Origin of the sequence: Trabulsiella guamensis ATCC 49490, from assembly GCF_000734965.1 — a bacterium.
In the GTDB taxonomy this organism is placed as follows: domain Bacteria; phylum Pseudomonadota; class Gammaproteobacteria; order Enterobacterales; family Enterobacteriaceae; genus Trabulsiella; species Trabulsiella guamensis.
In genome coordinates, this window is the sequence record NZ_JMTB01000004.1 from 1 (window position 1) to 55,972 (window position 55,972).

The 55,972-nt window shown below is 53.0% G+C and carries 55 protein-coding genes, 6 tRNA genes and 1 pseudogene; 33 read left to right on the forward strand and 29 right to left on the reverse strand.

What is annotated here, in order from left to right; genetic code table 11:
• Positions 1-130, forward strand: a 130-nt coding sequence (locus GTGU_RS24125; RefSeq protein ID WP_156963967.1) for a helix-turn-helix domain-containing protein, incomplete at its 5' end; no start/stop codon positions are given.
• 37 nt (positions 131-167) lie between these two features.
• On the opposite strand, the gene GTGU_RS00180 is transcribed toward GTGU_RS24125, so the two are convergent.
• Positions 168-243, reverse strand: a tRNA-Asn gene (locus tag GTGU_RS00180).
• 325 nt (positions 244-568) lie between these two features.
• On the opposite strand from GTGU_RS00180, the gene nac reads away from it, so the two are divergent.
• The gene (nac, locus tag GTGU_RS00185; protein WP_038153194.1) at positions 569-1,486 is read left to right on the forward strand and encodes a nitrogen assimilation transcriptional regulator NAC; all 918 of its coding nucleotides are present in this window, start codon (positions 569-571) and stop codon (positions 1,484-1,486) included.
• 101 nt (positions 1,487-1,587) lie between these two features.
• Complete coding sequence (cbl, locus tag GTGU_RS00190) at positions 1,588-2,538, forward strand: HTH-type transcriptional regulator Cbl (protein WP_038153195.1); 951 nt, start codon at positions 1,588-1,590, stop codon at positions 2,536-2,538.
• Positions 2,539-2,580: 42 nt separating this feature from the next.
• On the opposite strand, the gene GTGU_RS00195 is transcribed toward cbl, so the two are convergent.
• Positions 2,581-2,656, reverse strand: a tRNA-Asn gene (locus GTGU_RS00195).
• 100 nt (positions 2,657-2,756) lie between these two features.
• Positions 2,757-3,554, reverse strand: a complete 798-nt coding sequence (gene mtfA / locus GTGU_RS00200; RefSeq protein ID WP_038153198.1) for a DgsA anti-repressor MtfA — start codon at positions 3,552-3,554, stop codon at positions 2,757-2,759.
• A gap of 92 nt (positions 3,555-3,646) precedes the next feature.
• On the opposite strand from mtfA, the gene GTGU_RS00205 reads away from it, so the two are divergent.
• Positions 3,647-3,736: transfer RNA gene (locus tag GTGU_RS00205), tRNA-Ser, on the forward strand.
• Positions 3,737-4,092: 356 nt separating this feature from the next.
• Positions 4,093-6,273: a catalase/peroxidase HPI gene (gene katG, locus GTGU_RS00210; protein WP_038153200.1), complete on the forward strand. Its 2,181-nt coding sequence runs from the start codon at positions 4,093-4,095 to the stop codon at positions 6,271-6,273.
• A gap of 89 nt (positions 6,274-6,362) precedes the next feature.
• Here the strand turns inward: katG and GTGU_RS00215 are convergent, their stop codons facing one another.
• The 4 genes from GTGU_RS00215 to ompC form a co-directional block, all read right to left on the reverse strand.
• Positions 6,363-7,229: an ABC transporter permease gene (locus GTGU_RS00215; RefSeq protein WP_038153202.1), complete on the reverse strand. Its 867-nt coding sequence runs from the start codon at positions 7,227-7,229 to the stop codon at positions 6,363-6,365.
• Entirely contained in the window at positions 7,201-8,043 is an 843-nt protein-coding gene (locus GTGU_RS00220) for an ABC transporter ATP-binding protein (protein ID WP_038153204.1), read from the reverse strand. The genes GTGU_RS00215 and GTGU_RS00220 overlap by 29 nt, the downstream gene beginning before the upstream one ends.
• A gap of 21 nt (positions 8,044-8,064) precedes the next feature.
• Positions 8,065-9,072: an ABC transporter substrate-binding protein gene (locus tag GTGU_RS00225; protein ID WP_051857254.1), complete on the reverse strand. Its 1,008-nt coding sequence runs from the start codon at positions 9,070-9,072 to the stop codon at positions 8,065-8,067.
• A gap of 145 nt (positions 9,073-9,217) precedes the next feature.
• Positions 9,218-10,390 carry a porin OmpC gene (ompC, locus tag GTGU_RS00230; RefSeq protein ID WP_038153206.1) on the reverse strand — a complete coding sequence of 391 codons (1,173 nt, stop codon included), beginning with the start codon at positions 10,388-10,390 and terminating at the stop codon, positions 9,218-9,220.
• 619 nt (positions 10,391-11,009) lie between these two features.
• Between ompC and drpB the strand changes: the two genes are divergently transcribed.
• From drpB to GTGU_RS00245, 3 genes are all read left to right on the forward strand, one after another.
• Positions 11,010-11,279, forward strand: a complete 270-nt coding sequence (gene drpB, locus GTGU_RS00235) for a cell division protein DrpB (RefSeq protein WP_038153208.1) — start codon at positions 11,010-11,012, stop codon at positions 11,277-11,279.
• 97 nt (positions 11,280-11,376) lie between these two features.
• Complete coding sequence (locus GTGU_RS00240) at positions 11,377-12,810, forward strand: DNA cytosine methyltransferase (protein ID WP_038153210.1); 1,434 nt, start codon at positions 11,377-11,379, stop codon at positions 12,808-12,810.
• Entirely contained in the window at positions 12,791-13,270 is a 480-nt protein-coding gene (locus GTGU_RS00245) for a very short patch repair endonuclease (protein WP_038153213.1), read from the forward strand. Before GTGU_RS00240 ends, GTGU_RS00245 begins: the two co-directional genes overlap by 20 nt.
• On the opposite strand, the gene yedA is transcribed toward GTGU_RS00245, so the two are convergent.
• Entirely contained in the window at positions 13,245-14,156 is a 912-nt protein-coding gene (gene yedA / locus GTGU_RS00250) for a drug/metabolite exporter YedA (protein WP_038153215.1), read from the reverse strand. The two genes, GTGU_RS00245 and yedA, sit on opposite strands and share 26 nt — an antisense overlap.
• 177 nt (positions 14,157-14,333) lie before the next feature.
• On the opposite strand from yedA, the gene GTGU_RS00255 reads away from it, so the two are divergent.
• From GTGU_RS00255 to dgcQ, 3 genes and pseudogenes are all read left to right on the forward strand, one after another.
• Positions 14,334-15,245 (forward strand): DUF808 family protein, encoded by a 912-nt coding sequence (locus tag GTGU_RS00255; protein ID WP_038153219.1) that lies wholly within the window; start codon positions 14,334-14,336, stop codon positions 15,243-15,245.
• 77 nt (positions 15,246-15,322) lie between these two features.
• Positions 15,323-15,502: a YodC family protein gene (locus GTGU_RS00260; RefSeq protein ID WP_038153222.1), complete on the forward strand. Its 180-nt coding sequence runs from the start codon at positions 15,323-15,325 to the stop codon at positions 15,500-15,502.
• Positions 15,503-15,621: 119 nt separating this feature from the next.
• Positions 15,622-17,282: pseudogene (gene dgcQ / locus GTGU_RS00265) on the forward strand (cellulose biosynthesis regulator diguanylate cyclase DgcQ).
• A gap of 310 nt (positions 17,283-17,592) precedes the next feature.
• On the opposite strand, the gene yodD reads toward dgcQ, so the two are convergent.
• Positions 17,593-17,820 carry a YodD family peroxide/acid resistance protein gene (gene yodD / locus GTGU_RS00270; RefSeq protein WP_038153224.1) on the reverse strand — a complete coding sequence of 76 codons (228 nt, stop codon included), beginning with the start codon at positions 17,818-17,820 and terminating at the stop codon, positions 17,593-17,595.
• A 133-nt stretch (positions 17,821-17,953) separates the two neighbouring features.
• Between yodD and dsrB the strand changes: the two genes are divergently transcribed.
• Positions 17,954-18,142 (forward strand): protein DsrB, encoded by a 189-nt coding sequence (dsrB, locus tag GTGU_RS00275; protein WP_038153227.1) that lies wholly within the window; start codon positions 17,954-17,956, stop codon positions 18,140-18,142.
• 50 nt (positions 18,143-18,192) lie between these two features.
• On the opposite strand, the gene rcsA is transcribed toward dsrB, so the two are convergent.
• From rcsA to fliF, 14 genes are all read right to left on the reverse strand, one after another.
• Positions 18,193-18,816: a transcriptional regulator RcsA gene (gene rcsA / locus GTGU_RS00280; protein ID WP_038153230.1), complete on the reverse strand. Its 624-nt coding sequence runs from the start codon at positions 18,814-18,816 to the stop codon at positions 18,193-18,195.
• Between the two features lie 274 nt (positions 18,817-19,090).
• Positions 19,091-19,885: a flagellar biosynthetic protein FliR gene (gene fliR, locus GTGU_RS00285; protein ID WP_038153231.1), complete on the reverse strand. Its 795-nt coding sequence runs from the start codon at positions 19,883-19,885 to the stop codon at positions 19,091-19,093.
• Between the two features lie 6 nt (positions 19,886-19,891).
• Positions 19,892-20,161, reverse strand: coding sequence for a flagellar biosynthesis protein FliQ (fliQ, locus tag GTGU_RS00290; protein WP_038153233.1), 270 nt, complete (start codon positions 20,159-20,161; stop codon positions 19,892-19,894).
• An 11-nt stretch (positions 20,162-20,172) separates the two neighbouring features.
• Positions 20,173-20,910 (reverse strand): flagellar type III secretion system pore protein FliP, encoded by a 738-nt coding sequence (gene fliP / locus GTGU_RS00295; protein WP_038153235.1) that lies wholly within the window; start codon positions 20,908-20,910, stop codon positions 20,173-20,175.
• Positions 20,910-21,287 (reverse strand): flagellar biosynthetic protein FliO, encoded by a 378-nt coding sequence (fliO, locus tag GTGU_RS00300; protein ID WP_038153238.1) that lies wholly within the window; start codon positions 21,285-21,287, stop codon positions 20,910-20,912. Before fliO ends, fliP begins: the two co-directional genes overlap by 1 nt.
• A gap of 1 nt (position 21,288) precedes the next feature.
• Entirely contained in the window at positions 21,289-21,702 is a 414-nt protein-coding gene (gene fliN / locus GTGU_RS00305; RefSeq protein WP_038153241.1) for a flagellar motor switch protein FliN, read from the reverse strand.
• On the reverse strand, positions 21,699-22,703 hold the full coding sequence (gene fliM, locus GTGU_RS00310; RefSeq protein WP_038153243.1) for a flagellar motor switch protein FliM: 1,005 nt from the start codon (positions 22,701-22,703) through the stop codon (positions 21,699-21,701). Before fliM ends, fliN begins: the two co-directional genes overlap by 4 nt.
• 4 nt (positions 22,704-22,707) lie before the next feature.
• Positions 22,708-23,175 carry a flagellar basal body-associated protein FliL gene (gene fliL, locus GTGU_RS00315; RefSeq protein ID WP_038153246.1) on the reverse strand — a complete coding sequence of 156 codons (468 nt, stop codon included), beginning with the start codon at positions 23,173-23,175 and terminating at the stop codon, positions 22,708-22,710.
• A gap of 100 nt (positions 23,176-23,275) precedes the next feature.
• Positions 23,276-24,511, reverse strand: coding sequence for a flagellar hook length control protein FliK (fliK, locus tag GTGU_RS00320; RefSeq protein ID WP_038153250.1), 1,236 nt, complete (start codon positions 24,509-24,511; stop codon positions 23,276-23,278).
• Entirely contained in the window at positions 24,508-24,951 is a 444-nt protein-coding gene (gene fliJ / locus GTGU_RS00325; protein WP_038153253.1) for a flagellar export protein FliJ, read from the reverse strand. The genes fliK and fliJ overlap by 4 nt, the downstream gene beginning before the upstream one ends.
• A gap of 21 nt (positions 24,952-24,972) precedes the next feature.
• Complete coding sequence (fliI, locus tag GTGU_RS00330) at positions 24,973-26,343, reverse strand: flagellar protein export ATPase FliI (protein WP_038153257.1); 1,371 nt, start codon at positions 26,341-26,343, stop codon at positions 24,973-24,975.
• Complete coding sequence (gene fliH, locus GTGU_RS00335; protein WP_038153261.1) at positions 26,343-27,050, reverse strand: flagellar assembly protein FliH; 708 nt, start codon at positions 27,048-27,050, stop codon at positions 26,343-26,345. The genes fliI and fliH overlap by 1 nt, the downstream gene beginning before the upstream one ends.
• The gene (fliG, locus tag GTGU_RS00340) at positions 27,043-28,041 is read right to left on the reverse strand and encodes a flagellar motor switch protein FliG (RefSeq protein WP_038153264.1); all 999 of its coding nucleotides are present in this window, start codon (positions 28,039-28,041) and stop codon (positions 27,043-27,045) included. The genes fliH and fliG overlap by 8 nt, the downstream gene beginning before the upstream one ends.
• A complete protein-coding gene (fliF, locus tag GTGU_RS00345) occupies positions 28,034-29,701 on the reverse strand; it encodes a flagellar basal-body MS-ring/collar protein FliF (protein WP_038153267.1) in 1,668 nt (555 codons plus the stop codon). Before fliF ends, fliG begins: the two co-directional genes overlap by 8 nt.
• A gap of 216 nt (positions 29,702-29,917) precedes the next feature.
• On the opposite strand from fliF, the gene fliE reads away from it, so the two are divergent.
• Complete coding sequence (fliE, locus tag GTGU_RS00350) at positions 29,918-30,229, forward strand: flagellar hook-basal body complex protein FliE (RefSeq protein ID WP_038153269.1); 312 nt, start codon at positions 29,918-29,920, stop codon at positions 30,227-30,229.
• A 54-nt stretch (positions 30,230-30,283) separates the two neighbouring features.
• On the opposite strand, the gene GTGU_RS00355 is transcribed toward fliE, so the two are convergent.
• Positions 30,284-30,598 carry a PTS sugar transporter subunit IIB gene (locus tag GTGU_RS00355; protein WP_038153273.1) on the reverse strand — a complete coding sequence of 105 codons (315 nt, stop codon included), beginning with the start codon at positions 30,596-30,598 and terminating at the stop codon, positions 30,284-30,286.
• A gap of 201 nt (positions 30,599-30,799) precedes the next feature.
• On the opposite strand from GTGU_RS00355, the gene yedD reads away from it, so the two are divergent.
• The gene (gene yedD, locus GTGU_RS00360; protein ID WP_038153274.1) at positions 30,800-31,210 is read left to right on the forward strand and encodes a lipoprotein YedD; all 411 of its coding nucleotides are present in this window, start codon (positions 30,800-30,802) and stop codon (positions 31,208-31,210) included.
• Between the two features lie 39 nt (positions 31,211-31,249).
• On the opposite strand, the gene amyA is transcribed toward yedD, so the two are convergent.
• From amyA to fliD, 4 genes are all read right to left on the reverse strand, one after another.
• Positions 31,250-32,737, reverse strand: a complete 1,488-nt coding sequence (gene amyA / locus GTGU_RS00365) for an alpha-amylase (protein WP_038153277.1) — start codon at positions 32,735-32,737, stop codon at positions 31,250-31,252.
• Between the two features lie 67 nt (positions 32,738-32,804).
• Positions 32,805-33,167, reverse strand: coding sequence for a flagella biosynthesis regulatory protein FliT (fliT, locus tag GTGU_RS00370; RefSeq protein ID WP_038153280.1), 363 nt, complete (start codon positions 33,165-33,167; stop codon positions 32,805-32,807).
• Entirely contained in the window at positions 33,167-33,577 is a 411-nt protein-coding gene (gene fliS, locus GTGU_RS00375; RefSeq protein ID WP_038153283.1) for a flagellar export chaperone FliS, read from the reverse strand. Before fliS ends, fliT begins: the two co-directional genes overlap by 1 nt.
• Before the next feature lie 9 nt (positions 33,578-33,586).
• A complete protein-coding gene (gene fliD, locus GTGU_RS00380) occupies positions 33,587-35,017 on the reverse strand; it encodes a flagellar filament capping protein FliD (protein ID WP_038153286.1) in 1,431 nt (476 codons plus the stop codon).
• Between the two features lie 413 nt (positions 35,018-35,430).
• On the opposite strand from fliD, the gene GTGU_RS00385 reads away from it, so the two are divergent.
• From GTGU_RS00385 to sdiA, 12 genes are all read left to right on the forward strand, one after another.
• A complete protein-coding gene (locus GTGU_RS00385; RefSeq protein ID WP_038153289.1) occupies positions 35,431-36,267 on the forward strand; it encodes a flagellin N-terminal helical domain-containing protein in 837 nt (278 codons plus the stop codon).
• 217 nt (positions 36,268-36,484) lie between these two features.
• A complete protein-coding gene (locus GTGU_RS00390; RefSeq protein WP_051857255.1) occupies positions 36,485-37,918 on the forward strand; it encodes a hypothetical protein in 1,434 nt (477 codons plus the stop codon).
• Between the two features lie 11 nt (positions 37,919-37,929).
• Positions 37,930-41,322: an O-linked N-acetylglucosamine transferase family protein gene (locus GTGU_RS00395; RefSeq protein WP_051857256.1), complete on the forward strand. Its 3,393-nt coding sequence runs from the start codon at positions 37,930-37,932 to the stop codon at positions 41,320-41,322.
• Between the two features lie 23 nt (positions 41,323-41,345).
• Complete coding sequence (locus tag GTGU_RS00400; RefSeq protein ID WP_038153290.1) at positions 41,346-42,479, forward strand: DegT/DnrJ/EryC1/StrS family aminotransferase; 1,134 nt, start codon at positions 41,346-41,348, stop codon at positions 42,477-42,479.
• Positions 42,476-43,117: a NeuD/PglB/VioB family sugar acetyltransferase gene (locus tag GTGU_RS00405; RefSeq protein WP_038153292.1), complete on the forward strand. Its 642-nt coding sequence runs from the start codon at positions 42,476-42,478 to the stop codon at positions 43,115-43,117. Before GTGU_RS00400 ends, GTGU_RS00405 begins: the two co-directional genes overlap by 4 nt.
• A 217-nt stretch (positions 43,118-43,334) precedes the next feature.
• Entirely contained in the window at positions 43,335-44,054 is a 720-nt protein-coding gene (locus GTGU_RS00410; RefSeq protein ID WP_038153294.1) for an RNA polymerase sigma factor FliA, read from the forward strand.
• A gap of 62 nt (positions 44,055-44,116) precedes the next feature.
• A complete protein-coding gene (gene fliZ / locus GTGU_RS00415) occupies positions 44,117-44,668 on the forward strand; it encodes a flagella biosynthesis regulatory protein FliZ (RefSeq protein ID WP_038153296.1) in 552 nt (183 codons plus the stop codon).
• Between the two features lie 95 nt (positions 44,669-44,763).
• Positions 44,764-45,564 carry a cystine ABC transporter substrate-binding protein gene (gene tcyJ / locus GTGU_RS00420; protein ID WP_038153298.1) on the forward strand — a complete coding sequence of 267 codons (801 nt, stop codon included), beginning with the start codon at positions 44,764-44,766 and terminating at the stop codon, positions 45,562-45,564.
• A 94-nt stretch (positions 45,565-45,658) separates the two neighbouring features.
• Positions 45,659-46,645 (forward strand): D-cysteine desulfhydrase, encoded by a 987-nt coding sequence (gene dcyD / locus GTGU_RS00425; protein ID WP_038153302.1) that lies wholly within the window; start codon positions 45,659-45,661, stop codon positions 46,643-46,645.
• A 15-nt stretch (positions 46,646-46,660) separates the two neighbouring features.
• Positions 46,661-47,329, forward strand: coding sequence for a cystine ABC transporter permease (gene tcyL, locus GTGU_RS00430; RefSeq protein ID WP_038153304.1), 669 nt, complete (start codon positions 46,661-46,663; stop codon positions 47,327-47,329).
• The gene (gene tcyN / locus GTGU_RS00435; RefSeq protein ID WP_038153306.1) at positions 47,326-48,078 is read left to right on the forward strand and encodes an L-cystine ABC transporter ATP-binding protein TcyN; all 753 of its coding nucleotides are present in this window, start codon (positions 47,326-47,328) and stop codon (positions 48,076-48,078) included. Before tcyL ends, tcyN begins: the two co-directional genes overlap by 4 nt.
• A 214-nt stretch (positions 48,079-48,292) precedes the next feature.
• The gene (gene sdiA / locus GTGU_RS00440) at positions 48,293-49,018 is read left to right on the forward strand and encodes a quorum-sensing transcriptional regulator SdiA (protein ID WP_038153308.1); all 726 of its coding nucleotides are present in this window, start codon (positions 48,293-48,295) and stop codon (positions 49,016-49,018) included.
• 57 nt (positions 49,019-49,075) lie between these two features.
• Here the strand turns inward: sdiA and GTGU_RS00445 are convergent, their stop codons facing one another.
• Positions 49,076-49,300: a DUF2594 family protein gene (locus GTGU_RS00445; RefSeq protein ID WP_038153310.1), complete on the reverse strand. Its 225-nt coding sequence runs from the start codon at positions 49,298-49,300 to the stop codon at positions 49,076-49,078.
• Between the two features lie 523 nt (positions 49,301-49,823).
• Between GTGU_RS00445 and uvrY the strand changes: the two genes are divergently transcribed.
• From uvrY to GTGU_RS26820, 7 genes are all read left to right on the forward strand, one after another.
• A complete protein-coding gene (uvrY, locus tag GTGU_RS00450) occupies positions 49,824-50,480 on the forward strand; it encodes a UvrY/SirA/GacA family response regulator transcription factor (RefSeq protein ID WP_038153312.1) in 657 nt (218 codons plus the stop codon).
• Positions 50,477-52,309 carry an excinuclease ABC subunit UvrC gene (uvrC, locus tag GTGU_RS00455; RefSeq protein ID WP_038153313.1) on the forward strand — a complete coding sequence of 611 codons (1,833 nt, stop codon included), beginning with the start codon at positions 50,477-50,479 and terminating at the stop codon, positions 52,307-52,309. Before uvrY ends, uvrC begins: the two co-directional genes overlap by 4 nt.
• Positions 52,310-52,366: 57 nt before the next feature.
• Positions 52,367-52,915 (forward strand): CDP-diacylglycerol--glycerol-3-phosphate 3-phosphatidyltransferase, encoded by a 549-nt coding sequence (gene pgsA / locus GTGU_RS00460; RefSeq protein ID WP_038153316.1) that lies wholly within the window; start codon positions 52,367-52,369, stop codon positions 52,913-52,915.
• A 147-nt stretch (positions 52,916-53,062) separates the two neighbouring features.
• Positions 53,063-53,138: transfer RNA gene (locus GTGU_RS00465), tRNA-Gly, on the forward strand.
• A gap of 40 nt (positions 53,139-53,178) precedes the next feature.
• Positions 53,179-53,252, forward strand: a tRNA-Cys gene (locus GTGU_RS00470).
• A gap of 13 nt (positions 53,253-53,265) precedes the next feature.
• Positions 53,266-53,352, forward strand: a tRNA-Leu gene (locus tag GTGU_RS00475).
• Positions 53,353-53,899: 547 nt separating this feature from the next.
• A partial coding sequence (locus tag GTGU_RS26820) for an autotransporter outer membrane beta-barrel domain-containing protein (protein WP_084222725.1) occupies positions 53,900-55,972 on the forward strand: 2,073 nt, incomplete at its 3' end.

Sequence of the window (55,972 nt, forward strand, 5' to 3'; positions counted from 1 at the left end):
GACGGGACGCTCTGTCGATCACATTGCCTGGGAAGTGGGGTATACCGACCCGTCCGCCTTTCGCAAGATTTTTCGCAAAATCACAGGCGTTACGCCGGGTCAGTATCGCCAGCGTTTTGGCATCACATAATGCAAAAAGCCTGCTCGAAAGCAGGCTTTTTTTAATCTGGCTCCTCTGACTGGACTCGAACCAGTGACATACGGATTAACAGTCCGCCGTTCTACCGACTGAACTACAGAGGAATTGTGTGAACGGGGCGCATATTAACGGCGCTGTTTGCCTTTGTCAAAGGCCGGTTGCCCTGTCAGATACTGACTGCTGACAATTTCAGCAATATCATCTGCATTGCTGGTTTATTGACCAGTACTGCACCGCGACGGTGCAAAATTACCTCTAATGGGGCATAGCGGCTTCTGCTGACTGTTGCGCAAAAACAACGAAATACATCAGAAACGCTTATTTATCGGCGCTGGCGGGACGTTATTAAAAGCTGGCAAGCATATTGCAATATTTCCGGCTAGTTAAAAGACCGCCCATAAGGGCATGGCATTCCGGACAGGGGGCAATATGAATTTAAGACGACTGAAGTACTTCGTGAAAATCGTCGACATCGGTAGCCTGACGCAGGCCGCAGAAGTGCTGCACATCGCGCAACCCGCGCTGAGTCAGCAGGTGGCTACTCTGGAAGGGGAACTGGATCAGCAGTTGCTGATTCGCACCAAGCGGGGCGTTACGCCAACCGAAGCCGGGAAAATTCTCTACACCCATGCACGGACGATTTTGCGCCAGTGTGAACAGGCGCATATGGCGGTCAGCCATGTTGGTCAGACGCTGAGCGGCCAGGTTTCTATCGGACTCGCGCCGGGAACGGCGGCGTCATCTGTAACCATGCCGTTATTGCAGACAGTACGTAATGAACTGCCAAACGTACTGGTGTATCTGCATGAAAATAGCGGCGCCATTCTGAACGACAAACTTCTGAGCGGTCAGCTGGATATGGCGGTGTTGTATGACCGCGCCCCAGTCGCCGGGATCAACAGCCAGCCGTTGCTGAAAGAAGAACTCTACGTTGTCGGTACGCGCGATTGCCCGGGGCAGGGCGTTGATCTGGCGCTGGTGGCCGAAATGAATCTCTTCCTGCCGCGAGACTACAGTGCGGTGCGGGCACGGGTGGATGAGGCGTTCTCGCTGCGCCGCCTGACGGCAAAAGTCGTCGGCGAAATTGATTCCATCTCCACGCTGACCGCCGCTATAGCCAGCGGGATGGGTGTGACGGTACTGCCTGAATCGGCAGCAAGTTCGTTGTGCAGCGCCGCCAACGGCTGGATGGCGCGCATCTCATCACCATCAATGAGCTTGCCGCTGTCGCTAAACGTATCGGCGCGAGGTTCTCTGTCGCCGCAGGCACAGGCAGTGAAAGAGATTCTGATGTCGCTGGTGAGTCGCCCGACCCTGGAAAACCGGGAATTGCAGCTGGTTAGCTAGGCGTTATTCCTGACAGGAATAAGATGCTGGTTTTTATTATTTGTTCGCCGGAAGCGCAGACTCTAACAATAGCAGTATGTCTGATGGTCCCGGAGGGAAGGGTGAATTTCCAGCAACTTAAAATAATCCGCGAGGCAGCGCGGCAGGATTACAACCTGACAGAAGTCGCCAACATGCTTTACACGTCGCAGTCCGGCGTGAGCCGCCATATCCGCGAGCTGGAAGAAGAACTGGGGATTGAGATTTTCATCCGCCGCGGTAAGCGACTGTTGGGGATGACGGAACCCGGCAAAGCATTACTGGTCATTGCTGAACGTATTCTGAATGAGGCGAGCAACGTCCGTCGTCTCGCCGATCTGTTCACCAATGACGCGACAGGCGTGCTGACCATTGCGACCACGCACACCCAGGCGCGTTACAGTTTGCCGCCGGTGATCAAGGCGTTCCGCGAACTGTACAGTGATGTCCGCCTGGAGTTGATTCAGGGGACGCCGCAGGAAATCGATGCACTGCTGCATAACGGCGGGGCGGATATTGGCATTGCCAGCGAGCGGCTGAGCAATGACCCGACGCTCGCCGCGTTCCCGTGGTTTCGCTGGTATCACAGTCTGCTGGTGCCGAAAAACCATCCGTTGACGCAAGTCTCGCCGTTGACGCTCGACGATATCGCCCGCTGGCCGTTAATCACTTACCGTCAGGGGATCACAGGTCGCTCGCGTATTGATGAAGCCTTTAACCGCCGTGGACTGGTGCCGGACATAGTGCTCAGCGCGCAGGATTCCGACGTTATCAAAACCTACGTTGAATTAGGGCTGGGCATTGGGCTGGTGGCGGAGCAGTCGGGTGATCATCAGGAGTCTGATACGCTCACAAGGCTCGAAACCCGCCATCTTTTCGATGCCAACACCGTCTGGCTGGGGTTAAAGCGCGGTCAGTTACAACGTAACTATGTCTGGCGGTTTATTGAATTATGTAATGCCGGGCTGTCGCTTGAGGAGATCAAGCAACAGGCGATGGAGCCGGAAGAAGTGGCTATCGATTACCAGATCTAGAAAAGCAAAAAGCCTGCTCGAAAGCAGGCTTTTTTTGAAATCTGGCTCCTCTGACTGGACTCGAACCAGTGACATACGGATTAACAGTCCGCCGTTCTACCGACTGAACTACAGAGGAATCGTGTGAACGGGGCGAATACTAATGGCTCCCCTTTTTTGTGTCAACACTAAATTTAACCTGCTGATTCAACTGGATGAATTTAGCGCAGGCTGTTGTTTTAGTGAACTACCGGTGAGTTATCATCAATACTGACGCCATTCTCGCGTAAACGTGCCAGCGGGTCCTGCTGATAAAACTGGCAAAAACGCTGCCACAGCGCCGGGAAGCGGGGAGCAAAGAACTCGGGGGCACTGAAAAAGTATTCTGACAGCACGGCAAAACACTCCGCCGGATCACTCGCTGCATAGGCATCAATGCTGGCGGCGCTTTCGCCTACCAGGTCAATTTCATCCTGAATGTTGTTCATCGCCGCGTGCAGGTCATGTTCCCACCCGGCCACTTCACGCAGCGGGATTAATGGCACGCCGCTGGCGCGGTCGCCGTTACGGGTGTCGAGCTTATGTGCCACTTCATGAACGATTAAGTTGAAACCGGAGGCGTCGAAGGAGTCCTGAATATCAAGCCAGTTCAGCACTATCGGCCCCTGTTGCCAGCTTTGCCCTGACTGCACGACCCGCTGATTATGCACCAGCCCGATGTCGTCTTCCCATTCGTCATCCACTACGAATGGCGCGGGGTAGATGAGGATTTCATGAAAACCATCCAGCCATTCAAGACCCAGTTCCAGTACCGGTAAGCAGAACAGTAGTGCAATGCGGGCATGTTGCTCCGCGGTAAGTTCCAGCCCTTGCAGAACAACCAGCCGCTTTTGTTGTAAAAAACGGTCGGCAAGATGAACCAGCTTCGCCTGCTCATCATCCGAAAGGTTCGCTAAAACAGGAATAGCCAGCGCCTGCTCCCAGTTGATCTGGGGATTGGGGCTCGTGTCATGTGCTTTCCAGGGCCACTTAATCATCGTTTTGCTCGCAAACTCGTCACTTGAACAGAATTGGAGGTACCGGGTCTGTTAAAATGCCAAAGATCCTGGCATGATGGCAACCATAAAACGGAGAGATGCCGGAGCGGCTGAACGGACCGGTCTCGAAAACCGGAGTAGGGGCAACTCTACCGGGGGTTCAAATCCCCCTCTCTCCGCCACTATTCAAGCACTTACCCCGCCTTGTTTCAGTGATAAAAATCTCATTGAGAAAACCTGAGAAAATCCGAAGAGGGAATTCTTAACCCTTTTTACCCTGATCTGCACGGGGTAACGTCACATTTTTTAGTCCAGAGTCAGGCTAATCTTCATCTTTCTGCATTATTGTAAATTGCCACTTTATGTCAGACATTGTGCAATATTGTCCTGTTATTCTTCTTTTGCATCGAATGATAAGTCCTGCCGCCACAACAAAAAATATAAAAGGTATGGCCTATCAAATATATGGACTGTTTTAATTATATTTTATCTTGGTTGGTGTATATCGTAACGCAAACACCCTAAAAGGAGCTTAGATATGAGCACGTCCGATGATACCCATAACACCCTCTCTACCGGGAAATGTCCGTTCCATCAAGGCGGGCATGACCAGAGTGCCGGCGCGGGGACAGCCAGTCGCGACTGGTGGCCTAACCAACTCCGTGTAGATTTATTAAATCAGCATTCCTCTCGTTCGAATCCGCTCGGTGAGGACTTCGATTACCGTAAAGAATTTAGCAAGTTAGATTATTCCGCGCTGAAAGGTGATCTCAGAGCGCTTCTCACCGAATCTCAACCATGGTGGCCTGCTGACTGGGGTACCTACGCCGGTCTCTTCATTCGTATGGCCTGGCACGGTGCAGGCACCTACCGTTCTATTGACGGCCGGGGTGGCGCGGGTCGCGGTCAACAGCGGTTTGCGCCGCTAAACTCCTGGCCGGATAACGTCAGTCTGGATAAGGCGCGACGTTTACTGTGGCCAATTAAGCAAAAATATGGGCAAAAAATTTCGTGGGCGGATCTGTTTATTCTGGCGGGTAACGTTGCGCTGGAAAATGCAGGTTTCCGGACCTTTGGTTTTGGTGCGGGACGAGAAGACGTCTGGGAACCTGACCTGGATGTTAACTGGGGTGATGAAAAAGCCTGGTTGACCCACCGTCATCCGGAAGCGCTGGCAAAAGCACCGCTGGGCGCAACTGAAATGGGACTTATTTACGTGAACCCGGAAGGGCCGGATCACAGCGGCGAACCGCTTTCTGCGGCGGCGGCAATTCGCGCCACCTTCGGCAACATGGGAATGAATGACGAAGAGACCGTTGCCCTGATCGGCGGCGGACATACGCTTGGTAAAACGCACGGTATGGCAGCCGCGTCTCATGTCGGGCCGGACCCGGAAGCCGCGCCTATTGAAGCTCAGGGCCTGGGCTGGGCCAGCAGCTTCGGCAGTGGTGCAGGCGCAGATGCCATTACGTCTGGGCTGGAAGTGGTATGGTCGCAAACGCCTACCCAGTGGAGCAACTACTTCTTTGAAAACCTGTTCAAATATGAGTGGGTGCAAACGCGTAGTCCGGCAGGTGCGATCCAGTTTGAAGCCGTGGATGCGCCAGAAATTATTCCTGATCCGTTCGACCCGTCGAAAAAACGTAAACCGACGATGCTGGTCACCGACCTGACGCTGCGTTTCGACCCGGAATTCGAAAAAATTTCTCGTCGCTTCCTGAACGATCCGCAGGCATTTAACGAAGCGTTTGCCCGTGCCTGGTTCAAACTGACGCACAGAGATATGGGGCCGAAATCACGCTACATTGGTCCGGAAGTACCAAAAGAAGATCTCATCTGGCAGGATCCTTTACCGCTGCCGGAATATCAGCCTGGCGAAGAAGATATCATTAACCTGAAAGCGGCGATTGCCTCTTCCGGACTCTCTGTCAGCGAACTGGTTTCTGTGGCCTGGGCTTCCGCCTCTACGTTCCGTGGCGGCGACAAACGTGGCGGGGCTAACGGCGCGCGTCTGGCATTAGCGCCACAGCGTGACTGGGACGTTAACGCCGCGGCTGTACGTGCATTGCCCGTTCTGGAAAATCTGCAGAAATCGACGGGGAAAGCCTCTCTGGCCGATATCATCGTACTGGCGGGCGTGGTAGGCGTTGAACAGGCAGCCAGTGCGGCGGGGGTAAGCATCAGCGTACCGTTTACACCGGGTCGCGTGGATGCCCGTCAGGATCAGACGGATATCGGGATGTTTGAACTGCTCGAGCCGATTGCTGATGGGTTCCGTAACTATCGCGCAAGACTGGATGTTTCCACCACTGAATCACTTCTGATCGATAAAGCACAGCAGTTGACGCTGACAGCGCCGGAAATGACAGTACTGGTCGGTGGGATGCGTGTTCTGGGAACAAACTTTGATGGCAGTAAGAACGGCGTCTTCACCGACCGGCCTGGCGTTCTCAGCACTGATTTCTTCGTGAATTTGCTGGACATGCGTACAGAGTGGAAAGCGACTGACGAGTCGGGTGAGCTGTTTGAAGGGCGCGATCGTCAGAGTGGGGAGGTGAAGTACACCGCAACCCGTGCAGACCTGGTATTTGGTTCTAACTCCGTGCTGCGTGCGCTGGCCGAAGTGTATGCCAGCAATGATGCGCGAGAGAAGTTTGTGAAAGATTTCGTCGCGGCCTGGGTGAAAGTGATGAACCTGGATCGATTCGATCTGCTTTAATTCGTAACTCCCGCATGGCATGACGGCTCTCTTTACAGAGAGCCGTTTTTATGTGCCTGATAATATCGTTATCAGGACAGGAGACAGAATTACCGCTGCATTCCCCAGCGCTTCACCGTCACCTTTTCCAGACTGGAGAATACCACGCCTTCTGCCAGCAGACCGATCACGATGACGGTTAATAATCCCGCAAATACCCGGTCAGTGAACAGTTCATTGCGATTCTGGAATATATACCAGCCCAGACCACCCTCGCCGCTGGATGCACCAAATACCAGTTCCGCCGCGATCAGCGTTCTCCAGGCGAAAGCCCAACCGATCTTAAGACCGGAAAGGATGGCGGGAAGAGATGCCGGAATAAGGATCAGGATGACATAGCGAGGCCCGCTAAGGCCGTAGTTCCGCCCCGCCATACGCAGCGTTTCTGGCACACTGCTAAAGCCTGACCAGGTATTCAGCGCGACTGGCCACATCACGGAATGTATCAGCACAAATATCAGGCTGGCGTTCCCCAGCCCAAACCACAGCAGAGCCAGTGGTAACAAGGCAATTGCTGGCAGTGGATTCAGCATGGCGGTTATAGTACTGAGCAAATCCCGACCAAACTGCGTGGTTACGGCAAGAGCGCTGGCAATCAATGCCAGTGCACTTCCTGCGAGATATCCTTTCAATAGCGTGCTGAGCGAATTGATGATTTTTTCAGGCAGTTCGCCATTGCGCATGTCTTCGCTGAACGCCCGCAGCGTCTGAAGTACGCCAGGTAACATCAGGTCATTTTGCTGCACCCGAGCGGCTATCTCCCATAACACCAGTACCAGGAACACTATCAGACACTTGCGCAGCCATGTCTGATTCCACAGGCGCTGACTTAAGGGCAGCGGCGTTTCCACCGGCAGATTTCGCAACGGCGGTAATTCGTGTTCGAATTCAGGACGAATGTACGGTGACCGGGACATACGCAGGCTCCTCACCGGATGAATGAGACGGGGTATTCCCGGGCGTCGGGAATAACAGATGGTGAATATGACGAGCGGCGTGCTGGAATGCTTCGCTGCCAAAGTCATTCAGTGTGAACTGATGGCAATTAAGTTCTGCCCTGACACGTCCTGGATGCGGTGATAACACCAGGATACGATTGCCTACCACCAGTGCTTCTTCAATCGAGTGAGTGACGAACAACAGGGTAAAGCGCTCTTCTTCCCAGAGTGCCAGCAGCTCCTCCTGTATCGTCCGTCGGGTCAGCGCATCCAGGGCTGCAAAGGGTTCGTCCATTAGCAGGATGCGCGGTTTCATCGCCAGCGCACGCGCGATGGCGACACGCTGCTTCATTCCACCGGAGAGCATATGGGGCATGACATCAGCAAAATCCGCCAGACCAACCTTCTGAAGGAAATGCAGCGCCGTCTCTTTTGCTTGTGAACGACTGGCCTTTCGGCTGGCCAGCAGCGGAAACATGACGTTTTCCAGCACCGTTTTCCACGGCGGCAATTGATCGAACTCCTGGAATACCATCATCCGCTCCGGACCAGGAGTATTAACCGGCGTACCCGCCAGTGAAATTTGACCACTGCGTGGAGTCAGAAAACCGCCTGCGGCTTTTAACAGGCTCGATTTCCCGCAGCCTGACGGCCCAAGCAGGATAAAACGGTCACCCGGCCAGACCTCAAAACTGACATCATGCGTGGCACGCACTTGCCGTTCACGGGTACGGTATTCAATATCGACATTACTGACCTGCAGCAGCGGGCCGTCGGGTTGTTGAGTGACCATTTGAGCCTCCGGTATTACGGTTTAACTGCCTGGGTTTTCCCATGCTTCGTTAAAGAAATAATCCTTCCAGGAGTTCGCTTTATTTTTCAGTACGCCAAGCTCATGGAGTTTTTCCGCATATACGCCGGTACGCTCAGGAGAAATCGTAAAGCTGATTTCTGGATCGTTGACAATTTTTTGTACCAGCGGTAAGGGCAGTCGTGATTTCTCGACGCGGATATACGTTTCGGCCGCCGCATTTTTGTCACGGTTTATGATATTTGTGGCTTCGCTGAGGGCGCGATAAAACGCCTTATAGGTTTTCGGGTTTTCATCATGGAATTTCTGCGTGGTGTAGAGAACATTAAACGTCGCCTGTCCACCCAGCACATCATAGGAACTGAGCACTTTATGCACATTACTGTGTTCCAGGGCCTGATACTGGAATGGCGGGCTGGAAAAATGGGTGGTAATTTCCGAACCGCCGGCGATTAATGCTGCGCTGGCATCCGGGTGCGGTAAGCTGACGCTAATGTTATCGAAGCGTTTGAAGTCTTTGTCGCCATATAATTTCGCTGTCTCGATTTGTAATGTCCGGGACTGAAAACCGACCCCGGCCGCCGGAACGGCAATTCTGTCTTTTTCGGTCAGATCTTTAATACTTTTTACCGCCGGGTTATTACTCAATAAATAATTGGGCATCGAACCAAGCGAGGCGATGGCTTTCACATTTTGCTGACCCTTGGTGCGATCCCATAAGGTCAATAAAGGCGGGACGCCTGCTGACGCGACGTCCAGAGCGCCAGACAGCAGCGCTTCATTCATTCCGGTTGCTCCGGAAATGGTGCGCCACTCAACTTTGATATCCAGCCCCTCTTTTTTCCCCTCTATTTCGATAAGGTGCTGGTCGCGAACCACATCAAGAATTAAATACCCGATGCCAAATTGCTGCGCGATACTAATATTCCCTTCCGCAAATGCTGAAAGGTTTACGCCACCGAGGGTGGAAAATGCCAGAGTCCAGGCCAGGACCCTGTTTCTTTTATTCATGTCAGTTCCCCAGAAAGATGTTTCTCAGCCAAAAATCATGGTCACAGGCGAGGGGGAAAGGAAATAATTTAAATGGTAATGAATAGCAGGAAAATGAATAAGGCGGAAACAAAACCGGGGAAGCAGCCTTCCCCGGTTTTTAACATCAGAACTGATAAACCATGCCTACGCCAACGACGTCATCAGTGGAGATGCCGTTGTCGGAATAGAAGTCATCGTCTTCATCCAGCAGGTTGATTTTGTAATCAACGTACGCGGTGAAGTTTTTGTTGAAGTTGTAGTACGCACCCACTTCAACGTAGTTCACCAGATCCTGGTCTACATAGTCGTAACCATTGCTGGTGTTGTAGTCGTTACCGCCGAGGTCTTTCCCTTTCGAGTAAACCCACGCCAGTGACGGACGCAGACCGAAGTCGAACTGATACTGCGCAACCGCTTCGAAGTTCTGCGTTTTGTTGGCAATACCGTTATCACCGTACGGTGTCATATTGCGGGTTTCAGCATACATCATCGCCAGATAGACATCATTCGCGTCATACTTCGCGCCAAACGTCCACACTTCCGCGTTTTCGCCACCCGCGTATTTGACGTAACGGTTACCACTGCCCGCACCATAAGCAACCTGATCATTGGTACGGTCAGAAGCGGAGTATGCCGCACCCAGGCTCAGACCAAAATCAAAGTTGTAAGTGGTGGACATCGCGTAGCCGTCACCGTTCTGGAAGCGAATGTCTTTATCATCTTTACGGTTTTTGGTGCCTTCCTGATCTTCGTTAGCGTTGGAACCTTCGTTATTGCCCTGGTACTGCAGCGCGAAGTTCAGGCCATCGACCAGACCGAAGAAATCTGCGTTGCGGTAGGTCGCCACACCGTTGGCACGGCCAACCATGAAGTTGTCAGTCCAGGTGTAGGAGTCGCCACCGAACACTGGCAGCATATCGGTCCAGCTTTCAATGTCGTACACCGCGCCATAGTTACGGCCATAATCAAAAGAGCCGTAATTGCCGAACTTCAGGCCCGCGAACGCCAGACGGTTAAAAGAGGTGTCACCGCTGCCTTCGGTGTCGTTAGCGTAAGTTTTGTATTCCCACTGACCATAGCCGGTCAGCTGGTCGGTAATCTGGGTTTCGCCTTTAAAGCCGATCTGTACGTAGGTTTCGTCACCGTCGTCACCCGGGTTATCGGAAAACGTATGGCGCGCATCTACTTTGCCGTACAGATCAACTTTATTGCCGTCTTTATTATACATTTCAGCCGCATTTGCAGCGCCAGCCAGTAATAAAGCAGGCACAATTATTGCCAGAACTTTTCTTTTCATTATATATTCCCTTCAGATTATAATTGACGTGAATATTTGTAATGCCGTCATGAATTACAGGAGAAATACTAGCCATATAGTTCAGTTTAATTTAAAAGAAAAATGTAATTAAATTATTTCTAATATTGCAAAATGTTTCTGATTTGAGTGATATAAATATACTGAATGAATAATAGTGAATTTATTTATATGGTTGATTTTTAATGAATTTATCAAAATTATGAATGTGTGTGAATAATTGATTTTTATTATGCATTGCGATCGGGCAAAAAAAATACCCAACGGTGAGGTTGGGTAAAGTATTAATCAGGAAGTTATAACGAGGGCAGTGTAAAACAACTAAGGCTAATAACGAAGAAATAATGACATTAAATATGTAAAAATAAAAGTCTGTAACCGGATAATTTAATTATTTTGTTGGGTTATAAATAACGTGAATAAATACGCTAAAATAATAAATGAAAGGCAGAGATGATGTCTGGCACTCTTACCGTTGGTAAAAGCCACGGGCAAAATACTATCACCTGCAGAATTACCGGCTATACTGTGACAACAGTCACATTTGCGGACGTTAAATACGATAAAAGACCATCTACAGGACAGGAGGTGAGAACCGGGTATGGAAGATAGAGTAAAACGCGGCCCTGGTGGCAAACTGGCATTATGGGTCTTCTATGCTTTCTGCGGCTATTTTGTCTGGGCGATGGCGCGCTATTTCTGGGTGATAAGCCAGGTGCAAGCCTTTCCAGGCGCGACGCTTGATGGCGAACTGGGATCGACCATCGGGAAATGGGTGGGGGCGCTGCTGGGGTTTCTGGTGCTGAGCGTTGTCGGCGTTGTGCTCGGCTATATCGCCTGGGTTACCCGCCCGCAACAGATCGAAGAGTGACCTCACGCCCCGCGCGGCGGGCAGCCGCGCAGGAGGTAATCCGGCAACGCATTTTTGTGATACTCTCTGTCCAACTTTGTCTTGTCCGGTTACGCCCATGCAGGAAAACATTTCGTTTAATATCCCGACGTCACCCTCCGCTGAAGTGAATGTGGTGGATCCCAACGCGCTCCTGACCCGGTTGCTGAGCATCTATGATGTCAAAACGCTCGTTGCGCAGCTGAATGCGGTGGGGGAGCAGCACTGGAGCCCCGCAATCCTTAAACGCGTGGTTGAAATGGCGCGCGCGGACAAACGGCTGAGTGAAGCTGAATGCGCACGGCTTTCCGCATTGCTACCCAGACCACCGCAAAACCATCCGCATTATGCGTTCCGGTTTATCGATCTCTTCGCTGGCATCGGCGGTATTCGTAACGGTTTTGAAGCCATTGGCGGGCAGTGCATATTCACCAGTGAGTGGAACAAACACGCGGTTCGCACCTACAAAGCGAACTGGTACTGCGATCCTGACCAGCATCAGTTTAATGAGGATATCCGCGACGTTACCCTCAGCCATCACCCGGACGTCACTGATACTGCCGCCGCAGAGCATATTCGGGCTGTCATCCCTGAACATGATGTGTTGCTGGCCGGTTTTCCCTGTCAGCCGTTTTCACTGGCGGGGGTGTCGAAGAAAAACGCCCTCGGGCGCGCCCACGGGTTCGCCTGCGATACGCAGGGAACATTATTTTTCGATGTGGTGCGCATTATTGGCGCCCGCCGACCGGCAATTTTCGTGCTGGAAAACGTCAAGAACCTGAAGAGCCATGACAAAGGCAAAACGTTCCGTATCATCATGCAGACACTCGACGAACTGGGTTATGACGTTGCCGATGCCGACGAGATGGGGCCGGACGATCCGAAGATTATCGACGGGCAACATTTCTTGCCACAGCACCGGGAGCGTATCGTGCTGGTGGGTTTCCGCCGTGACCTGAATCTGCAGCAGGGTTTCACTCTGCGCGATATCCCCGCTTTTTACCCGTCACGCCGTCCGACTTTTGGTGAACTGCTGGAGCCAACGGTCGACGCCAAATTCATTCTGACGCCAGTGTTGTGGAAATACCTCTATCGCTATGCGAAAAAGCACCAGGCACGTGGTAATGGCTTTGGTTTCGGTTTGGTTGACCCCACCAATCCCCATAGCGTAGCGCGAACATTGTCTGCCCGTTACTACAAAGATGGCGCAGAGATACTGGTTGATCGTGGCTGGGACAAGCCGCTAGGCGAACAGCATTTTGACGATCCACAAAACCAGCAGCGTCGTCCGCGTCGTCTGACACCGCGCGAATGCGCCCGTCTGATGGGCTTCGAATCACCGCAGGGATATCACTTCCGCATTCCGGTGTCGGACACTCAGGCTTACCGGCAGTTCGGCAACTCGGTGGTGGTCCCTGCTTTTGCAGCGGTAGCGAAAATGCTGGAGTCGCGCATTTTACTGGCCGCAGCCATGCGGGAAAAAGAGGCAAAACGTGGCGGACGTTCACGATAAAGCCACCCGCAGCAAGAACATGCGCGCCATCGGTACGCGGGATACGGCTATCGAAAAACGGCTTGCATTGCTGCTGGAATCTGCCGGATTTACATATACCGTACAGGATGCAACGCTGCCGGGGCGCCCTGATTTTGTGGTCGCTGACTATCAGTGCGTCATTTTCACTCACGGCTGTTTCTGGCATCACCACGACTGCTACTTATTTAAAGTGCCTGCTACGCGTACCGAGTTCTGGCTGGAGAAAATCGGTAAAAACGTGACTCGTGACGAGCGAGACATGACGCTATTGATTGAGCAAGGCTGGCGGGTACTGGTGGTGTGGGAATGCGCGCTGCGGGGGCGGATGAAACTCAGCGATGAGGCCTTAACCGCACGGCTTGAGGAGTGGATCTGCGGCGGCAACACCGCCGCGCAGATCGACACTCAGGGCATTACTTCTTCACTTCGCAGGGGGTAACTTCCGGGCGACCCGGCAACAGATATTTACCCAGCGTCACCAGCACCACCGCGAAAATAATCACCGCCAGTGCCAGCCATTCAATCTCTGAAAGATGCTCTCCGCCAAAGCCTGTTCCAAGCAGTACGGCCACCACCGGATTCACGTACGCATAGCTGGTGGCAATCGCCGGAGAGACGTTGCGGATCAAGTACATATACGCATTAATGGCAATGACAGAGCCGAACAGCGACAGATAACCCACTGCAAGAAAGCCGGACAGCGACGGCATGGCAGTCAGTTTCTCGCCGGTCAGGAGCGAGGCGCACATCAGCACTATTCCTGCCGCCAGCATCTCAATCGCGCCCGCCATCATTCCCACCGGCAGTTCAATGCGTGAACCGTATACCGAGCCAAACGCCCAACTAACGGAACCGATCAGGATGAGAATGGCGCCCCACGGGTTGCCGCTCAGGTTCCCGCCGCTGTTAAGCAGGACAATTCCTGCGAGACCAATGGCAATACCCAGCCATTCCAGCTTGCGGGTGGCAATGCCGAAAAAACGGCTAAAACAGAGGGTGAACAATGGCACGGTGGCTACCATCACCGCGGCGATCCCTGACGGCACGTGCTGATGCTCAGCCACTGTCACAAAACCATTACCTACCGCCAGCAGCAACACGCCAATCAGTGCAGCGTTCAGCAACGGACGGCGCGCCGGAAGTTTATGCCCGGTCGCCAACAGAAAACCCAGAAGTAAAACCCCGGCACAGAGAAAGCGGACGCCCGCCATCATGAACGGCGGCCAGCTTTCCACGCCGATACTGATAGCAAAATAAGTGGATCCCCAGATGATGTAGAGCGCAAAAAGCGCTCCAAGGAGCGGCAGTAACTGTCGGACGCGCATACTTCCTCACGGCAAAATAGAAAGGTGGCTTATAGTAAACGTCAAAACGACCTGGCTGGCGAGCGCTTTAGTTGTCACAACAATGTATTAATTTTGTTGACAGTCGGGTCTATATGCAGGTGCGAAATTTTACTTCATACTTTATCCGTACATACCAAAAAACAAAGGAATACGATTTTGGCGGGTTCAAGTCTTTTAACACTTCTGGATGATATTGCGACGCTGCTGGATGACATCTCCGTGATGGGCAAACTGGCGGCAAAGAAAACGGCAGGCGTGCTGGGGGATGATTTATCGCTCAATGCGCAGCAGGTCTCTGGCGTGCGGGCAAACCGCGAGTTGCCGGTGGTCTGGGGCGTTGCCAAAGGCTCGTTTGTCAACAAGGTGATCCTGGTGCCGTTGGCGTTGCTAATCAGCGCTTTTCTGCCCTGGGCAATCACGCCGCTGTTGATGATTGGCGGCGCGTTTCTCTGTTATGAAGGGGTGGAGAAAGTCGTGCACACCCTACATGCCCGCAAACATCAGAATGATGAACAGGCGCGTCAGCAACGTCTTGAGGCGCTGGCGAATCAGGATATGCGCGTAGTCGAGCGCGATAAAATCAAAGGAGCGATCCGCACCGATTTTATCCTTTCGGCGGAGATCGTGGCGATTACGCTCGGCATCGTCGCCGATTCGCCGCTGCTCAATCAGGTGCTGGTCCTGTCGGGGATCGCCATTCTGGTGACCATTGGCGTATATGGGCTGGTGGGCGTCATCGTTAAGCTGGATGACATGGGTTACTGGCTGGCGGAAAAATCCAGTGTGCTGGCACAGGCGTTGGGCAAGAGCCTGTTGTTTATCGCGCCGTGGCTAATGAAATCGCTTTCCATTGTAGGAACGCTGGCAATGTTTTTAGTTGGCGGCGGGATTATTGTTCATGGGCTGGCGCCGTTGCATCACGCCATTGAACACTTCACCGCCGAACAGGCGAGTGCGGTGCAATGGTTGCTGCCAACACTGTTTAACCTTGTGCTGGGATTTATCGTCGGTGCGGTGGTGCTGGCAGTGGTGAATGTCGTGAGTCGTTTACGTCCGTCACAAGGGTAAAGTTCGGTCTGTCATTATGCAAAACGGGCAAACTTCGTCTAAGGTGAAAAAGTTTCACCCTGATACAGGAGGCAATGATGGTCTTTTTGGTCAGTGATGAAGTTAAGCCTAAAAGTGGCGGGCCGCGTATGGTCGTGACCGGTTATTCCAGTGGGATGGTAGAGTGTCGCTGGTATGACGGTTTCGGCGTGAAGCGGGAAGCTTTCCGTGAGGATGAACTCATGCCCGGCGACGGGCGGGGTCGGGAAGAGGCGTAACAACAACGCCCGGCAATTTCGCCGGGCGTTTTACTGGTTAATCTGACTGTGTCCTGGCGGGACAATCAGGGGTTCGTGTGCACAGTGAAACCTCCGTGGAGAGGCCGTCGTGGTTGAAAATGCTCAGCCGCCGTAAAAATCCGGGACGGGTGGTCAATTTTTGTTTCATCATCGTGCTCTTTTTCTCAACGCTACTGACCTGGCGTGAAATCGTCGTGCTTGAAGATGCCTATATCTCAAGCCAGCGTAATAACCTCGAAAACGTGGCGCATGAAATGGATGCGCAACTTCAGTTCAACGTTGACCGTTTGCTTTTTTTCCGTAATGGCGTGCAGGCGGCCATTAAAACTCCTCTGGCGTTCGAAGTGCTCGACAACGCGCGGGGTGAATTTGAGCAAAAACGCCTGGCATCAGAATGGACTATCACGCTTGATAAGCGCCGCACGTTGCCGGTATACGGCGTATCAGATGACTTCGTCAACAAAACCTCCATCCTCACCCGAGAAAATACATTGCTGGAAAATGAAATCACGGCCACGCTGGAGCTGGGTTATCTGCTGCGACTGTCGCACAGCACACAGCGTCTGGCGGAGCGCATGCTGTATGTATCGCTGGGGGCTTTTATCTCTCCAGTGATCCGAATCAGAACCTACATACCGTCATTTCCACCTATTACGGACTGGTGACCAGCCCGTGGTTTGCTATGCAGTCGCAGCGCAACAATCCGGCGCGGGGCATTCGCTGGACGACGATCCAGGAGACTGACAGCGTCGCGACAGAAGCCCAACTGGTCACCGCTTCTGTGCCTGTTGACGTAGATCGCTACTGGTTTGGCGTGCTGGCGATGGATTTTTCCGTCAGCGAGATGAAGGCGTTTTTGATGAGCGCGGTGGAAGGGGAAAAAGAGGGGGAGTATCAACTCTACGACAGTCGCATGAATCTGATTGCGACATCGGCGGGGGCAAATGACTATCCGCTGCGCCTTACGATTCGGGAAGAGGCGCAACTGGCGAATGATTTCGGCTACGATAACCGTGGTGGTTTGCGGCTGGTAACCAGTTATATCAGTTGGGAAAAGCTGCGTAATTTTGACGGCGTCCTGCTGCGGATCCATCGATTGCACGAGGGGGTACGCGGCGACTTCGGCACCATCACCATCGCCCTGGCGCTGGTGTGGATGCTGTTTACCATCATGCAACTGATTGCCTGGTGGGTGATCCGCCGGATGGTCGCCAACATGGCAGGGCTACAGGAGTCGCTGCAATGGCGAGCCTGGTATGATGCACTGACCCGGCTCTATAACCGCGGTGCGTTGTTTGAGCGGGCGCTGGACGCGGTTCAGGAGTGCAGGATGAAGCAACAACCGGTTTCGGTCATTCAGATTGATCTCGACCATTTTAAACGCATCAACGACGAATACGGTCACCAGGCGGGTGATCGGGTGCTTTCGCATGCCGCCAGTCTTATTAGTAGTAAAATTCGCGATACCGATATCGCCGGGCGTGTTGGTGGCGAAGAGTTCTGCGTCGTGCTGCCTGGTGCCTCGAGGGAAACAGCGCTGGAGATTGCCGAGCGCATCCGTCATCGTATCAACGTCCGTGAAATTCTGGTGGGGAAAGGAACGACGATGCGTATCAGCGCCTCTCTGGGGGTCAGCAGCAGCGACGAAAACGGGCAGTACGATTTTGAACTGTTGCAGTCTGTTGCTGACAGCCGTTTATATCTGGCGAAACAGGGCGGTCGTAACCGGGTCTGCGCCACGGACACGGGTTCGTTCTGAACGACCACCTTTTTTAGCCTGATTTGCTTTATGGCCTAAGAATAATCCTAAAAACCCGCAACAAGGAGAAATAATCCGCCTGGAACCGATCCCTTTAATACCAGTCTGCGTGCGGGATTGCAGTAGTTTCTGATGGAAAATTAGGCAATTTCAAATATTTCCCTTAAGAATAATCCTTGTCTCGCAAAATAATTGCGGATAATGTTTTCAACGCATCAGATTTCCTGGTGTAACGAATTTTCAAGTGCTTCTTGCAGTCGCAAGTTTTCATCCCGACCCACACTGGCGTCGGGATTTTTTTCAGCCGTAACTATCGATTAACCTCTGACACGCTGAAATCATGCACATCGAGCTCAAAGGCTTCGGCCAGCTCACGCCAGGTGTGGTACTCGCGCCCGTCAACGCTGACGTGGTGCGGGTCATCGGCACAACGATGCACTTCGCTTTCACTGATCTCATTAATGGCCGCCAGCAAGGCATCAACGTCAACGTTAACCTCGCGTTTGGCGGTGTCACTGTACTCTTTGGCGGTTTTCATTAACTTACCTCCCGACTCTTGCGGCTACCCCCGTAAGTATAGACGCCGATAAAATCATCACTCGCGCACACGGGCGCTGCCAGCCATTCTGATTTGTTCTACACTGCACAAAAGCAATCAGGAGATGATCAGTATGAAGGTGAATGACCGGGTTACGGTGAAGACGGATGGCGGTCCGCGACGTCCAGGCGTAGTACTGGCAATTGAAACGTTCAGCGAAGGGACGATGTATCTGGTATCACTGGAAGATTATCCGTTAGGCATCTGGTTCTTTAATGAACTCGGTCACCCGGACGGCATTTTTGTTGAGAAGGTTGAGTAGGGTATTGAGGTCTCTGACAAACGGCGGCGCCTGCCGCCAGTTTGTCAGAATCAACGCATATTGACATAGATACCAGAAGTTACGTTGTCGGTCAGTCGAACAACATGATAGATAACCTGCTTATTATGCGTTTTTATTTTCTTTTTAATATTACCTTTATGTGATGATACAGTTTTAGCTTTAATATTCATTTGATCTGAAATCTGGATGGTTCCCTGTCCGGACATCCACATTTTTAACATGCTGGATTCAGTACGGCTTAATGATAATGTCGGCAGATTAATATGCGTGACGCTATCTTCTTCTGTTTTCAGCAGATCGCCTAAAATATCATCCAATGATTCCGGTTTTATTGATTTAGAACTAATAAGCAAATTTTTCCGGACCAGTAAATACTCATCGAAGTGAATATTCGCTATTGCCATGAATACAATGAACAGTGTCCTGGGATGTTGATTAATGATCTGCTTGATCAGCTGACTGCTTCCCGGGTCATGGATGAAGCAATCTTCATTAATGAACACGACAGACGGCTGACGTGCGTCACAGACTTTGGCGAGTAAGTCGACGCTGTCGACATCGCAGATATCACGCTTTTTCACCCCCCGACTTGCCAGGTACCCGGTCAATCCCAGCCGGGTGTAACTGCATAGATCCATAATAATCGTTGACATGGCATACCCTCACTCAATGTGTAACGATAATTAACCCATCACCTTTACCACTGCCAAACAGCCTGAATTTAAAGTTTAAAAGAGCAGGCGAAGGCAAACAGGCGACCTCAACTATCCCGTAAAGTGTCTTATAATTTGCCAGGAATCTTCTCAAAGTAAAGTAAATGTTATGTTCTGTGAACTGCTTAAAAACAAATAAGCCGCACCAGATATATCCTGGAAGATGTTTTTAATGTTTTATTTTAAGAATTTCCTTAGAGTAACAATACAACTGTCAGGGGGAATTTATTTTCGGCAACTCACTGATAATATCCGCAAGTAGGTCAAAAATCTCACTAAATAAGTGTTCGCAGAAAGGAGCAATCAATGGCATCAGTGCCGACATCAACAAAATCCCAACGGTAAGCGTAATTGGAAAGCCTATCACGAACACCGAAAGCTGAGGCGCCATTCGGTTAAGCATGCCTAATGCAAAGTTAATGGTGAGCAGCAGCGTAATGATCGGCAGCGCCAGCATCAGACCGTTGAGGAAGATAAGCCCACCGGCCCGGGAAAGTGCCATAAACGCATTGCTGTTGATAGGCTCGCCGCCGATGGGCAACGTATGGAAAGTATCCACCAGCAACGACAGTAACCACAGGTGACCGTTAAACACCAGAAACAGCAGCATGGCGAGCATATCGACGATGCGCGCCAGCACCGGCATATTCAGGTTGCTGCCAGGGTCGACGAACGTGGCAAACGACAGACCCATCTGCAGACCGATCACTTCCCCCGCATAACGCACAGCGGCAAAAGCAAACTGCATGGTGAACCCGAGCGCCACGCCGATCATCACCTGTTGCAACGCGAGCCACAGCGCGTTGGGGGAAAAGAGGGTGACGTCAGTCGGCGGGAGTGTTGGGGCGATAATAAACGTAATGATAAAACCCAGCCCCAGTTTCACCCGTTTGGGAACCGCTCTTTCACTGAGGATGGGGGCGGTAGAGATCAGCGCCAGCACGCGCAGCATTGGCCAGAAATAGAGACTCAGCCAGTGAAGCCACTGATCGCTGCTCACCTGCAACATGATGGGTTACCCAATGATGTAGGGCAGGTTGCTGAAAAGCGTACGCACATAGTCAATCAGCAGGTTCAGCATCCACGGACCGGCGACGATAATGGCGATAAATACAGCGATGATTTTCGGAATGAACGACAGCGTCATTTCGTTAATCTGCGTGGCGGCCTGCAAAATACTGATCAACAGACCGGTGATAAGCGCCACCAGTAACAATGGCGCCCCCAGCGTGAGCGCTATTTTCATCGCTTCCGTGCCCATCATCATGACCGATTCGGGTGTCATTGTCGGGCTCCTTAACTGTAAAAACTCTGCGCCAGAGAACCGATCAGCAACTGCCAGCCGTCGACCAGCACGAAGAGCATGAGCTTAAAGGGCAGGGCGATAGTGGCAGGTGGCACCATCATCATCCCGAGCGCCATCAACACACTGGCGATCACCAGGTCGATAATCAGGAATGGAATGAAAATAGTGAAGCCAATCTGAAAGGCGGTTTTCAATTCGCTGGTGACGTACGCAGGCAGCAAAATGCGCATCGGCACCGCTTCCGGCCCCTGCAATGGCGCGGTATTGGACAGGCGGGCGAACAGTGCCAGATCAGCTTCACGGGTCTGGCGCAGCATAAATTCGCGCAGCGGTTGTGCGCCTTTATCCAGTGCCTGCTCCATAGAGATTTTGTTTTCGCTGAACGGCTGGTAAGCGTCGACGTAAATTTTGTCGATTACCGGTGACATAATGAAAAAGGTGAGAAACAGCGCCAGTCCAAGCAATACCTGATTTGGCGGCGCAGAGGGGGTCCCGAGCGCGTTTCGTAGCAAACCGAAGACGATGATGATGCGCGTAAAACTGGTCATCATCAGCAGAATGGCCGGAATAAAGGTCAGCGAGGTGATGAACACCAGCGTCTGAACCGGCAGCGACCAGCTCTGACCGCCATTCGGTAACGGCTGGCTGACAAGACCCGGTAACTGAGCGAAGGCGGCCGGGGATAACAACCACAGCGCCATCAGTGAAAAGCGAAATACACGGCGCATCAGGATCTCCCGGAACGCTTCATTATGTTCTTCATCATCGAGGAGAAATCGGGTGCAGCCGCTTTCTGTTCTTCATTTTCGGCTGGTGCGGGGGGCAGCGTATGCAGCAGGGTGACCTGGCTTGCGGTCACGCCTAGCACCAGGCGGGCATCATCCACATTGACAATCACGACCCGTTCGCGCGGGCCCAGGGCGGTGCTGGCGCTGACTTTCAGGCTACGTGACCCCGTCGGCTTAATACCGCCGAAACCGACGCGTTTCACCAGCCAGGCGGCCGCGAGGATCAGCAGAATAACGCCCAACAAAGCGCCGCTGACCTGCATCAGCGGCGACGTGCTGTCAACGGTTGGCTGAGTAATGGTCGCCTGGGTTTTCATCTTAACGGCTCAGACGGCGCATCCGCTCGGACGGCGTAATGATGTCGGTGATACGCACGCCATATTTGTCGGCGACGACGACCACTTCGCCCTGGGCAATCAGGTAGCCGTTAATCAGAATATCCAGCGGTTCCCCCGCCAGACCATCCAGCGATACCACAGAGCCCTGCGTCAGGCGCAGCAGCTCTTTAATGGTCATTCGGGTGCGGCCCAGCTCCACGGTTAATTTCACCGGGATATCCATGATCAAATCGATATCCTGCAATGTGCCGCTGGCATCGCCGCCGCCCAGTTGCTGGAATACCGCATCAGCGGCGCTTTTCCCCGTCGTGGTTTTCTGCTCGTTTAACGCCTCAGCCCACAGATCGTCCACATCGCCGCTGTTTTCGTCGGACGGGTTATTAATATCACTCATTTGGGCTGTTCCTCATTCAGCGAATTCAGTATCGGGTTTATCAAATGCTCTACGCGTAGCGCGTATTGACCGTTGAGCGTGCCATACTGGCTGGTCAACACCGGTACACCGTCGACATGGGCAATAATGCGATCGGGCTTATCAATGGGCAGCACGTCGCCGGGTTGGAGCTTCAGAATTTGCGATAACCGCATGGAGATATCGGCAAAATTGGCGACCAGTTCCAGTTCCGAATGCTGTACCTGGCGCACCAGATTCTCGCGCCAGTTCTGGTCCTCGCTGCGGGAGTTTTCCAACGGCGGGTTGACCAGCACTTCACGCAGCGGCTCGATCATGCTGAACGGCAGGCAGATGTTGAACTCCCCGGTCAGGTTGCCGATTTCAACATGGAACGGCGTATTGACCACGATGTCGTTCGGCGAGGTGGTGATATTGGTAAATTTCACCTGCATTTCGGAACGTACATACTCAACGTCCAGCGGGTTGATGGCTTTCCATGCATCACTGTAAGCCTCCAGCGCCAGTTTCAGCATGCGGTTGATGACCCGCTGTTCAGTATGGGTAAATTCGCGGCCTTCCACTTTCGTCGGGAAACGTCCGTCGCCACCAAACAGGTTATCAACGGCGATGAATACCAGACTCGGTGAAAATACAAACAACCCGGTGCCGCGCAGCGGCTTCAGGTGGATCAGGTTCAGGTTCGTCGGCACCGGCAGGTTACGGGCAAACTCGTGATAAGGCTGAATACGAATGGCCCCAACGGTAATATCCGGGCTACGGCGCAGCAGGTTGAACAACCCCATACGGAACTGACGGGCAAAACGCTCGTTAATAATCTCCAGCGCCTGCAGGCGCTCGCGCACCACGCGACGCTGGGTATTCGGATCGTAAGGACGAATATCGGTATCGCCCAGATGGCCCGCCTGCGGCTCATCGGATTGATCGCTGTCGCCGTTGAGCAGTGCGTCGATTTCGGCCTGAGAAAGAATGCTATCGCCCATGTGATTACCGCAGAATGAATGCTGTGTACAGAACGTCAGTCACTTCCTGCTTGGGTTGACCCGCAACCAGCGGCTGAGACAGCGTGCTCTTAATCGCCTCGACCAGCTTCTGCTTGCCGACGTCGGTGGCAAGTTCATTGGCATTCTGGCGTGAGAAGAGCAGCAACAGACGGCTGCGTACTTCTGGCAAATATTCGCTAAGGCGTAAGCGGGTCGCTTCGTCGCCAAGACGCAGCGTGATACCGACGTACAGAACGCGGTCAGCATCCCCCAGGTTTACCGTAAAGGTATCGAGAGCATAGAACACCGGCGCCGGTGGTGGCGGCGGTTGATTAGCGGCTACCGGGGTAGGTTGCTGCTGCATACGCCAGTAACTATAGCCCGCGGTAGCGCAGGCGGCGAGCGTCACCAGCACCAGCAGCGGGACCCAGATTGAGCGCTTACGTTTTTTACTGAGAGCAGAGTCTGTCATCTGTTACGGTCATCCTGTTTACAGCTTATCGGTTGATTATCCCGTCTCGCGCGTCGGTCAAAGCGCGGAAAAGACGGGAATAATCACGCTACCTCTGGCGTTAGGCGAAGATGTCGACAGCGCCGTTACCCCGTGAGAGGGATTGCAGACTGGCGGGCACCAGTACGGCCTCATCGTTTTCCGCCTGCAGTCTGCCATTGCCGGAAGAACCCGACGCGTGCTGTTGCTGTGCGAAGGACTGCTGTTGCTGTTGTCCGCTTGAGCTTTCACTGCTGATGCTGCTTTGCCCCAGTTGAATACCATTGTCAGCCAGTTGTGTGCGCAGAACCGGTAACGCGGCTTCCAGTGCCGCACGAACGTGGCTGTGCGGCGAGACCATCTGTAACTGCGCCTGGTTATCGTCCATCCTGAGGGTGATATGCACCTGGCCCAGCTCTTCCGGGTGCAGACGCAGTTCAGCGGTCTGCTGACCCTGACGGGTAAACATCGTAATGTGCTGGCTCACCGATTGCTGCCAGTCCGGGCTGCCAAGCGGGGCGTTTACCGTCGCCGCGGCGGCAGACGGCAGTGCCGCGGGCTGGGCGGTGGTGTGGCTCATCACCGGCGCCAGTGGCGTAGTAGAGGCGGATGCGGTGGGAGTACTGTCTGCCTCGGCATGCACGGCGGCGCTGGCGGCGAGAGGCGTGGTCTGCGCAAAGGCGGCATTTTCAGCGCCTTTCGCGGCTTGCGCCGGTTCTTTCGTATGGCTTTGCGTCGTTATCCCCGGCAGCGCATTATCAGCGCCTGTACGGGCGGCAGTCGCTGTTGCCAGCCCTGGCACTGACGCGCCAGTCGTCGCGGCGGCATTCGTTGCCACAGTGCGCGGCGCCGTCACAGTTTGCGGCTGCGGCAGCATTGCCATCAGCGCGCTGAGGCTTGCCAGTTCATCGTCGCTGAGTTGGGAGGTGTCAGCCGGATTTTTCAGGGCATCTTTGCCGTTGCTCACCTGGGCGACAGCCTGTGACGCATCGACACCCGCCAGACGCGAGGTGAGGGAGGTCAGCAGCGCCTGGGCGTCTGACAGCGTATTCGGGTCAGTCAACGCCGCCGCGTCGTCCTGTTGATTTAACAGCTGGCTCAGTTTTTGCGCGCTGGTTTTGATATCGCCCTTCGGCAACCCGGCGGCGACATTTTGCAGATCAGCCAGCGTTAGCGCGGTTTTGCCTTCGCCAGTGCCTTTACCGCTGAGCGCACCCGCCAGCAGTGAGAGAAAATCCTGCGCATCACCAGAAAGTTTCGCCGTTTGACCCGCGGCGGTATCGGTATCGCTAAGGATAAGTTTCGGCAACGTAATCATTCGGGTTTCCTTAAGGTTGCGCGTTGAGCGAATTCGTCCATTTTTTTCTGATCGAGACGGTTTTCCGCCATCTGTGCGGCGGCGGCCTGTCTGTCCTGTAACGTCTGCCATGCCTGCAGACGCTGTTTTTTCTCGCGCCAGAAGTTCAGCGCCTGATCCACTTTCTGCGTCCACTGCACCAGTTGTTGCCGGTGCTGGTCGATGGCTTTTTCCAGCGTATCGATAAACTGCTGGTAGTTTTGCCAGCGCAGACTGCCCATCCCGCGGGTCATATCCCCGGCGAGGTTGTGCTGATATTCCAACTGATAATCCATCAGCATTTTCAGTTGCTCTTCTGCCTGCTGGCAGCCGCGTCGCATCTCACCCAGGCGTTGCGCCGCATTTTCGACATCCTTTTCGGCCAGCTCTTTTAGCGTCGTTAATGCACCATGTTCCGCCATAACTGCTGTCCTCCTGCTTCATCACGCCGACGGGAATATTAATTCCAGCGCCTGTAGCGAATCTTCCCATCCTGCACGTTCAAAAATGCCTTGTTGTAAAAAGGCTTCCAGCTGCGGCCAGAGCGTAATGGCTTTGTCCAGCATCGGGTCGCTGCCTTTGGCATAAGCCCCGACGCTCACCAGATCGCGGTTGCGCTGGAAACTGGAGAGCAGCTGTTTAAAATGACGAACCCGTGCGTAGTGTTGCTCAGTAATCAGCGCGGTCATCGCACGACTGATCGACGCTTCAATATCAATGGCCGGGTAGTGTCCGGCTTCGGCCAGACGTCGGGAAAGCACGATATGACCATCCAGAATGGCGCGCGCGGAGTCGGCAATTGGATCCTGTTGGTCGTCCCCTTCAGTCAGAACCGTATAAAAAGCAGTGATCGAACCCCCGCCGCTGATGCCATTACCGGCACGCTCTACCAGCGCGGGCAACTTAGCAAACACCGAAGGCGGATATCCTTTGGTGGCGGGTGGCTCACCGATCGCCAGGGCGATTTCACGCTGGGCCATCGCGTAGCGGGTGAGGGAGTCCATGATCAGCAATACGTGCTGCCCGCGATCGCGAAAATCTTCAGCGATACGGGTCGCATAGGCGGCACCCTGCATACGCAGCAGCGGCGACACGTCAGCCGGCGCGGCAACCACTACGGAACGGGCGCGGCCATCGGCACCCAGAATATTTTCTATAAAATCTTTGACCTCACGGCCACGCTCGCCGATAAGCCCCACGACAATCACATCCGCCTGGGTGTAACGCGCCATCATGCCGAGCAGGACGCTTTTACCCACACCGGAACCGGCAAACAACCCCATACGCTGACCGCGTCCGACGGTGAGCAGGGCATTGATCGGACGTACACCGGTGTCCAGTACATGTTCGATGGCCGTACGCTGCAACGGGTTAAACGGCGGCGTAATCAAAGCGCCGGTTTCCGTGGTGTCCGGCGCGGGCAGACCATCCAGCGGCTTGCCGCTGCCGTCCAGCACGCGGCCAAGCAGCGCCGGGCCCAGCGGCAGTTGTTTGCCGCTTTGCAGGCCTTCACCTGCCATGCTACGGGCATACACGCGTGCGCCGGGTAAAATGCCTTCCACCTCTTCCAGCGGCATCAGAAACAGACGATGACCGTTGAAACCAACCACTTCGCTTTCCACTTCCTGCGTTTCATTGCCGTCCTGACGCTCAATGATGCAGGTCGCGCCGAGCGGTAATTGCAGACCTGTCGCCTCCAGCACCAGGCCCGTCGCGCGGGTCAGACGACCATAGCGACGCACAGCCGGAAGCTGGGCGATTTTGGCCTCGAAATTATCCAGCGTGTTCAGCCAGCGCGTCAGTCGGGCCGTCATCAGCAGGCTCCAGGCGCCGCAAGGCGGCACAGTTCCTGCCAGCGTGTCGCTACGCTGGCATCGAGATCCCCCTCGTCTGCAGAGACTTTACAGCCGCCGTGGTGCAGCGTAGGGTCGCCGCGCAGACGCCAGCCGTGCAGGCTGAGCGTGGCACCAAGCATCTCTTCCACACGCTGTAAATCATCCGGGTGAACGCGCAACTGCGGTTTACCGCTGAATAGCGGCTCCTGTTGCAACAGCAACTGGATCTGTTTTATCAACGCCGAGTTATCAACGGCCGGCGTCTGGCCAATCACCTGACGTGCGGCCTCCAGCGCCATCTGCATCAGACGCGAGGCGATCACGCTGTCGAGTGCGTCCAGCGTATGCTGGAATTCACTGACCAGTTGCTGCATACGCGCATGAATCGGTGCCTGTTGTTGTTGCGCCTGCTTAAGTCCCTGTTCAAGGCCTTGCGCCAGCCCTTCCTGATAACCCTGGGCGTGACCGGCGGCGCGCCCCTCTTTCAGACCGGCCGCATAGCCTTGCTCATGCGCCTGCATGTGCAACTGCGCCAGTTGTTGCTGAAGCTTTTGCTCCTCACTGAGTTCTTCTTCTTCGATACCTTCGCTTTCCCGCTCCGGCTCATTTATCTCGGGGATAAATTCATGGAGCGGGGGAGCCAGATCATCAGGCAGCCAGACCTTCCACGGCGTGGTATCAGACATAGGTATCGTCTCCGCTGCCGATCACCATCTCGCCGGTTTCCGCCAGACGGCGGACAATCAGCAGAATTGCTTTCTGTTCGTTCTCGACTTGAGACATACGTACCGGACCACGGTTGGCGAGGTCGTCGCGTAGAATGTCGGCAGCACGCTGCGACATGTTGCGCAGGAATTTCTCGCGCAGTGGCTGCTCGGCGCCTTTGAGTGCGATAAGCAGCGATTCGGAATCCACTTCCTGTAGCAGGCGCTGGATGCTGCGGTCGTCGACATCGACCAGGTTTTCGAACAGGAACATTTCGTCGATGATTTTCTGTGCCAGCTCGCCGTCGAATTCGCGCACTGCGGTGATAACCGCCTCTTCCTGCTGCGTTTTCATCAGGTTGATAATTTCCGCTGCGGTTCTCACGCCGCCCATTTTGCTGCGCTTGAGGTTGGTGCCGTCGAGCAGGTTGTTGAGCACTTCGGTCAGTTCCGCGAGTGCCGCTGGCTGCACGCCGCCGAAAGTGGCGATACGCAGCATAACGTCATGGCGCATACGCTCGTCGAACAACGCCAGAATATCGGCAGCCTGCGCACGCTTGAGGTGCACAAGGATGGTGGCGATGATCTGCGGGTGCTCGTCGCGAATAAGATCGGCGGCGCTCTGCGGCTCCATAAAGTTGAGCGTTTCGATACCGCTGGTGCTTTCGCGGGTTTCGAGAATATCTTCCAGCAGGCTGGCCGCACGTTCTTCGCCGAGTGCTTTGACCAGGACCGAACGCAGGTATTCGTTGGCGTTGACATTCAGTGCCGCAAACTGTTCGGCTTCCTGCTCAAACTCCGCCAGCACTTCGGTGAGCTGTTTGTTAGAAATCTGACGCACGTTGGCCATGGCCGAACTGAGCGTTTGTACTTCGCGGGTGGAGAGGTGCTTAAACACCTCCGCTGCGCGATCTTCGCCAATGGTCATCAGCAGGATGACGCTTTTATCGATTCCTGTAAGGTTGTTACTCATGTTCGTTACTCATCCACTGGCGAATGACCAGCGCGACAACGCGCGGATCGTTATCTGACATTTCGCGAATACGCTGGCTCATCACCTCAGCACCCAGACGCTGGTTAGCACGACGCTGCTGCACCATCTCATCTTTACTGAGGGTAACTTCCACGGCATCTTCCGTTTCCTGACGAATGCGGGCTTCTTCCTGCGCCAGTTTGATTTCTTCCTGACGGCGAATGATCTGCGGACGGATGGCTTTACGCCACAGCAGCCAGGCGACCAGCGCCACCAGCAGCCAGCGACCTGCGGACATCAACTGATCGATGAACATCTGCTGTTTCCAGAACGGCAGTTCGCCACCGGTGTCATCTGTCGCATTGAACGGTGAGTTCACCACGTTCAGGGTGTCGCCGCGCGTATCGGTGAAGCCCATGGCTTCGCGAGTCAGATCTTCAATCTGTTTCAGCTGTTCTGCGGTTAACGGCAGAGGTTTGCCATCCGGCAGGTTGCGGTAGTTCACTACCACGGCAACAGAGAGACGCTGGATATCGCCAATATTCTTCTTGGTATGGCGGATCGTGCGGTCAACTTCGTAGTTGCTGGTTTCGTTACGCTGAGTGTTACGCGGACCGTTGCTTTCCGTCCGCTGCGTGTTGTTCTGTGCGTTCTGTTGATTAGCCGGTGGTGTTGACAGCGGTGCGCTGGGCGCAGGAGCAGGCGAGTTGGAGAGCGCGCCCGGCACGCCACCCGGATACGGGCTGCCAACCTGTTCGCTTTCGTTAACCTGGCGTGAACGCAATACCGCCTGGCTGGCATCGCCATTCGGACGATACTGCTCTTCGGTCTGTTCTTTGTTGTCGAAATCGATCTGCGCGGTAACCTGCGCATGGACGTTACCGTTACCGACAACAGGCGAGAGAATCGCTTCAATACGACGCTGAATACGGCTTTCCACATTGGCGGCGTATTTCAGTTGCGCGTCGTTTAAATCGCGATCGCCCGTATTGGATTGCGTCAGCAGGTGACCACCCTGATCAACCAGCGTGACGTTACCCGGCGGTAAGCCAGCGACGGCGCTGGACACGAGGTGCACCACGGCGGCGATCTGCCCTTCATCCAGCGCACGTCCGGTTTCAAGATTCAGGGTAACGGAGGCAGAAGGGGACTTTTGCTCGCGAACAAACAACGACGGTTTTGACATGGCAAGATGCACGCGAACGCCTTTCACCGGGCCGAGGGTTTCGATCGTGCGGGCCAGTTCGCCTTCCAGCGCGCGTTGATAGTTCACCTGTTCGCTGAACTGGCTGATGCCGAATTTTTCCTGATCCAGCAGTTCAAAACCGACCGCGCCGCCTTTCGGCAGCCCTTGCTGAGCGAGACGCAGGCGCAGTTCATGGACTTTATCGGCCGGGACTTCAATCGCGCCGCCGCTGTCGGCGAAACGATAGGGAACATTCATCTGCTGTAACTGAGTGACGATCGCGCCGCCGTCCTGGTCAGACAGATTGGAAAACAGGGTGCGGTAGTCCGGGCTTTTCGCCCACAGTACCAGTGCGACGACGATAGCGACCGCAGCGGCACTAGCCACCATCAAGGGGATTCGGGGGTTGGAACGCAGGCGATTGACCCACTCTGGAATTTTAGTATGTGGCGTGGTCGTTGCAGTCGCGCTCATTGCGCACCTCGTAAATCCTGGCCAGTGGCGAAAAAGAGATTCAGAAACAAAACAGACTCCCGGGTCGACAATCGCATAAAGAAAGCCATGTCATTATTTGATGCTTCAGGATTTTCTATGCGCCAAATAACCTGTTTTTTTATCGCTAATTAGCGCCTTTATCTTATTGACAAGCTGGTAATCTCATCACCAGAAAAATCTAACCAGGGGATTATCATGGCTGTTCAGGGGATCGAAGGTGTTCTGAATCAGATGCAGATGGCGGTGAGCGCCGCGAAAAATCAGGTGGAAGCGCCTCAGCAGACCATCAGTTTCGCCGGGCAACTGACCGCTGCACTGGATCGCATCAGCGACACGCAGAATACCGCGCGCATCCAGGCCGAAAAATTTTCTATCGGTGAACCCGGTGTTGCGCTTAACGATGTGATGACGGATTTGCAAAAATCGTCCGTCTCATTGCAGATGGGCATTCAGGTGCGGAACAAACTGGTCTCTGCGTACCAGGAAATGATGTCGATGCAGATGTAATGGCATAGAGACATGTTGCCGCGACTCATCCCTGAGTCGCCTGGTTTTGGGACGTTATTCAGCCAGTTCTGGCATTTGCTCTAACGCAAACATCAGTACTTTTTCGCCATCCAGTGAGGCGAAGGGTAAGCTTTCGATGACATAAATCGGGCGGGAATCCGCAATAATCGTATTCAGTTCTTCGAGTTTGTATTGCACGTGCGGCGCGAGCAGAAACGCATCAAAAGCAGGGGCGACGCTGGCAAAATTCTCCAGCCCCACGGCGCTGATCAGAACCGGGTAACCCTGTTCATCCGCCACCTTTTGCATTTTTTTCGCCAGCGAATTCGCGGTATTGCCGAACAGACAGCATATCAGTAACTTTTTCATGGGTAGGTCCTCCGGGAAATTACCCTTACACTAGTCCCGCCTTTGCCTGAAAAATGAGCGTTACCTCAATATTTATTCGAAAATTCCGAAAGATATCAGCATGAAAATCAATTCTGCATCAGATTTTTCTGCGCCGTGAAAGGGTGGCGGAGCGCATCCGTTAATGCCACAATATTTTTTTCTCCGTTTGCAGGATGAGTGATGAAGAAATTAGTCATAGCGAGCACGATGCTGATGCTGGCGGGTTGTGTGCAGGTCGATAACTACGAGGCAGTGGTGAAAGCACCGGCGCCCGCGCAACTGGCGGGTTACTGGCAGTCGAAAGGACCGCAAAGCGTAATGGTCAGCCCGGAAGCCATCGCCAGTCTGATTATTACCAAAGAGGGTGATACACTGGATTGCCGCCAGTGGCAGCGCGTGACAGCAGTGCGCGGCAAACTGATGCAGCGCGATGATGATTACTACAACGTGGTCGCTAACAAAAAACTGGCAGCTTACAGTCTCGACATTGACGATGGTGTACTTGAGTATGATCGCCTCGAGTTGCAGCGCGTTGATCGCCCGACGCCAGAATGTGCGGACGCGATGACGAAAAACGGCTTAAGCGAATAAACCAGTGACCCCGGCGCGTGATGCCGCCGGGGTGTTTCATCAGAGCACGTCTTCCATCACCCACACGCTGACGCTGCCGCCATTGCAGGTAAAGGTCGCAGTGCCTTCGTCGTCGGTCTCAACCACCTCTTCGCGGTTACCCAGAAAATCCACCCAGCGTTTCCCGCCATAGTTTTCACCCAGCGTGATGGTCTTCTCGCCGTCGTCGCCGTTGGAAAGCACTACCACGCAACCAGGCGCTTCATCAGTACCGCTACGGCTGAAAGCGATGCAGTTAGGGTGATCAAAATAGAGCGTCTGCACGCCGTGAGCGAAGCGCTGGCGGGCGTCGATCAGATCATGTAACTGCTCAATGATCGGCATTTCAATCTGATAAGTATTGCCGTCGCCACCGGTATCTTCATAGCTGGCGCCAAACAGATCCGGGTAAAACACCGACGGAACACCGTTTTCCCGTAACAGAATCAGTGCATAAGCCAGCGGTTTGAACCAGGGTTCGACCGGGGCTTCCAGTGCCTGCAGCGGCTGGGTGTCATGGTTGGTCACCAGCGTCACGGCGTGGAATGGATCGGCTTCTACCAGCGTGCCGGTGAAGATCTGGCTCATGTCGTAATCACGGCCCTGCAACGACGCTTCGTGAAACTTCATTTGCAGCGGGGCGTCAAACAACATGGTCTGCCCGGCAACCTGGTCGATGTACTGCTGAAGCTTGTCCACTTCATGGGACCAGTACTCGGCGACAATGAACAGCGGCTTCGGTGCCACCTCCTGCACGTGCTCGATCCACTCCTTATAAAACCAGGCCGGAATGTGCTTCACCGCGTCGAGACGAAAGCCGTCGCAATGCGTCTGCTCCATGACCCATCGCGCCCAGTACTTAATCTCTTCGGTGACTGCATGGTTGCGAAAATCGATGTTCTCGCCCATCAGGTAGTCGAAGTTGCCCATTTCATCATCGACCTGATCGTTCCAGCCGTCGCCAGTGTAATCGTTTACGATTTTAAAGAGGCCGTCCTCGTCCGGGTTTTCAATGTGGTCGATGCCACTGAAGCATTTATAGTCCCAGATGAACTGTGAGTATTTTCCCTGGCGGGCAGGGAAGGTATAGCGGGTCCAGGCTTCGCACTCGATAATCTCATCATCGATTTGCGTACGATCCTGTTCGTTGACGCGCTGCACGCGCACCGGCTCTTTTTCATCCGCCCCCATTTTGTGGTTGACCACCACATCAATCAGCACGGCAATTTCATGGCGTTGCAGGGCGTCGATGGCGGAAAGCAATTGCGCCTTGTCACCATATTTCGTTGCCACAGAACCTTTCTGGTCAAACTCGCCGATGTCAAAGAGATCGTAAGTGTCGTAACCCACTGAATAGCCGCCGGACGCGCCTTTGCTGATGGGTGGCAACCAGATCATATTGATACCGATTTCGTTCAGATTGGGTGCCAGGGCTTCCACTTCCTGCCATAGCGCGCCCCCGGTGGGGTAATACCAGTGAAAACATTGTAATAAGGTGGGATTTATCATGCGCCTCGCTCCAGATGGCCAACAAACTGACCTCTGGAGTATGGCGTATCCCTGACAAAGGGGGTAATCAGGGATTAAATTCGTTGGGGATAAGAATGTTGCCGGACAGTTTTCCGTATGCCGTCGTCAGCGATTTCTGCTTGCCGGTCTGGTCAATCAGCGTCTGCAGTTCCGACATCCGGGACTGCAGCAACGTTTTGAGCTCTGACTCGTTGCTGAGGATCTTCACCAGCAGGGCGCGTGCTTTTTCCTGCAGCATCGCATTGCCTGCTGGCAAAGGGTTCAGCGCAATCTCTTCAACTAACGAGACATATTTGACTTCATGATCAATCAGCTCATCCCACCTCCCGGCCCGGGCGAGGTTGAGCATAGTGTTACTTAAAGCAAAAAGCGCGTGCCAGTTATGCAGGGATGAGATGAAGTCTGTCATCAGAACGAGTCCTGGGTTGATGGTGAGTTCGGGCCTATCTGTTTCCAGGCATCGGCAATGTTAGCCAGCAACTGTTCAACTTCAGTGATTGCTCCGGCATCATTGCGCAGATTGGCATGCAACAGGCGTCGCACCATATAGTCATATAACGCTGACAAGTTATGGGGCAGATCACCCCCAACATCCATGTTAAGACCCGCTTTCAGGCCGTTCTCAATGATGTTGATTGCTTTGGACAGCGCTTCGCCCTTGGCGGCGATATTGCCTTGCTCAAGAAACAGCCGCGCCCGTACCATAGAGCTTAACGCCCCATCGAATAACATCACGACGAGCTGATGGGGGCTGGCGCTGAGCACAGCGCTCTCCAGCCCCACTTTCTGGTATGCCTGAGCACCAGAATGGTTATACATATCCTTTCCTTAACTGCTCTTAGTAAACTGCTGAGTCAGGTAGCTCGACGTGTTAGTCAGTTTATTAACCAGCGTACTGAGGTTAGTGAACTGCGTCTTATAACGTGCCATGGTGGCATCAATAGACGCCTGCATATCGTCGTAACGCTTATCCAGGGTTTTCAGGGTACTGTTGATGCCGTCTTTCGCATTCTGCACGATCCCTTCTTTGCCCGTGGTGGTGCTGAGCATGGTGGTCAGGGTGTTATTCATCTGGGTGGCAAAACCAGTGGTTTTACCGTCGCCGACGAAATAGTCCTGAATCGCGTCCGGGTTATCCGTTAATGCTTTGGTCAGTTTGGTATCGTCAATTTTCAGGTTGCCGAGTGTGCCGTCTGCGGCAATGGTCGGATCCTGAGTAATTCCCAGCTGCGACATCAGTTTATAGGTGCCGCTACCCTGAACTTCGGTCAGCAGGCCACGTAACTGAGACTGCACAGAACGCACCTGGCTGTCGCCAATCAGCGGACCGTTGGAGCTGGACTGGGTATCGCCCGCATCAACTGCCACATATTTGGTCAGGCTGTTAATGGTGGACTGCAGCGAGTTATACGCATTCACCCAGTCGGTAATCGCCTTCTTGTTGGCGTCGGTAGCGCGCGACACTTCCAGCGTTTCGTCTGCCGTGCTTTCACTTTTCAGCGACAGCGTAATGCCTGGCAACACATCGGTAATGGTGTTCGACTGACGTTCAATCTCAATGTTGTTGACCGTCAGTTTGGCGTTTTGCGAGGCAGACTGCAGATTCATCGCACCGGTTTTGGTGGTTGAGTCGTAGCCAATTACATTCTGTAACGTGTCATCGCCGGTGACGGTAATGGTCATATCACCATTTGTACCGGTCGATTTTGACGTCAGCATCAGACGGTAGTCGCCGTCAGTGGCTTTAATCACACTGGCGTTAACGTTACCACCCGCTTTGTTGATCGCTTTGGCAATCGCATCCAGCGAGGTATCCGAGTCAGACAGCTCAACTTTGAGCGGATCTTTGGTTCCCGGCTGGGTAATCGTAAGGGTCCGTGTCCCGCCGGTCGTGCTGCCCAACTGAGCAGAGCTGCTGGCCATGCTGGCGGTGGTCAATACCTGCGCTTTGGCAATTTTCGACACGTTAACCGTATAGGAACCCACTGGCGCTCCGCTTGTCGTCGTTGCGGTAAACGACGTGTTGGTGCTGGTGACAGAGGCCGAGTTCCAGGTATCCGTTTTCCCAAGCGCCGCCGTAGCGGTCTGAAGACTTTGCAGAGAGCTTTGCAGTTTTCCCCACGCACTCAGCTGAGCATTGTAGGTGCTCTGCTGGTTAGTGATGGTGGTCAGCTTGCTCTGTTCCGCGGTTTCCAGTTGGGTGTAGAGCGTATTCAGGTCCAGACTTGTTCCTGCACCGAGGTTGCTGATTGAAGCCATACAAATTTTCCTTGATGTCTATGGGCGTTTCAGACTCTTATCGGCGCAGTGTCAGGAAAGTTTACACATCAGATGAAAAAATAATCCCCGGAATAGCACGAGCGTTTGTAGGTTTATAACCGGATTGGTTAAGCAGATATAGGGCGTCAGGTTTTACTTTAGATAATAGGGTCGGCGATCCTCAGCTATTAATAAGGAAAAATCCGGGTTGATGAAAATTTGACTCAAATAAAGGTTAAAACAAACCGAAGATAAAACATTAAAATTAAAAATCATTGGATATCAATGCGTTGATATTTTTTTAAATTTGAATCTAAAGTCTTTTTAACTGCCGCCGATACCCCTGTTGACGGTGAGAGACGCCGTGGGTGTTAGGCACCGACCCTAGAATCCAATATGAAGGAAAATGAATTATGGCAGTTATCAATACTAACCTGTTGTCCCTGACCACTCAGAACAACCTGAACAAATCTCAGTCTTCTCTGGGCACTGCTATTGAGCGTCTGTCCTCTGGTCTGCGTATCAACAGCGCGAAAGATGACGCTGCTGGCCAGGCGATCGCTAACCGTATGACTTCCCAGCTGAAAGGGATGACTCAGGCGGCTCGTAACGCGAACGACGGTATCTCTCTGGTTCAGACCGCTGAAGGTAACCTGAACGAAATCAACACCAACTTACAGCGTATCCGTGAGCTGGCGGTTCAGGCAGCAAACGACACCAACGGTACCAGCGACCTGACTTCAATCAACACTGAAATTAAACAGCGTCTGGATGAAATCGACCGTATCGCAGGTTCTGCGAACTTCAACGGTAAATCTCTGTTGAATGGTGATGTAAGCACCGCGCTGAAAATTCAGGTTGGTGCTGGTACTTCTGCTAACGACACCATCTCCATCGACAGTACTGCGCTGATCAACGCAACTTCGGGTACTTTGAGCGCAGGTTTGAGCTCCTCTATTACTGACAACGCCTCTGCTCAGGCTGTGGTTTCTGCTGCTGACGCTGCAATCGCGAAAATCGATACTGCACGTTCTAACATGGGTGCGATTCAGAACCGTTTTGAATCAACCATCAACAACCTGAATAACTCTATCAACAACCTGTCTGCTGCTCAGTCCCGTATCCAGGACGCTGACTACGCAACTGAAGTTTCCAACATGTCCCGCGCGCAGATCCTGCAGCAGGCTGGTACTTCTGTTCTGTCTCAGGCAAACCAGGTTCCGCAGACCATGCTGTCCCTGCTGCGTTAATTCTTACGCAGAGTCACAAAAAGGTTGCTGGCAACAGCAGCCTTTTTTTATTGCTGATTCAGGCCGGTAGCCCGCCAGGCAATGTGCAAAATAAGCCGCTAATTGTGTTTTTTATTCCTCCATCACTCTGCGATTGCGGATGTTAATTTATCAAAAACTAGCCTCACTCTGCCTGAACGTGCGCGCTTCAGGTCACGCAACTATTGAGCCGAAAAGAATGACAAAATTTTCTCGCACACGTGCCATGCACCAGTATTACCGTGATGTTTTTACCCGAACACTTGATCTGCCGGAAGCAGATGTGCTTCCGGCGCACGTGGTCGCCGAGATTTTGCATTACAGCAACAGCGACCTCAGTACGATGAAGCCGAAGCTCCTGGCCGCGATGACAGGGCTTAAGGCAGAGAAAGACGAGGCGTTAAAAGACTTAATGTGCGCTATTACACTGGCGAACAATGCCTTTGATCACAAAAAGCAGGGTCAGCAGCAGGCGTATCCCGCAGCGATGGCAGAAGAAGTGACCCAGTATGTGGTTGCAGCGCTGCAAAAAGATAAATCGCTTAATTTCGTGGTGGCAGCGGTGCAGATCCTGTTCCGGATTAATGAAATCGAATCCGCACTGTTCCTCATTTCTAATAACCTTTCTCTGCTCAGCAATTCCGCAGTGGTACTGAAAATCCTGTTGCTGATCTGTTTGATGGAGGAAGACGATAACCAGGCACAGATCGTTATCCAGCATCTGACTGCGGATTCAGCCCTGATTGGTGAAGATCCCTTTACCCTGCTGATGGTGGTCTGCGGTATTTACCGGCTGGGCGGCGTTCCTGAGTCGTTCATTGATTTTCGCCCGCTGGCGGAGGCTGAGCCGCTGCCGGACTATTCCCGCTATCAGTGGCGCATTCCGCATGTTGGCAACGGAAAAACCACCGTGTTGGTGGCCTGCGATAAAAAATATTATCTCGAACATGCCCGCGCGCTGGTGGCTTCTGTTTATGACACCAATGGCACGGAATTAAATATTCACCTGCATGTGTATAACTGCGATGACGATCTGGAAGCGCAGGTGCGTGAACTGGTGCAGCGCTTTCCCAATCTTGCAATTTCGCTCAGTACCGAAGTGGTGCCCGTTGTCCGCGGGAATAACGTCCATTACGCCTCACGCCGTTTTATTTTCATGCGCTATGCGCTGGAGCAATTCGCCGCCCCGGTACTGCTACTCGATGCCGATTGCCTGGTACGCCAGCGCTGGCATGAGACGCTCCACACCATCTACCCGAAAGGACTGATCCTGACGCAGAACGACGCAGCGCCAATGTGGGAGCGGGTACGGAGCGGGTTCCTGTATGCAGATGCTGATGCGCTCGGTTTTAGCTATCTCGACATCGTTGCTCGTTTTATCGATCGCAATCTGGCGAGTGGAAATGCTGTCAGATTTCTTGAGCATGTGGCGCTTTCCTTTGCCGTAGACGTCCTGCCGGCGGTGGATCAAATGCGAATTGGTCGCGAGTCGGCGGTGCGTTTAATCGATGTAAATCATCAGGATACTGCCTTTAGTTGGAGCGTGGCTACCCAGAAAAATGGTGACGGCGTGTACCAGCAATACAAAACAGCCCTCTGCGAAAAATACCTCGCAGCGCATGAAGCTTACTGAATACAAAATGGATGCCGCCCGTGAATATGCAACACCTTAACCGCTATATGACCCCATTCACTCTCCATGCCAGTGCTTTGCTGCACGGTATTTCGCTGGCTTTGCCCGCCACTGCGCGGATCCTCGAGTTAGGCTGCGGTAACGCCGGAGGGCTTATCGCCCATGCACGCGCGTGGCCGCAGAGCGTCTGTATTGGCGTCGATATCGATGAAAACCAGATTGAACAGGCGAGACAAGAGATCGCGGCACTGGCACTCTCCAATATCGAGCCGTTTGCTGCCGGGCTGGGTGATTTGCTGGCGGTGGATCCGGGTCAGTTTGACTACATCATCATTCATGGCGTTTTTGCCTGTTCAGGCGCAGCAGAGCGTGATGCGCTGTTGACGTGGTGCCGTGAGCATCTCTCCGCTAATGGCATTATCAGCCTGCAGCACAGCGTACTGCCCGGGGCCAGTAGCGCACAACAGTTACGCGATGCGCTGGCGTTCCATTTGCGTCGTGGCGATGAAAACGCCGATCCGCTGACCAGCGCCCGGGGAATGCTGGGCTGGATGGCGATGACTCTCGCCGACGGCGAACTGAAAAACCGGGTGCTGGAGGCGGAAACGCTGGACGACACCGCGCTCACCTTTGCGTATCTGATCGACTCCGCACCTGCCGCCTGGTACAGCGATTTTCACCAGCATATGGCGGAGCTCGGGTTATGTCCGGTGGGTGATGCGACCCCGCAGTCTGAACTGCCTGAAGCCTATAATGGTACATTGCAACAGTTGCATGGTCTGATTGCCGAAAACACGCCACGACAACTGGCGCAGCAGTATCTGGATCTGGCGGTAAACCGGGCGGAACGTGTGACGCTGCTTTCGCCCCAGGTTAACCAGGCGCCAAAGGCAAAACCCGATCTGCAACACCTGGAGCAACTGCACTGGGCCGGGAGCTTCACCCGCATGCTGACGGATGACGGACGGATCATGAATGGTCATCGTAGCGCCAGCGGCCAGCCGGTAAGTACCCCCAATGAGGTGACGCTGCAAATTCTCGATCTGCTTGGCGGCGCGTGGCCGATGAGCCTCAGCTTCGAACAACTGGTCTTTAACACCCGTATGCCGGAAAAACCCGGTGACACCCGCGATGCAGTACGCGAGTCATTACGTGATCTCTACCTGATCCAACCAGACGGGCTGCACTGGAGCACTTTTGCGGGCCCTTATAACGACGCGCACGACGCGGTTCTGCAACCACTTTGTCGGCTGACTGACGACGCGGCGACGGCTACCAATCTCTGGGGTGTCACGGTCGAGGTGACTGCGCTGGAGCGGCAGTACCTGCAATCCGGGTTTGCCGCCACGGACGATGAGGCGTGGGAAAGCTTTATGTCGCTGCGTGCGAAGGGGATGCTGACCGGCTCGACGGACGCCTGGAAAACCGCGATCCAGCGCTTCTTGCGCCAGGGCGACACGGTCAGACTAAAGCCACTCATCACTACGCTGCTGTTACTTAGTGTCAGCGTGAAACGGGGGGGCCTGTTGGCCGATGAGCGGTATCAGGAGCCGAAGGCGGCGCATGATGAGCAGGCCGTAGAAGCCATCTATACCGAGGTTAATCGGCTGATTAGTCTTGGCAAAGCGTGGGAAGCTCGCGACTACGCGCGAGGCCTGCTGGCGGAATCGCCGGATGATCTGCACATCCTCCGCTGTTATTCCCGCGCCTGTATTCTGACCAGCGCCTGGCAGGATGCACTATCCGCGCTCTGCAAGCTGATGGGCTATTACTTTTCGAGCCTTGATATTTACTTTGACCTGGCGACCGCGCTGCAAAAGCTAGAACAGCCATTCTATGCGCGGAAAATCATCCATGGTTTGCTACGTCTGGATGGCAAAAGTGCTGGATTCTGGCACTCGCTGGCGACACTTTATCACGGGCAGGGCGATAACCCGATGGCGGAAAAATGTAGCCGCGAGGCGTTTCGCTATCAGCCGGACAGCTCCCGCTATCTGGCGATGCTCGGGGTGATCCTTAGTGATAACCAAAATCTGGAAGAATCGAAGTATTTCCTCGAAAAATCCCTTGAGCTGTCACCTGATTATTTTGACAGTTTTACCTGCCTGCTGTTTGTGGTCACCCATGACCACAGTCTCAGTCCGGCAGAGCAATTAGAGAAGCATAAAGAATATGGTCGCCGCATTGAGGCGTGGGCAAAAGATCGTGATTTCACACCGGATCGCCGTATTAATACCGATCCGCAGCGAAAACTGCGCCTTGGTTTTGTCTCCGGCGACCTGCGCCAGCATCCGGTGAGCAACTTCCTGCTACCGTTCTGGGACAGTTTTAACCGCCAGCATTTCGAACTGGTGGGTTACAGCGCCTCGCCAGTGAAAGACAGCATCACCGAACATCTGCAATCCGGCGCGGTGCTGTGGAGGGACGCCGAACTGATGAGCGACATAGAACTGGCGAAACAGATCAATGCCGATGAAATTGACATTCTGATCGATCTTTCCGGCCACACTACCTATACGCGCCTGCCGGTGTTTGCGCTGCGTCCGGCACCAGTGCAAATGACGTGGATTGGCTATCCGGGCACTTCCGGGCTTTCCGCAATGGATTACCGCATTCTCTCGACAGGCTGTATGAACCCGCCAGGCCTTGAGAAGCAGTTCCTCGAAAAAATCATTTATGTGCCGATGCGTAAATTGTTCGAGCCGGATAAAAACAGCCCGGAAATAAACCTGCTGCCGGCACTGACCAACGGCTATATCACGTTCGGCAGCTTCAACCGACCGAAAAAAATAAACGAAGAGGTGTTGCGTCTGTGGGCTGAGATCCTGGTCAAATATCCGCAATCCCGGCTGTTAATTGGCTTTATGAGCGATACGAACGTAATCCAGAGTATTACGCGACAGCTCGCGGCGTTCGGCGTCAGCGAAGAACGGCTTATTTTCCAGGGCCGCATGCCATTGGCGGAATACCTCGCCTGCCATCACCGCGTTGATATTTTGCTGGATACCTTCCCGTATACCGGCGGCACCACCACCAACCATGCCGCATGGATGGGCGTGCCCACACTGACGTTATGCGGCGATACGCTCGCCTGCCGTCAGGGCGTGGAAAATATGAACAGTTACGGGCTGAGTCAATTTATTGCTATGGATAAAAACGACTACGTCAATAAAGCCCTGTACTGGCGTGACCATTTTGAAGAACTTAATGCCATCCGACTCGGAATGCGTAACCAAATACCTGTTGAAACGAAAGACGGTTTTAATGCTGCGGAGCATCTGGAATATGCGCTGCGCCATGCATGGACGCTGTATTGCCAGGGACAAACGCCGCGCTCTTTTGTTATCGACGAAGCAGGTAACGCCACGCACTTATCGACAGACGGTGGTGGAACCGTTTACTAAAAATACGCTTCGCAGAGGTTTCGATGAAAGACATCTATGTCACCAGCCCGTTGCTTCCGCCGCTGGAAGAGTTTATTCCGTACCTGGAGAAAATCTGGGAGAAAAAATTTCTGACTAACGGCGGCACCTGGCATCAACAATTAGAAAAAGAGCTGGCAGAATATCTGGGTGTTGAACACCTGTGCCTGTTTGCCAACGGTACGCTGGCGCTACTCACCGCGCTACAGGCGCTGCGCATTACCGGTGAGGTGATCACCACGCCTTATTCGTTTGTCGCGACGTCCCATTCGCTGCTGTGGAATGGATTAACACCGGTCTTTGCCGATATTGACCCGGTGACCTGCAATATTGACCCGGACAAAATTGAAGCGCTTATTACCCCAGCGACATCAGCGATTTTGCCGGTGCATTGCTACGGCATTCCCTGCAACGTTGATAAAATTCAGTCCATCGCCGATGCGTGGGGCTTAAAAGTTATTTACGATGCCGCCCATGCGTTCGGCGTGAAGAAAAATAACCACAGCATATTGAACTGCGGCGATCTTTCTATTCTCAGTTTCCATGCCACTAAAGTGTTTAACACCTTTGAAGGCGGGGCGATTATTTGCCCTGACGCTCGCATGAAACAGCGCATCGATTATCTGAAAAACTTCGGTTTTGCCGGAGAAACGACAGTCGTGGCGCCGGGAATTAACGCCAAAATGAACGAAGTGCAGGCGGCTTTTGGTCTGGTGCAACTGGGGCATATTGATCATGCCCTGGCGCGCCGTGCGGAAATTTATCAGCGCTACTGTGAATGGCTGAGCGATATTCCGGGAATTGGCACGTTCTCCGTGACGGATGATATTGAGTGGAACCATGCCTATTTCCCGATTCGCGTGGAAAGCACGTTCCCGGTCAGCCGCGACTGGCTGTATGATGCGCTGAAAGCGCAGAATATCTATTCGCGTCGCTATTTTTATCCGCTGATCAGTTCTTTCTCTATGTATCGTCATTTGCCATCGGCATCTCCAGAAAGCCTGCCGGTAGCCAGCGACATCGCTGAAAAAATACTCTGTTTACCGATTTACCCGGATCTCACACTTGAAGATCAGGCCCGTGTCGTGAATATTATTCGCCAACAGGTCGGACTGACTCAGGTGGATAAGGTCGCATGAAATTAGGTATCTACGGAACAGGCGGGCAGGGGCGTGAAACGCTGGTGCTTGCCCGCCAGATTAATCAGGTCGCGGCGCGCTGGGACGACATCTTTTTTATTGATGATATGACTGACGCGACGTCGGTGTCCGGCGTGCCGGTGTACCGCTTTGAAGCGCTGGATTTTCATGATGTGGAAATTTCCATCGCCCTTGGTGAACCCGCGCATCGCCGCATGCTGGCCAATAAAGTGTTGCCCAAAGCCCCCCTGGCGACGCTGGTGCATCCTGGCGTGTTTGTGCCTGAAGACACTAACATCGGCGCGGGTGTGCTGGTCGGGCAGGGCGCGTTTATCTCGTGTAACGTCACGCTCGGCGATAACGCGCTGATCCAGCCCAATACCTACATCAGTCACGACTGCCAGGTGGGCGCTCACAGTGTGGTCTGCAGTCAGGTGTCGCTCGGCGGTAAAACGACAATTGGCGAGGGAACATTTCTCGGCATGAACTGCGTCATCAAAGAGCTGTCGGTGATTGGCAACGATGTGGTGATCGGCATGGGCTCGGTGGTAACAAAGGACCTGGCCGATGATGCTGTCGCTTTTGGCAATCCAGCCAAAATTCATCGTTCAAACAGTAATAAGCGCGTTTTTAAGTAATTCTCCCGGATACCGTCTAACCTGCGGTATCCATGCATTGCTCCCTCACAACAGGCCAAAAGCGTTTCGCTTAGGGTAAAAAATAACACCTGAATTTTCAGTTAATTGCATCATAAGCTGCAAATAAACGCCGATTTAGACCACTATTCTGCCGATTAAAACCCCTGCAGAAACGGATAATCATGCCGATAACTCAACTATTGCAGGGCTGTTTATCGTGAATTCACTGTATACCGCTGAAGGTGTAATGGATAAACACTCGCTATGGCAGCGTTACGTACCTCTGGTGCGCCATGAAGCATTGCGCCTACAGGTGCGATTGCCGGCGAGCGTGGAACTGGACGATCTGCTTCAGGCGGGCGGCATCGGGTTATTGAATGCTGTGGAACGTTACGATGCTCTGCAAGGAACGGCATTTACCACTTACGCAGTGCAACGCATTCGCGGTGCGATGCTGGATGAATTGCGCAGCCGGGACTGGGTGCCGCGCAGCGTCCGACGCAACGCGCGCGAAGTGGCGCAGGCGATGGGGCAGCTGGAACAAGAGCTGGGGCGTAACGCCACGGAAACCGAAGTCTCACAACGACTCGGTATTCCTGTTGAGGAGTATCGTCAGATGCTTCTGGACACCAATAACAGCCAGCTTTTCTCTTACGATGAATGGAGAGAAGAGCATGGCGACAGTATTGAATTGGTGACCGAGGAGAACCAACAGGAAAACCCGCTCTTCCAGTTAATGGAAGGCAACTTGCGGCAGCGTGTGATCGAGGCGATCGAAGCGCTACCGGAACGCGAACAGCTTGTGCTGACGCTCTACTACCAGGAAGAGCTTAATCTCAAAGAGATTGGCGCGGTACTGGAAGTGGGCGAATCGCGTGTCAGCCAGTTGCACAGCCAGGCCATCAAACGTCTGCGTACCAAGCTGGGTAAGTTATAGGACGTTGATGAGTTCATCACCCCTGAAAAATGCCGCACAACCAATGACAACCAGGAGTTATCATGACGGTGCAGCAAGTAAAAAGACGGCCGTTAAGCCGCTACCTTAAAGACTTTAAACATAGCCAAACGCATTGTGCTCACTGCCATAAGCTGCTCGACCGCATCACGTTGGTCAGGCGCGGTGAGATAGTCAATAAAATCGCGATTTCCCGTCTCGACACCTTAATGAACGAAGAAGAGTGGCAACAGGAGCGCCAGGAATGGGTCGCCCTGTGTCGTTTCTGCGGTGATTTGCATTGCAAAGAGCAGAGCGATTTTTTCGATATTATCGGTTTTAAACAATACCTTTTCGAACAGACCGACATGAGCCCCGGCACGGTGCGCGAATATGTTGTCCGTCTGCGTCGCCTCGGCAATCACCTGACAGAGCTTAATGTTCCACGGGAGCTTCTGACTAATGGCTATCTGGATGACAACCTGGCGCCGTGGCTGCCAGCCACCAGCACCAATAACTACCGCATTGCCCTGCGCAAGTACGCCCAGTTCCAGGCGCTGACTGCCCCGGTTAAGATGCAAAATCTGGCTTATCCCACAACCTCGGATATATATTAAATTTGAATAAGATGTAGCGTAGTCGTGTTTGCCATTGGCGATAAACACCTTACACTACAGTAACTACTTAAAACTATTGGGATGATGGGAAGACGATGAAGCTAGCTCTTATTGGCCGTCAGGCACTGATGGGTGTGATGGCGGTGGCGTTAATGGCGGGGATTAGCGCCAAAACGTTCGCCGCTGAGAATCTGTTGAATCAGGTCAAAGAACGCGGCTCGCTGCGTGTTGGCCTTGAGGGAACCTATCCTCCGTTCAGCTTCCAGGGGGACGATGGCAAGCTGACCGGGTTTGAGGTGGAATTCGCCAATGAACTGGCAAAACACCTTGGCGTGAAGGCCGATCTCAAGCCGACCAAGTGGGACGGTATGCTGGCGGCGCTCGATTCTAAACGTATCGATGTGGTCATCAATCAGGTCACCATCTCTGACGAACGTAAGAAAAAGTATGATTTCTCTACGCCGTACACCGTTTCGGGTATTCAGGCGCTGGTGAAAAAGGGGAATGAAGGCGCTATCAAAACCGCGGCCGATCTGAAAGGCAAAAAAGTGGGTGTCGGCCTCGGGACCAATTACGAAGAGTGGTTACGCGGCAACGTTCCGGGTGTGGATATCCGCACTTATGACGACGACCCGACAAAATATCAGGATTTGCGCGTCGGTCGTATTGACGCCATTCTGGTTGACCGCCTGGCAGCGCTGGATTTAGTGAAAAAAACCAACAACACGCTGGCCGTGACTGGCGAAGCGTTCTCACGTCAGGAAGCGGGTGTGGCGCTGCGTAAAGGCAACGACGATCTGCTGAAAGCGATTGACGGTGCGATTGCCGACATGCAAAAAGACGGAAGTCTGAAGGCATTGTCTGAGAAATGGTTTGGTGCTGATGTGACGCAATAAGCACCCCTGGTTAAAAAAGGCGCTGATTCTGGCGCCTTTTTTTATTTCCAGGGCAAGTGCGTGCATAATAAAAACAGATGAGTCAGGAGATGCTATGTCACTTCAAAATTTAACACGTTTCCCACGGCTGGAATTTATTGGCGCACCGACACCGCTGGAGTTTTTGCCCCGTCTCTCCGATCACCTTGGACGCGAAATTTTCATCAAGCGCGATGACGTCACACCGATGGCGATGGGCGGCAACAAACTACGCAAACTGGAGTTCCTCGCCGCCGATGCGCTGCGCGAAGGCGCCGATACGCTGGTAACGGCAGGCGCTATTCAGTCCAACCATGTACGCCAGACTGCGGCGGTCGCGGCAAAACTTGGCCTTCATTGCGTTGCGCTGCTGGAAAACCCCATCAACACCCGTGCAGAAAACTATCTCACCAACGGCAATCGTCTGTTGCTGGATTTATTTAACACGCAGGTAGAAATGTGCGACGCGCTGACCGATCCCACCGCGCAACTCGACGACCTGGCGACCCGCCTGGAATTACAGGGTTTCCGTCCGTACGTAATCCCGGTAGGCGGTTCAAACGCGCTGGGTGCGCTGGGTTACGTTGAAAGCGCGCTGGAAATCGCTCAGCAGTGTGAAGACGTGGTGGATCTGTCGTCCATCGTGGTCGCTTCTGGTAGCGCAGGCACCCATGCCGGACTGGCGGTGGGCCTTGAGCAACTGTTGCCGGACGTTTCGCTGGTTGGCGTTACTGTCTCGCGCACCGTGACGGAACAGAAGCCGAAAGTGGTGGCGCTGCAACAGTCGATTGCCGCCAGCCTCGAACTCGACGCAAAAGCAGACATCCTGCTGTGGGATGAGTACTTCGCGCCTGGCTACGGCATGCCGAATGAAGCAGGCATGGAAGCGGTTAAACTACTGGCTTCGCTTGAAGGCATTCTGCTTGATCCGGTCTACACCGGTAAAGCGATGGCCGGGCTTATCGACGGCATTACTCAGAAGCGTTTCAGGGATGACGGCGCCATTTTGTTTGTTCATACGGGCGGGGCGCCAGCGCTGTTTGCTTACCATCCTCACATCTAACGCAGAAAATCAATAATGCAAGAAAGTATCCAACTGGTGTTCGATTCGGCGCCGTATTTGTTAAATGGGGCCATTTTTACACTTCAGCTCAGCGTCGGTGGCATGATTTTTGGCCTGTTGCTGGGGTTTATCCTCGCGCTGATGCGTATGTCGGCCCTCTGGCCGGTCCGGTGGCTGGCGCGTTTTTATATCTCCATCTTTCGCGGGACGCCACTCATCGCGCAGCTGTTTATGATCTACTACGGTCTGCCGCAATTCGGCATTGAACTGGATCCGATCCCGGCGGCGATGATTGGCCTGTCGCTCAACACCGCCGCGTATGCATCCGAAACGCTGCGTGCTGCCATTTCGTCAATTGACAAAGGGCAGTGGGAAGCGGCGGCCAGTATTGGTATGACGCCGTGGCAGACACTGCGTCGCGCCATTCTGCCGCAGGCTGCGCGGGTGGCGCTGCCGCCGCTGTCGAACAGTTTTATCAGCCTGGTAAAAGATACCTCGCTCGCTGCTACCATTCAGGTGCCGGAACTGTTTCGCCAGGCGCAGCTCATCACTTCGCGTACGCTGGAAGTCTTCACTATGTATCTGGCGGCATCGCTGATTTACTGGGTGATGGCGACGGTACTATCGACCCTGCAGAACTATTTTGAAAATCAGCTTAACCGCCAGGAGCGTGATCCGAAATGAGTGCTATCGAAGTCAAAAACCTGGTGAAGAAATTTCATGGTCAGACGGTGCTGCACGGCATCGATCTTGAAGTGAACGAAGGTGAAATTGTCGCGATCATCGGCCCCAGCGGCTCAGGCAAAACCACCCTGTTGCGCAGTATCAACCTGCTGGAACAACCAGAAAGCGGTACGATCAAAGTCGGGGATATTACCATTGATACTGCACGCGCGCTCAGCCAGCAGAAAGGGCTGATTCGCCGTCTGCGTCAGCATGTGGGATTCGTTTTCCAGAACTTTAATCTCTTCCCGCACCGCACGGTGCTGGAAAATATCATTGAAGGGCCTGTGTTCGTGAAAGGCGAAAACAAGGCGAATGCCAGCGAGCGTGCGCTGGATCTGCTGGAGAAAGTCGGGCTGAAGGGGAAAGAGACCAGCTATCCGCGTCGTCTTTCCGGCGGTCAGCAGCAGCGTGTGGCGATTGCCCGCGCGCTGGCCATGCGCCCGGACGTGATCCTGTTTGATGAGCCGACATCAGCGCTGGATCCTGAACTGGTAGGTGAAGTGCTGAACACCATTCGCCAGCTGGCACAGGAAAAACGCACGATGGTTATCGTGACTCATGAAATGAGTTTTGCTCGTGATGTTGCGGACAGAGCGATTTTTATGGATCAGGGGCGTATCGTTGAGCAGGGCGATGCCAAAACCTTGTTCACTGATCCAAAACAACCGCGTACGCGCCAGTTCCTCGCCAAGTTTCTCATTAAGTAACGCATCCGTTCATAACATTACTTTCAACGACGCATCTGGCAAGTACTGCAGGTGTGTCGTTTTCCTATCTCAATCCAGCGCCATTAACATTTCCTTCAGAATGAATTACCCTTTTATTTCACGGAATGGGATATTTCATTCATATGAATAGGAAATTTGTGCTAATTTCGAGATTCATAATAATGATTATTACTTAGAGGTTTATTCGTTGGTTATGAGGGACGATGATTTTTTCAGATGGCGGCGGCAAATGCTGCAACATTTCCAGTCAATAACAACGAGCGAGCAGATCTATACGCTTTTACAGCAGCAAACGGAGCGGCTGGAATATGACTATTTTTCACTCTGCGTCCGACACCCGGTTCCCTTTACACGTCCGAAGCTATCTATTCACACCACCTATCCCGAACGCTGGTGGTCGCATTATATGGCGGAGAAATTCCATGCCATAGATCCGGTATTAAAAGCAGAAAATTTTTGTCGCGGACATTTACGCTGGGACGATGACTTATTTAGTGACGCTTCATTGTTATGGGATTCCGCACGTGATCACGGCTTGCGCAACGGCGTGACACAATGTCTGATGTTACCGAATCGGGCGATGGGCTTTTTGTCTGTCTCGCGGGAAAGCGAGTCGGGGGAGGCGGTATGTGAAGATGACGAAATGGAACTACGGTTACAGACGCTGACTGAGCAGAGCCTGTTGGCGCTACTGAGGCTGGAAGACGAGATGGTGGTGCCGGCAGAAATGCGATTCAGCAAACGTGAGCTGGAGATCCTGAAATGGACGGCGGAAGGCAAGACCTCCGCGGAAATCGCGATGATCCTGTCGATTTCAGAGAACACAGTGAATTTTCATCAAAAGAATATGCAAAAGAAATTCAACGCACCGAATAAAACGCAGATTGCCTGTTATGCGGCGGCGACGGGGATCATCTGAGCGCAATGCGCTGAAGGAAACCGGCTGAGGGTGTGTCGTCAGCCGGTCTGGAAAGAATTACTGGCGGTACGCTTGTTTAATCTGCTTAACAGTGCTGGAAAAAACGGCAGCCTGAGCCTCATCTTCCATCTGCATGATTTGCTTTTCCATTTTGATAATCACGCGGCCCGCGTCGGCCTGGCCCATCGCCTGTAGCATCAGCGTCAGCAGTGCTTTCAGACAGGTCACTTCCTGGGCGAGTTGTTGATTATTTTCGGCAGTGGAAAAATCAGGTGTGCTCATCTGGTTCCTCATTAAAGTCGTGCGCGCATGCCACATCATCCCGCAGGTCGCCTCGTTGCAGCCCCGGCACGCTCCGGTGATTGTGTTTATATGCGTTAAGTAAAGTTAAGGCGGCGAAGTATAACACAAGATTAGTCAAAAAATGGAGTGCTTGTTTTTTGTCCTAATTATCAACGAAAAATGCAATTGCGGACGGCATTATACTGCCGCTTCGATATATGCTCGCCAATATTGTTTAAATCAGGTTCTTCTCTGGTTAATTCTTGTTACATATTTAATTTCGCCATTATTCTCTCAGACTTTTCTTGGGTTTTTCGGAAGTAGTGTATGGAAATTGCTTAAAAAAACTTAACGCAGTGCCTATGTTCCAGGTGACTTTCCAGTAGATGTACAGTCTGATTTCCAGAAAAAGGAGTAAAATGCGGAGTAGGACATTTTTTAAGTTTCAAAGTTAAGATAAAACCCGTTAATATGGTGGTGATATAGAATCAGTAGCGTTATCCCTATTCTGGAGATTATTCCTTTGATCAACGTCCTTCTTGTTGATGACCACGAACTGGTGCGCGCAGGGATACGACGCATTCTGGAAGATATAAAGGGTATTAAAGTTGCCGGTGAAGTTAACTGCGGTGAGGATGCCGTTAAGTGGTGCCGTGCAAATGCTGTCGATGTCGTGTTAATGGATATGAACATGCCCGGCATTGGTGGACTCGAAGCGACGCGAAAAATTGCGCGCGCTTGCGTCGACACCAAAGTCATTATGCTGACAGTGCATACTGAAAACCCACTCCCCGCCAGGGTCATGCAGGCGGGGGCGGCAGGTTACCTGAGTAAAGGTGCTGCGCCGCAGGACGTTGTTAACGCCATTCGTTCGGTCTATGCCGGTCAGCGTTACATCGCTTCTGACATCGCTCAGCAGATGGCGCTTAGTCAGATTGAGCCGGAAAAAACAGAGTCGCCATTCGCCAGTTTGTCTGAACGTGAATTGCAGATTATGCTGATGATCACCAAAGGTCAGAAGGTCAATGAGATCTCAGAGCAACTGAATCTCAGTCCTAAAACGGTGAACAGCTACCGCTACAGAATGTTTAGTAAACTTAACATTCATGGCGATGTCGAGCTGACCCACCTGGCAATTCGTCATGGCCTGTGTAATGCGGAGTCGTTAGCAAATCAGTGAGTGATGTGTTTGATTCGAAAGCCTTCCTGAAGACTGTAACCAGCCAGCCCGGTGTTTATCGTATGTATGACGCCGGCGGCACGGTTATTTATGTCGGCAAAGCCAAAGACCTGAAAAAACGGCTTTCCAGCTATTTTCGCAGCAATCTCGCCTCCCGTAAAACCGAAGCGCTGGTGTCGCAAATCACCCAGATCGACGTGACCGTTACGCATACCGAAACGGAAGCGTTGTTGCTGGAACATAACTACATCAAGCTGTATCAACCGCGCTATAACGTGCTGTTGCGGGATGATAAATCCTATCCGTTCATTTTTCTCAGTGGCGATACGCACCCGCGTCTGGCTGTCCATCGCGGTGCGAAGCATGCGAAAGGGGAGTATTTCGGGCCGTTCCCGAACGGCTACGCGGTGCGTGAGACGCTGGCGCTGTTGCAAAAAATCTTCCCGATCCGTCAATGCGAGAACAGCGTTTACCGCAATCGCTCTCGCCCCTGCCTGCAATATCAGATTGGTCGTTGTCTCGGGCCGTGCGTCGCCGGGCTGGTGAGTGAAGACGAATATGCCCGGCAGGTGGATTACGTCCGCCTGTTCCTTTCCGGCAAAGACGATCAGGTACTGACACAGTTGATTGCGCGGATGGAAAAAGCCAGTCAGTCGCTGGAATTTGAAGAAGCCGCGCGCATTCGCGATCAGATCCAGGCCGTGCGTCGGGTCACTGAAAAACAGTTTGTTTCCAATACTGGCGACGACCTTGATGTCATCGGCGTTGCGTTTGATGGTGGTATGGCTTGCGTCCATGTGCTGTTTATTCGCCAGGGGAAAGTGCTGGGTAGCCGTAGCTACTTCCCGAAAGTGCCGGGTGGCACAGAAACGGGTGAAATTGTCGAAACGTTCGTCGGTCAGTTTTATCTGCAGGGAAGTCAGTCGCGGACGCTGCCGTCTGAGATTCTGCTCGATTTCGCCCTTGCAGATAAAACCCTGCTGGCGGATACCCTTTCTGAATTCGCCGGACGGCGAATTAACGTACAGACGAAGCCGCGAGGCGATCGGGCGCGTTATCTGAAACTGGCGCGCACCAATGCGGCGACCGCGCTGGTGACGAAGCTGTCGCAACAGTCGACCATCACCCAGCGTTTAACCGCACTGGCGACAGTGCTCAAACTGCCTGAAATTAAACGCATGGAGTGTTTTGATATCAGCCATACGATGGGCGAACAGACTATCGCCTCCTGCGTTGTGTTTGACACAAATGGCCCTCTGCGCGCTGAATATCGCCGCTATAATATTACTGGCATCACACCAGGCGATGATTACGCGGCCATGAATCAGGTGCTACGTCGTCGTTATGGCAAGGCGATTGATGACAATAAAATTCCCGACGTCATTCTTATCGATGGCGGTAAAGGCCAACTGGGGCAGGCGAAAGCGGTATTTGCCGGGCTGGATGTCACATGGGATAAGCATCACCCGATTTTGCTCGGTGTGGCAAAAGGATCAGATCGTAAAGCGGGTCTGGAAACGCTGTTCTTCGAACCGGAAGGCGAGGGTTTCAGCCTGCCGCCGGATTCGCCTGCACTGCATGTCATCCAGCATATCCGCGACGAATCACATGACCACGCGATTACCGGGCACCGAAAAAAACGCGCTAAGGTTAAGAGCTCCAGTACGCTTGAAACCATCGAGGGCGTGGGGCCAAAGCGCCGCCAGATGCTGTTGAAGTATATGGGCGGTTTGCAAGGTTTGCAGAAGGCGAGCGTCGAGGAAATTGCCAAAGTACCGGGCATATCGCACGGTCTGGCAGAAAAGATCTTCTACTCGTTGAAACATTAGGGGCTCTGTAGCAACATAGGGCTAATATTTTACTGACAACAGATAGTTACCGTCACCATGCAATTTAATATCCCTACGTTGCTCACTCTGTTTCGCGTCATCCTTATCCCATTCTTTGTGCTGGCGTTTTATCTGCCATTCACCTGGGCACCGTTTCTTTGTGCGTTGATTTTCCTGGTGGCGGCGGTTACCGACTGGTTCGATGGTTTTCTGGCGCGCCGCTGGAACCAGAGCACGCGCTTTGGCGCCTTTCTCGATCCGGTGGCTGATAAAGTCATGGTGGCAATCGCGATGGTGCTGGTCGCCGAGCATTATCACACCTGGTGGGTAACGCTCCCGGCGGCGACGATGATCGCCCGTGAAATCATTATCTCGGCGCTGCGTGAGTGGATGGCGGAGCTGGGTAAACGCAGCAGTGTGGCGGTATCGTGGATCGGCAAAGTGAAAACCACGGCCCAGATGACAGCGCTGGTATGGATGCTGTGGCGTCCGAACGACTGGGTGGAGTGGGCCGGTATTGGTCTGTTCTTCGTTGCTGCCGTGCTGACGCTGTGGTCCATGCTGCAGTATCTCAATGCCGCGCGCGGCGATTTGCTTGAACAGTGATCGTTTCGCCGCAAAATTCAGCAAACGATCCTGAATGCGAAAAATATCGTTGACTCAGTGCGTCAGGTAAGTAGAATGCAACGCATCGAACGGCAGCGCAGATTGCCAGACGATAATGAAATCAAGTGATTAACCAACCTTGATGATGCGGGAATAGCTCAGTTGGTAGAGCACGACCTTGCCAAGGTCGGGGTCGCGAGTTCGAGTCTCGTTTCCCGCTCCAGTTTAAGGCATCGGCAATTTTGCGGGTGTGGCAGTACTCAGGCGCGTTAGCAAAGCGGTTATGTAGCGGATTGCAAATCCGTCTAGTCCGGTTCGACTCCGGAACGCGCCTCCACTTTACATCCCGAGCCCGGATGGTGGAATCGGTAGACACAAGGGATTTAAAATCCCTCGGCGTTCGCGCTGTGCGGGTTCAAGTCCCGCTCCGGGTACCATTGGGAAAGACGAATAAAATCAATGATAAGCAGTGTCGTGTAACCGCCTTCTCAGGCGGTTTTTTTTATCTCTGTTCCTTTCAAAAAAGCCAAACCTCCCCATCACGAATTCCGAATTCATACTCTTCGTTTTATCTTCAGATAATGTTTTTAAGTAGCACTTAAGAATAATCAACAGCATCTTAAATGATTGTCCTCACAAAAAAAGGCTTACAAAACAGAGTGATGGTGTTCTTTATTCACGTAATTTCAACCTGTGATTTGTTATGTGTTTAAAGCTATTTCATTTGAGATCACCTCTCTAAACTTCGAAAATACAATTCGTGTACTACCTGGTTTGAACAAACTTGAAATAATCTGGATTGGTAAAATATTCCAGCCAATTATTTCGCTTAATACCGAAATGCACGGGTATTAAGTGCGATTTTGGCCGCTGCAACATATCTGACTTCACTGGTTGCTCCTGGTCATATGAGGAATTTGTTCGGATGTGTAATGGAATGATTTTTTTAATTTAATATCCATGGGAAAAGAAGGTTCGTATTATATGAGTACGTATTTCAAACCTACTAAAATAGCGTTGTTTATCAGCGCAATATTATCTTCAGCGGCCGTCGTTGCAGCATCGGCACCTGCCAGTATTATTATTGATGAATCAACGGCATCGGACAAGCGTACAGTCAACCTTCCAACCGGCAGCAATGTGTCCTATATCAACATTGGTACTAATGATGCGCGGGTAACGATGGGGGATAACACGACCATCACCAGCGCCGGGGACTATCCGGATGATTCCCTTTATTATAATCCGGGTTATTTCATTACGGTTAAGGACGGTACAGTCGATCTTGGCAAGAATTTCACTCTCAATTACATGTTCGATTATTTAACGAATGGTAATTACAGGGCTGATGCCATTCGTTTGACAAATACGGGTGTGCTGAAGGCTGAAAACCTGACCATTAATGAACATGAAACAAGGGTTGGCGATACCAATACGGTTAGCGCCATTTATCTTAGTGGTAGTACGCGTGCCGATCTGAAAGGGACGACTACCATCACGACAGGAAATATTGAGACCCGGCAGGACGCTATTCTCAATGCAGAAAATGTCAATATTACTTATATTGACGAGGATCCACTTTCCAGACGTGGACATCATGCTGCCCTGGATTTACAGGGGCAAGAGGCCAACTTCACGGGTGATGTGAATATCCGGATGTTTGAGGGTTCACCTGGCCGTCTCGAAGGGATCGGTATTAAGGACGATAATGTCACCTTCGCCGGGAAGACCGCCGTTGATGTAGATATTATCAGTGGTAGTGTCGTCGGGGTTGAACTCTGGGACACGGTCTATCATGGCCGTGGAGATGACTGGACCCCGGATTACCTGACCAACAACGTCGCGTTTAACGAGCTTTCGATCAAGGGGATCAGCCGTGGGGATGCCGCTTCTGGCGGAAGCGTTACTGGTTTCGAAAGCATCAGCCAGATGGGAACAACAAGTGTCGCCATCAATAAAATTACGGTGGATGTGTCAGGGAATAGCAACGTTGATGGCATCCGGCTGCACGATTCTGAGACGGAGGGGGCCACAAAGTACCGCATTAATGACGCCAGTGTGAAAGTTTCTGGCGGAAATGCAGCGACGTTAACCGGCTATTACAGCGGTGGTGCTGATGACGCGACGACTGATACGGTAATTAAAAACATTAACGTCCAGTCCCAGGGCGGGAAAACGGTTTATTTAGTGGAACAACGGGGTTCTAACGATCATTTTACTGGGGATGTCACCTTAGGCAGCCAGGCGTCTTATGATTCCGCCGCGGGCACGATTTATTCTATCTTCGGTTACAGCTCCAGTGGTACCAGTTCAACAAACATTGTTAATAACAATAAGTTAGTTGCCTGGGGGAAAATGTACGCGGCAGGTGTACACAGTATTAATATTGCGACCGGTGATAACTCATACATCTATGGCGATACGGCGACTGAAGGTACTGGTACCATCAACCTCGCGCTGAATGGCAGCAACAGTCAGTGGGATATGGTGGGTGATTCCAACATCACTAACCTGACACTGAACGGTTCCACGCTGACCTTTATGCCGCCAGCGACTGAGACGCGTAAACTGACGCGTGATGCTGCCACCTTCAAGACTCTGACGGTGGACGGTGATTATCGCGGTAATAACGGTAATATCGTGATGAACGCCCAACTGGGTGATGACAGTTCTCCGACCGACCGTCTGCTGATTAGCGGCAACACCAGCGGTACCACCAACGTTAAAGTGCTGAACGCCGGCGGCGCGGGTGGTCTCACTACTGACGGTATCGAGCTGATTAGCGTGGGTGGGGATTCAGACGGCGAGTTCAAACAAAGTGGCCGTATCATTGCTGGTGCCTATGACTATACCCTGCAGCGTGGCGAAGGCCAGAACGCGGCGAACTGGTACCTTAGCAGCGCGCTGTCTCCGGAAGATCCGATTGACCCGATTGACCCGGTTGACCCGGTTGACCCGGTTGATCCGCAAGACCCGGCCGACCCTGTCGTACCGCAAAACCCGGTAACACCGCAGAAACCGGCTGAGCCGAAAGAGCACGCGGTACGCCCGGAAGCA

Excerpts from the sequence above, each read along its gene's own strand:
- yodD (WP_038153224.1), bottom strand. The coding sequence starts at position 17,820 with ATGAAAACCGCCAAAGAGTACAGTGACACCGCCAAACGCGAGGTTAAC.
- fliT (WP_038153280.1), bottom strand. The coding sequence starts at position 33,167 with ATGACAGACTTCATCTCATCCCTGCATAACTGGCACGCGCTTTTTGCT.
- tcyJ (WP_038153298.1), top strand. The coding sequence starts at position 44,764 with ATGAAGCTAGCTCTTATTGGCCGTCAGGCACTGATGGGTGTGATGGCG.
- yedD (WP_038153274.1), top strand. The coding sequence starts at position 30,800 with ATGAAGAAATTAGTCATAGCGAGCACGATGCTGATGCTGGCGGGTTGT.
- rcsA (WP_038153230.1), bottom strand. The coding sequence starts at position 18,816 with ATGTCAACGATTATTATGGATCTATGCAGTTACACCCGGCTGGGATTG.
- sdiA (WP_038153308.1), top strand. The coding sequence starts at position 48,293 with ATGAGGGACGATGATTTTTTCAGATGGCGGCGGCAAATGCTGCAACAT.
- fliM (WP_038153243.1), bottom strand. The coding sequence starts at position 22,703 with ATGGGCGATAGCATTCTTTCTCAGGCCGAAATCGACGCACTGCTCAAC.
- dcyD (WP_038153302.1), top strand. The coding sequence starts at position 45,659 with ATGTCACTTCAAAATTTAACACGTTTCCCACGGCTGGAATTTATTGGC.
- fliK (WP_038153250.1), bottom strand. The coding sequence starts at position 24,511 with ATGATTACGTTGCCGAAACTTATCCTTAGCGATACCGATACCGCCGCG.
- fliN (WP_038153241.1), bottom strand. The coding sequence starts at position 21,702 with ATGAGTGATATTAATAACCCGTCCGACGAAAACAGCGGCGATGTGGAC.
- mtfA (WP_038153198.1), bottom strand. The coding sequence starts at position 3,554 with ATGATTAAGTGGCCCTGGAAAGCACATGACACGAGCCCCAATCCCCAG.
- drpB (WP_038153208.1), top strand. The coding sequence starts at position 11,010 with ATGGAAGATAGAGTAAAACGCGGCCCTGGTGGCAAACTGGCATTATGG.
- GTGU_RS00390 (WP_051857255.1), top strand. The coding sequence starts at position 36,485 with ATGACAAAATTTTCTCGCACACGTGCCATGCACCAGTATTACCGTGAT.
- GTGU_RS00405 (WP_038153292.1), top strand. The coding sequence starts at position 42,476 with ATGAAATTAGGTATCTACGGAACAGGCGGGCAGGGGCGTGAAACGCTG.
- amyA (WP_038153277.1), bottom strand. The coding sequence starts at position 32,737 with ATGATAAATCCCACCTTATTACAATGTTTTCACTGGTATTACCCCACC.
- tcyL (WP_038153304.1), top strand. The coding sequence starts at position 46,661 with ATGCAAGAAAGTATCCAACTGGTGTTCGATTCGGCGCCGTATTTGTTA.
- fliH (WP_038153261.1), bottom strand. The coding sequence starts at position 27,050 with ATGTCTGATACCACGCCGTGGAAGGTCTGGCTGCCTGATGATCTGGCT.
- GTGU_RS00400 (WP_038153290.1), top strand. The coding sequence starts at position 41,346 with ATGAAAGACATCTATGTCACCAGCCCGTTGCTTCCGCCGCTGGAAGAG.
- dsrB (WP_038153227.1), top strand. The coding sequence starts at position 17,954 with ATGAAGGTGAATGACCGGGTTACGGTGAAGACGGATGGCGGTCCGCGA.
- fliS (WP_038153283.1), bottom strand. The coding sequence starts at position 33,577 with ATGTATAACCATTCTGGTGCTCAGGCATACCAGAAAGTGGGGCTGGAG.
- ompC (WP_038153206.1), bottom strand. The coding sequence starts at position 10,390 with ATGAAAAGAAAAGTTCTGGCAATAATTGTGCCTGCTTTATTACTGGCT.
- GTGU_RS00260 (WP_038153222.1), top strand. The coding sequence starts at position 15,323 with ATGGTCTTTTTGGTCAGTGATGAAGTTAAGCCTAAAAGTGGCGGGCCG.
- GTGU_RS00240 (WP_038153210.1), top strand. The coding sequence starts at position 11,377 with ATGCAGGAAAACATTTCGTTTAATATCCCGACGTCACCCTCCGCTGAA.
- fliQ (WP_038153233.1), bottom strand. The coding sequence starts at position 20,161 with ATGACACCCGAATCGGTCATGATGATGGGCACGGAAGCGATGAAAATA.
- yedA (WP_038153215.1), bottom strand. The coding sequence starts at position 14,156 with ATGCGCGTCCGACAGTTACTGCCGCTCCTTGGAGCGCTTTTTGCGCTC.
- fliZ (WP_038153296.1), top strand. The coding sequence starts at position 44,117 with ATGACGGTGCAGCAAGTAAAAAGACGGCCGTTAAGCCGCTACCTTAAA.
- GTGU_RS00225 (WP_051857254.1), bottom strand. The coding sequence starts at position 9,072 with ATGAATAAAAGAAACAGGGTCCTGGCCTGGACTCTGGCATTTTCCACC.
- GTGU_RS00395 (WP_051857256.1), top strand. The coding sequence starts at position 37,930 with ATGCCGCCCGTGAATATGCAACACCTTAACCGCTATATGACCCCATTC.
- fliL (WP_038153246.1), bottom strand. The coding sequence starts at position 23,175 with ATGACAGACTCTGCTCTCAGTAAAAAACGTAAGCGCTCAATCTGGGTC.
- fliR (WP_038153231.1), bottom strand. The coding sequence starts at position 19,885 with ATGTTGCAGGTGAGCAGCGATCAGTGGCTTCACTGGCTGAGTCTCTAT.
- fliP (WP_038153235.1), bottom strand. The coding sequence starts at position 20,910 with ATGCGCCGTGTATTTCGCTTTTCACTGATGGCGCTGTGGTTGTTATCC.
- GTGU_RS00215 (WP_038153202.1), bottom strand. The coding sequence starts at position 7,229 with ATGTCCCGGTCACCGTACATTCGTCCTGAATTCGAACACGAATTACCG.
- tcyN (WP_038153306.1), top strand. The coding sequence starts at position 47,326 with ATGAGTGCTATCGAAGTCAAAAACCTGGTGAAGAAATTTCATGGTCAG.
- fliD (WP_038153286.1), bottom strand. The coding sequence starts at position 35,017 with ATGGCTTCAATCAGCAACCTCGGTGCAGGAACAAGTCTGGACCTGAAT.
- GTGU_RS00220 (WP_038153204.1), bottom strand. The coding sequence starts at position 8,043 with ATGGTCACTCAACAACCCGACGGCCCGCTGCTGCAGGTCAGTAATGTC.
- katG (WP_038153200.1), top strand. The coding sequence starts at position 4,093 with ATGAGCACGTCCGATGATACCCATAACACCCTCTCTACCGGGAAATGT.
- nac (WP_038153194.1), top strand. The coding sequence starts at position 569 with ATGAATTTAAGACGACTGAAGTACTTCGTGAAAATCGTCGACATCGGT.
- fliO (WP_038153238.1), bottom strand. The coding sequence starts at position 21,287 with ATGAAAACCCAGGCGACCATTACTCAGCCAACCGTTGACAGCACGTCG.
- GTGU_RS00445 (WP_038153310.1), bottom strand. The coding sequence starts at position 49,300 with ATGAGCACACCTGATTTTTCCACTGCCGAAAATAATCAACAACTCGCC.
- pgsA (WP_038153316.1), top strand. The coding sequence starts at position 52,367 with ATGCAATTTAATATCCCTACGTTGCTCACTCTGTTTCGCGTCATCCTT.
- fliE (WP_038153269.1), top strand. The coding sequence starts at position 29,918 with ATGGCTGTTCAGGGGATCGAAGGTGTTCTGAATCAGATGCAGATGGCG.
- GTGU_RS00355 (WP_038153273.1), bottom strand. The coding sequence starts at position 30,598 with ATGAAAAAGTTACTGATATGCTGTCTGTTCGGCAATACCGCGAATTCG.
- GTGU_RS00385 (WP_038153289.1), top strand. The coding sequence starts at position 35,431 with ATGGCAGTTATCAATACTAACCTGTTGTCCCTGACCACTCAGAACAAC.
- fliI (WP_038153257.1), bottom strand. The coding sequence starts at position 26,343 with ATGACGGCCCGACTGACGCGCTGGCTGAACACGCTGGATAATTTCGAG.
- fliG (WP_038153264.1), bottom strand. The coding sequence starts at position 28,041 with ATGAGTAACAACCTTACAGGAATCGATAAAAGCGTCATCCTGCTGATG.
- fliF (WP_038153267.1), bottom strand. The coding sequence starts at position 29,701 with ATGAGCGCGACTGCAACGACCACGCCACATACTAAAATTCCAGAGTGG.
- fliJ (WP_038153253.1), bottom strand. The coding sequence starts at position 24,951 with ATGGCGGAACATGGTGCATTAACGACGCTAAAAGAGCTGGCCGAAAAG.